Annotated in this window: 52 protein-coding genes, 4 pseudogenes and 1 riboswitch; of the genes and pseudogenes, 33 read left to right on the top strand and 23 right to left on the bottom strand. The window is 73.4% G+C overall.

The window, feature by feature from the left end:
• The first annotated feature begins 89 nt into the window (after window positions 1-89).
• A riboswitch (cyclic di-AMP (ydaO/yuaA leader) is annotated at window positions 90-292 on the top strand.
• A gap of 3 nt (window positions 293-295) precedes the next feature.
• Window positions 296-769, top strand: a complete 474-nt coding sequence (locus tag AB0O67_RS02670; RefSeq protein WP_365444920.1) for a C40 family peptidase — start codon at window positions 296-298, stop codon at window positions 767-769.
• Between the two features lie 55 nt (window positions 770-824).
• Here AB0O67_RS02670 and AB0O67_RS02665 read toward each other — a convergent pair.
• A pseudogene (locus tag AB0O67_RS02665) lies at window positions 825-1,294 on the bottom strand (LysE family transporter); the annotation flags it as partial.
• Here AB0O67_RS02665 and AB0O67_RS02660 point away from each other — a divergent pair.
• Window positions 1,193-1,519: pseudogene (locus tag AB0O67_RS02660) on the top strand (LysR substrate-binding domain-containing protein); the annotation flags it as partial. The pseudogenes AB0O67_RS02665 and AB0O67_RS02660 overlap by 102 nt on opposite strands.
• Window positions 1,520-1,764: 245 nt before the next feature.
• Here AB0O67_RS02660 and AB0O67_RS02655 read toward each other — a convergent pair.
• A complete protein-coding gene (locus AB0O67_RS02655; protein ID WP_365444917.1) occupies window positions 1,765-2,223 on the bottom strand; it encodes an ATP-binding protein in 459 nt (152 codons plus the stop codon).
• A gap of 211 nt (window positions 2,224-2,434) precedes the next feature.
• On the opposite strand from AB0O67_RS02655, the gene AB0O67_RS02650 reads away from it, so the two are divergent.
• Window positions 2,435-3,295, top strand: coding sequence for a helix-turn-helix transcriptional regulator (locus AB0O67_RS02650; RefSeq protein ID WP_365444914.1), 861 nt, complete (start codon window positions 2,435-2,437; stop codon window positions 3,293-3,295).
• A 9-nt stretch (window positions 3,296-3,304) separates the two neighbouring features.
• Window positions 3,305-3,526, top strand: coding sequence for a DUF397 domain-containing protein (locus AB0O67_RS02645; RefSeq protein ID WP_365444911.1), 222 nt, complete (start codon window positions 3,305-3,307; stop codon window positions 3,524-3,526).
• 96 nt (window positions 3,527-3,622) lie between these two features.
• Here the strand turns inward: AB0O67_RS02645 and AB0O67_RS02640 are convergent, their stop codons facing one another.
• On the bottom strand, window positions 3,623-4,750 hold the full coding sequence (locus AB0O67_RS02640) for an 8-amino-7-oxononanoate synthase (protein WP_365444908.1): 1,128 nt from the start codon (window positions 4,748-4,750) through the stop codon (window positions 3,623-3,625).
• Window positions 4,751-4,903: 153 nt separating this feature from the next.
• On the opposite strand from AB0O67_RS02640, the gene bioB reads away from it, so the two are divergent.
• The 4 genes from bioB (at window position 4,904) to AB0O67_RS02620 (ending at window position 9,478) form a co-directional block, all read left to right on the top strand.
• The gene (gene bioB, locus AB0O67_RS02635; RefSeq protein WP_365444905.1) at window positions 4,904-6,157 is read left to right on the top strand and encodes a biotin synthase BioB; all 1,254 of its coding nucleotides are present in this window, start codon (window positions 4,904-4,906) and stop codon (window positions 6,155-6,157) included.
• Window positions 6,150-7,430: an adenosylmethionine--8-amino-7-oxononanoate transaminase gene (locus AB0O67_RS02630; protein ID WP_365444902.1), complete on the top strand. Its 1,281-nt coding sequence runs from the start codon at window positions 6,150-6,152 to the stop codon at window positions 7,428-7,430. Before bioB ends, AB0O67_RS02630 begins: the two co-directional genes overlap by 8 nt.
• 1 nt (window position 7,431) lies before the next feature.
• Entirely contained in the window at window positions 7,432-8,160 is a 729-nt protein-coding gene (bioD, locus tag AB0O67_RS02625) for a dethiobiotin synthase (protein WP_365444899.1), read from the top strand.
• 637 nt (window positions 8,161-8,797) lie between these two features.
• Window positions 8,798-9,478, top strand: coding sequence for a class I SAM-dependent methyltransferase (locus AB0O67_RS02620; protein ID WP_365444897.1), 681 nt, complete (start codon window positions 8,798-8,800; stop codon window positions 9,476-9,478).
• Window positions 9,479-9,487: 9 nt separating this feature from the next.
• Here the strand turns inward: AB0O67_RS02620 and AB0O67_RS02615 are convergent, their stop codons facing one another.
• Window positions 9,488-9,862, bottom strand: coding sequence for a fic family toxin-antitoxin system, toxin component (locus AB0O67_RS02615; protein WP_365445069.1), 375 nt, complete (start codon window positions 9,860-9,862; stop codon window positions 9,488-9,490).
• 4 nt (window positions 9,863-9,866) lie between these two features.
• Complete coding sequence (locus tag AB0O67_RS02610; protein ID WP_365444895.1) at window positions 9,867-10,148, bottom strand: antitoxin; 282 nt, start codon at window positions 10,146-10,148, stop codon at window positions 9,867-9,869.
• A 224-nt stretch (window positions 10,149-10,372) separates the two neighbouring features.
• On the opposite strand from AB0O67_RS02610, the gene AB0O67_RS02605 reads away from it, so the two are divergent.
• The 9 genes and pseudogenes from AB0O67_RS02605 (at window position 10,373) to mug (ending at window position 20,054) form a co-directional block, all read left to right on the top strand.
• Window positions 10,373-11,185, top strand: a complete 813-nt coding sequence (locus AB0O67_RS02605; protein WP_365444892.1) for an ABC transporter ATP-binding protein — start codon at window positions 10,373-10,375, stop codon at window positions 11,183-11,185.
• A 4-nt stretch (window positions 11,186-11,189) separates the two neighbouring features.
• Complete coding sequence (locus AB0O67_RS02600; protein WP_365444889.1) at window positions 11,190-13,757, top strand: ABC transporter permease; 2,568 nt, start codon at window positions 11,190-11,192, stop codon at window positions 13,755-13,757.
• Window positions 13,758-13,853: 96 nt separating this feature from the next.
• Window positions 13,854-14,282, top strand: a complete 429-nt coding sequence (locus AB0O67_RS02595; RefSeq protein ID WP_365444886.1) for a GNAT family N-acetyltransferase — start codon at window positions 13,854-13,856, stop codon at window positions 14,280-14,282.
• A 157-nt stretch (window positions 14,283-14,439) separates the two neighbouring features.
• Window positions 14,440-15,786, top strand: a complete 1,347-nt coding sequence (locus tag AB0O67_RS02590) for a hemolysin family protein (protein WP_365444883.1) — start codon at window positions 14,440-14,442, stop codon at window positions 15,784-15,786.
• Window positions 15,783-16,796, top strand: coding sequence for a hemolysin family protein (locus AB0O67_RS02585; protein ID WP_365444880.1), 1,014 nt, complete (start codon window positions 15,783-15,785; stop codon window positions 16,794-16,796). The genes AB0O67_RS02590 and AB0O67_RS02585 overlap by 4 nt, the downstream gene beginning before the upstream one ends.
• 160 nt (window positions 16,797-16,956) lie before the next feature.
• Window positions 16,957-17,742 carry an SGNH/GDSL hydrolase family protein gene (locus AB0O67_RS02580; RefSeq protein WP_365444877.1) on the top strand — a complete coding sequence of 262 codons (786 nt, stop codon included), beginning with the start codon at window positions 16,957-16,959 and terminating at the stop codon, window positions 17,740-17,742.
• A 7-nt stretch (window positions 17,743-17,749) separates the two neighbouring features.
• Window positions 17,750-17,996, top strand: a pseudogene (locus AB0O67_RS02575) (DUF4326 domain-containing protein).
• A gap of 73 nt (window positions 17,997-18,069) precedes the next feature.
• A complete protein-coding gene (gene purB, locus AB0O67_RS02570) occupies window positions 18,070-19,512 on the top strand; it encodes an adenylosuccinate lyase (RefSeq protein ID WP_365444874.1) in 1,443 nt (480 codons plus the stop codon).
• The gene (gene mug / locus AB0O67_RS02565; RefSeq protein ID WP_365445066.1) at window positions 19,509-20,054 is read left to right on the top strand and encodes a G/U mismatch-specific DNA glycosylase; all 546 of its coding nucleotides are present in this window, start codon (window positions 19,509-19,511) and stop codon (window positions 20,052-20,054) included. Before purB ends, mug begins: the two co-directional genes overlap by 4 nt.
• A 4-nt stretch (window positions 20,055-20,058) precedes the next feature.
• On the opposite strand, the gene AB0O67_RS02560 is transcribed toward mug, so the two are convergent.
• From AB0O67_RS02560 to AB0O67_RS02550, 3 genes are read right to left on the bottom strand one after another with little or no spacing between them, the layout of a single operon-like run.
• Window positions 20,059-20,499 (bottom strand): hypothetical protein, encoded by a 441-nt coding sequence (locus tag AB0O67_RS02560; RefSeq protein WP_365444871.1) that lies wholly within the window; start codon window positions 20,497-20,499, stop codon window positions 20,059-20,061.
• A gap of 40 nt (window positions 20,500-20,539) precedes the next feature.
• On the bottom strand, window positions 20,540-21,265 hold the full coding sequence (locus tag AB0O67_RS02555) for an ABC transporter permease subunit (RefSeq protein WP_365444868.1): 726 nt from the start codon (window positions 21,263-21,265) through the stop codon (window positions 20,540-20,542).
• Between the two features lie 2 nt (window positions 21,266-21,267).
• Complete coding sequence (locus tag AB0O67_RS02550) at window positions 21,268-22,188, bottom strand: ATP-binding cassette domain-containing protein (RefSeq protein WP_365444865.1); 921 nt, start codon at window positions 22,186-22,188, stop codon at window positions 21,268-21,270.
• Between the two features lie 107 nt (window positions 22,189-22,295).
• On the opposite strand from AB0O67_RS02550, the gene AB0O67_RS02545 reads away from it, so the two are divergent.
• The 3 genes from AB0O67_RS02545 (at window position 22,296) to AB0O67_RS02535 (ending at window position 25,387) form a co-directional block, all read left to right on the top strand.
• Window positions 22,296-23,453, top strand: a complete 1,158-nt coding sequence (locus tag AB0O67_RS02545) for a histidine kinase (protein WP_365444862.1) — start codon at window positions 22,296-22,298, stop codon at window positions 23,451-23,453.
• 14 nt (window positions 23,454-23,467) lie between these two features.
• Window positions 23,468-24,130: a response regulator transcription factor gene (locus AB0O67_RS02540; protein ID WP_365444859.1), complete on the top strand. Its 663-nt coding sequence runs from the start codon at window positions 23,468-23,470 to the stop codon at window positions 24,128-24,130.
• A gap of 99 nt (window positions 24,131-24,229) precedes the next feature.
• Window positions 24,230-25,387, top strand: coding sequence for an ROK family transcriptional regulator (locus AB0O67_RS02535; RefSeq protein WP_365444856.1), 1,158 nt, complete (start codon window positions 24,230-24,232; stop codon window positions 25,385-25,387).
• Between the two features lie 141 nt (window positions 25,388-25,528).
• On the opposite strand, the gene AB0O67_RS02530 is transcribed toward AB0O67_RS02535, so the two are convergent.
• Entirely contained in the window at window positions 25,529-26,290 is a 762-nt protein-coding gene (locus AB0O67_RS02530; protein ID WP_365444853.1) for a GntR family transcriptional regulator, read from the bottom strand.
• A gap of 200 nt (window positions 26,291-26,490) precedes the next feature.
• Complete coding sequence (locus tag AB0O67_RS02525) at window positions 26,491-27,375, bottom strand: RNA polymerase sigma-70 factor (protein ID WP_365444850.1); 885 nt, start codon at window positions 27,373-27,375, stop codon at window positions 26,491-26,493.
• Window positions 27,376-27,584: 209 nt separating this feature from the next.
• Here AB0O67_RS02525 and AB0O67_RS02520 point away from each other — a divergent pair, with 209 nt between their 5' ends.
• The 5 genes and pseudogenes from AB0O67_RS02520 (at window position 27,585) to AB0O67_RS02500 (ending at window position 35,462) form a co-directional block, all read left to right on the top strand.
• Window positions 27,585-28,436 (top strand): alpha/beta fold hydrolase, encoded by an 852-nt coding sequence (locus AB0O67_RS02520; protein WP_365444847.1) that lies wholly within the window; start codon window positions 27,585-27,587, stop codon window positions 28,434-28,436.
• 7 nt (window positions 28,437-28,443) lie between these two features.
• Window positions 28,444-29,444: pseudogene (locus AB0O67_RS02515) on the top strand (aminotransferase class I/II-fold pyridoxal phosphate-dependent enzyme).
• A gap of 345 nt (window positions 29,445-29,789) precedes the next feature.
• A complete protein-coding gene (locus AB0O67_RS02510; RefSeq protein WP_365444844.1) occupies window positions 29,790-31,202 on the top strand; it encodes an SWIM zinc finger family protein in 1,413 nt (470 codons plus the stop codon).
• Window positions 31,199-33,853 (top strand): DUF6493 family protein, encoded by a 2,655-nt coding sequence (locus AB0O67_RS02505; RefSeq protein ID WP_365444841.1) that lies wholly within the window; start codon window positions 31,199-31,201, stop codon window positions 33,851-33,853. Before AB0O67_RS02510 ends, AB0O67_RS02505 begins: the two co-directional genes overlap by 4 nt.
• Before the next feature lie 178 nt (window positions 33,854-34,031).
• Window positions 34,032-35,462 carry a GNAT family N-acetyltransferase gene (locus tag AB0O67_RS02500; protein ID WP_365444838.1) on the top strand — a complete coding sequence of 477 codons (1,431 nt, stop codon included), beginning with the start codon at window positions 34,032-34,034 and terminating at the stop codon, window positions 35,460-35,462.
• An 80-nt stretch (window positions 35,463-35,542) separates the two neighbouring features.
• Here AB0O67_RS02500 and AB0O67_RS02495 read toward each other — a convergent pair whose 3' ends face one another.
• Complete coding sequence (locus AB0O67_RS02495) at window positions 35,543-36,721, bottom strand: PLP-dependent transferase (RefSeq protein WP_365445063.1); 1,179 nt, start codon at window positions 36,719-36,721, stop codon at window positions 35,543-35,545.
• Between the two features lie 114 nt (window positions 36,722-36,835).
• Between AB0O67_RS02495 and AB0O67_RS02490 the strand changes: the two genes are divergently transcribed.
• The gene (locus AB0O67_RS02490) at window positions 36,836-37,327 is read left to right on the top strand and encodes an Lrp/AsnC family transcriptional regulator (RefSeq protein ID WP_365444835.1); all 492 of its coding nucleotides are present in this window, start codon (window positions 36,836-36,838) and stop codon (window positions 37,325-37,327) included.
• 33 nt (window positions 37,328-37,360) lie between these two features.
• Window positions 37,361-39,052, top strand: a complete 1,692-nt coding sequence (locus tag AB0O67_RS02485) for a DUF885 domain-containing protein (RefSeq protein WP_365444832.1) — start codon at window positions 37,361-37,363, stop codon at window positions 39,050-39,052.
• 18 nt (window positions 39,053-39,070) lie between these two features.
• Here AB0O67_RS02485 and AB0O67_RS02480 read toward each other — a convergent pair whose 3' ends face one another.
• Window positions 39,071-39,916, bottom strand: coding sequence for an SDR family oxidoreductase (locus AB0O67_RS02480; protein ID WP_365444829.1), 846 nt, complete (start codon window positions 39,914-39,916; stop codon window positions 39,071-39,073).
• A 111-nt stretch (window positions 39,917-40,027) separates the two neighbouring features.
• Window positions 40,028-40,510: a rhodanese-like domain-containing protein gene (locus tag AB0O67_RS02475; protein WP_365444826.1), complete on the bottom strand. Its 483-nt coding sequence runs from the start codon at window positions 40,508-40,510 to the stop codon at window positions 40,028-40,030.
• 130 nt (window positions 40,511-40,640) lie between these two features.
• Here AB0O67_RS02475 and AB0O67_RS02470 point away from each other — a divergent pair, with 130 nt between their 5' ends.
• Window positions 40,641-41,087, top strand: a complete 447-nt coding sequence (locus AB0O67_RS02470; RefSeq protein WP_365444823.1) for an Lrp/AsnC family transcriptional regulator — start codon at window positions 40,641-40,643, stop codon at window positions 41,085-41,087.
• A 6-nt stretch (window positions 41,088-41,093) separates the two neighbouring features.
• Here the strand turns inward: AB0O67_RS02470 and AB0O67_RS02465 are convergent, their stop codons facing one another.
• The 5 genes from AB0O67_RS02465 to AB0O67_RS02445 all read right to left on the bottom strand — a co-directional run bounded on the left by AB0O67_RS02465 (window position 41,094) and on the right by AB0O67_RS02445 (window position 47,321).
• Complete coding sequence (locus AB0O67_RS02465) at window positions 41,094-44,081, bottom strand: SMC family ATPase (protein WP_365444820.1); 2,988 nt, start codon at window positions 44,079-44,081, stop codon at window positions 41,094-41,096.
• The gene (locus AB0O67_RS02460) at window positions 44,078-45,241 is read right to left on the bottom strand and encodes an exonuclease SbcCD subunit D (protein WP_365444817.1); all 1,164 of its coding nucleotides are present in this window, start codon (window positions 45,239-45,241) and stop codon (window positions 44,078-44,080) included. The genes AB0O67_RS02465 and AB0O67_RS02460 overlap by 4 nt, the downstream gene beginning before the upstream one ends.
• 125 nt (window positions 45,242-45,366) lie before the next feature.
• Window positions 45,367-45,993 (bottom strand): YigZ family protein, encoded by a 627-nt coding sequence (locus AB0O67_RS02455; RefSeq protein ID WP_365444814.1) that lies wholly within the window; start codon window positions 45,991-45,993, stop codon window positions 45,367-45,369.
• Between the two features lie 66 nt (window positions 45,994-46,059).
• Entirely contained in the window at window positions 46,060-46,602 is a 543-nt protein-coding gene (locus AB0O67_RS02450) for a histidine phosphatase family protein (RefSeq protein WP_365444811.1), read from the bottom strand.
• Window positions 46,599-47,321, bottom strand: coding sequence for a hypothetical protein (locus AB0O67_RS02445; RefSeq protein ID WP_365444808.1), 723 nt, complete (start codon window positions 47,319-47,321; stop codon window positions 46,599-46,601). The genes AB0O67_RS02450 and AB0O67_RS02445 overlap by 4 nt, the downstream gene beginning before the upstream one ends.
• A gap of 171 nt (window positions 47,322-47,492) precedes the next feature.
• On the opposite strand from AB0O67_RS02445, the gene AB0O67_RS02440 reads away from it, so the two are divergent.
• A complete protein-coding gene (locus tag AB0O67_RS02440) occupies window positions 47,493-47,900 on the top strand; it encodes a CoA-binding protein (protein ID WP_365444805.1) in 408 nt (135 codons plus the stop codon).
• A 75-nt stretch (window positions 47,901-47,975) separates the two neighbouring features.
• Window positions 47,976-49,199 (top strand): 4-hydroxybenzoate 3-monooxygenase, encoded by a 1,224-nt coding sequence (locus AB0O67_RS02435; RefSeq protein ID WP_365444802.1) that lies wholly within the window; start codon window positions 47,976-47,978, stop codon window positions 49,197-49,199.
• Between the two features lie 25 nt (window positions 49,200-49,224).
• Here AB0O67_RS02435 and AB0O67_RS02430 read toward each other — a convergent pair whose 3' ends face one another.
• Window positions 49,225-49,584, bottom strand: a complete 360-nt coding sequence (locus tag AB0O67_RS02430; protein ID WP_365444799.1) for a metalloregulator ArsR/SmtB family transcription factor — start codon at window positions 49,582-49,584, stop codon at window positions 49,225-49,227.
• A gap of 87 nt (window positions 49,585-49,671) precedes the next feature.
• Between AB0O67_RS02430 and AB0O67_RS02425 the strand changes: the two genes are divergently transcribed.
• Window positions 49,672-50,700, top strand: a complete 1,029-nt coding sequence (locus tag AB0O67_RS02425; protein WP_365444796.1) for a cation diffusion facilitator family transporter — start codon at window positions 49,672-49,674, stop codon at window positions 50,698-50,700.
• Window positions 50,701-50,709: 9 nt separating this feature from the next.
• Here AB0O67_RS02425 and AB0O67_RS02420 read toward each other — a convergent pair whose 3' ends face one another.
• Both AB0O67_RS02420 and AB0O67_RS02415 read right to left on the bottom strand, forming a co-directional pair.
• Entirely contained in the window at window positions 50,710-51,267 is a 558-nt protein-coding gene (locus AB0O67_RS02420; protein WP_365444793.1) for a YbaK/EbsC family protein, read from the bottom strand.
• A gap of 43 nt (window positions 51,268-51,310) precedes the next feature.
• Window positions 51,311-51,883, bottom strand: coding sequence for an XRE family transcriptional regulator (locus AB0O67_RS02415; RefSeq protein WP_365444790.1), 573 nt, complete (start codon window positions 51,881-51,883; stop codon window positions 51,311-51,313).
• A 119-nt stretch (window positions 51,884-52,002) separates the two neighbouring features.
• On the opposite strand from AB0O67_RS02415, the gene AB0O67_RS02410 reads away from it, so the two are divergent.
• Complete coding sequence (locus AB0O67_RS02410) at window positions 52,003-52,860, top strand: EamA family transporter (protein ID WP_365444787.1); 858 nt, start codon at window positions 52,003-52,005, stop codon at window positions 52,858-52,860.
• A 1-nt stretch (window position 52,861) separates the two neighbouring features.
• Here the strand turns inward: AB0O67_RS02410 and AB0O67_RS02405 are convergent, their stop codons facing one another.
• Complete coding sequence (locus AB0O67_RS02405; RefSeq protein WP_365444784.1) at window positions 52,862-53,626, bottom strand: acyltransferase; 765 nt, start codon at window positions 53,624-53,626, stop codon at window positions 52,862-52,864.
• 109 nt (window positions 53,627-53,735) lie between these two features.
• Between AB0O67_RS02405 and AB0O67_RS02400 the strand changes: the two genes are divergently transcribed.
• Window positions 53,736-54,266, top strand: a complete 531-nt coding sequence (locus tag AB0O67_RS02400) for a gamma carbonic anhydrase family protein (protein ID WP_365444781.1) — start codon at window positions 53,736-53,738, stop codon at window positions 54,264-54,266.
• A gap of 63 nt (window positions 54,267-54,329) precedes the next feature.
• Here the strand turns inward: AB0O67_RS02400 and AB0O67_RS02395 are convergent, their stop codons facing one another.
• Window positions 54,330-54,980, bottom strand: coding sequence for a DedA family protein (locus AB0O67_RS02395; protein WP_365444778.1), 651 nt, complete (start codon window positions 54,978-54,980; stop codon window positions 54,330-54,332).
• Between the last annotated feature and the right edge of the window lie 137 nt (window positions 54,981-55,117).

Below are 55,117 nucleotides of genomic sequence, written 5' to 3'. Positions count from 1 at the left end.
CACAAATCCCCGGTTGCGTTGGGATTTTCGGACTTCCGTGAGTCAAGATCCCTGACTGACGACAAGCCCCCGCCGCCGCGGCGGGGCGGTCCGGGCGGACGCCGAGTCCTGCCGCCGCCCGGATGACCGGTCGACAGGAGTGGATCGGCAGGAGTGGAGGACCCGAGCACGACGGGTCGCCGGAGCGCAATCTCCGAGCGTCCCTTGGGGTGAAGCCGTGGCAACGCGGCCGGGCGACTTCGCCAGCCCGAATCCGACAGGTCATCCTTCACAGGCGGCTGACGAAGGGTTGCGCATGACCGCGCTCAATCGTGTCCCGTCGCTGATGGCCCGCGCTGGTACGGCCTCGGCCCTCACCCTCGCCGCGGTGGGCGGCTCCGTCGTTGCTCCGGGCTTCGCCTCGGAGGCGGCGGCCGCCACGCCGGCGACGAAGGCACTCCAGATCGCCGCCTCGAAGAAGGGCTCCCCGTACAGGTGGGGCGCCACCGGGCCGCGCAGGTTCGACTGCTCCGGGCTGACGTTGTACTCGTTCAAGAAGGCGGGCAAGAAGCTGCCCCGCACGGCCGCCCAGCAGTACAACAAGACCCGCCACGTCGGCGCCAAGAGCCGCAAGGCCGGTGACCTCGTGTTCTTCCACTCGGGGTCGAACGTGTACCACGTGGGGATCTACGCCGGGAAGGGGAAGATCTGGCACGCCCCGAAGACCGGGGACGTGGTGAGGCTCCAGAAGATCTGGACCAAGAGCGTCTGGTACGGCCGGGTGAAGTGACCCCCGGGTGGCGGTGGCGGCGCCCGGAGGGGACGCCGCCACCCCGCCCGTGACACAGCCAGTGGTCGAGACGGTCCAGCAGCAGGGCCACCGCCGGGAACCACACCAGGCCAGGGCCACGATGATCAGCGCCGGCAGCAGAGTGCGCGGCAGTGCCGGGGCGCCTGCCGGGAGAAACTGCGGCAGCAGGCCGAGGAAGGCCTTCGGCGCCTTGGGGTTCAGGGCGTTGGTGACGAACCCCTGGCGCAGCGGGTGCACGGCGGCCGGGGTCGGCTCCCCGCCAGCGGCGCTACGGGGCCGCCGTACGGCCCACGGTGCCCGGAGCCCGAGAAGGAGCACGGGGGCGCGGCCGGCCAGCTGGAGGGCCCGCAACAGCGCGGGCACGGCGAGGACGGCCGCGACGCCGGCCACGGCCGGCGCGGTGTGCCGCAGCAGCCCGCCCGCGATCCCCGGCGCGCACGCCACGCCGGCCCGGCGGGAGATCAACGCGTTGCGTACGACGACGGCGAGGTCCGCGCCCGGCATGGCGACCACGTCCTCGGCGGCGGAGGCTCGCGGCTGCCGCCGGCGGCGCCGGCCGGGCAGCCGCTGATCAGGATGGCGCCGGACCACCCGGCCCGGCAGGAGGTGGAGGCGGCGCTGGCACGCGCCGGGGCGGCACCCTCCGTACTGGTCGCCACACCCGGGTACGCCGTAGTGGGCGCGCTCGTGGGCGCGGGGCTCGGGGTGGCGGTCGTACCGGAGATGGTGGCGCACACGGCGGTCACGCCGCTGGGGATGCGCCCGCTGTCGGGGGGCGAGCCCGCGCCGCATGATCTCGGTCGCCCACCGCACCGTCGGGACGACCCCGACGGCGGACGTCTTCCGCGCCCTTCTCCGCGGCGCCTTCGCCCGGGCCCAGCAGCCCCGCCCGACCTGGCGCCACCCCACGACGGACCCGGCGACACCGGGTCACCGCCCCGCCCGCTCCGGCACGGCGGCTCGCCCCCGGTGGGCTACGGCTCCTGTCGGCCCGCCAGACGGGCCGGGCGCACCGGTACCGTCCAGGGCAGCTCGATGGAGACCGTCTTGCCGCCCTCGCGGGTCGGGCGGACTCTGAGGCGGCCGCCGCACTCGGCGGTGAGCCAGCGGATGATGACCATGCCGCGGCCGTTGTCCTGCTGAACGGCGGCCGGGAGCCGCTTGGGAAAGCGCGGGTGACTGTCGGTCACCCCGATGCGGAGTTGCTCGTCGCGGTCGAGCTGCATCGCGACCGTGAAGGTGGGTGACTGACCGAGGGTGTGCTGGACGGCGTTGGTGGCGAGTTCGGAGATGATGAGCCTGATCGTGTCGGCCACCTCGGTCTCCGGTGGCAGGCCCCAATCCGCCAGGGTGCTGACCACGTAGGTACGGGCGGTGGAGACCGAGGCGGGATCGCTCGGCAGAGTGACGGATGCTTCCAGATGGTCTGCCATGGCGACGTCGTCCCTTTCCCACGGGACCGCAGTCCGGCACGGAGCGGATGGTTCGAGTACGGTCCCGACTGGTGCTTCTTCGCCAGACTGCCACTCAAAGCCCGGTAGCGGTGGCGATCCACCAAGATATGCATATATCTGTCGCTCGAAGCGGTGAACTCTGCGACGGCAGAGCGTATTTGGGCGACTCGGAAGGAGTAAGGAGTAGCCCATGCAGCACGGTCCCGCGGTGCGCCGCCGGAAACTGGGCGCCGAATTGCGCACGCTGCGAGGCCGCGCGGGCCTCACAAGCGGTGAGGCGGCCCGGCTGGTGGGATGGCACCAGTCGAAAGTGAGCCGGATCGAGACCGGCGCCAGCGGCGTGAAACCGGCCGATGTGCGGTTACTCCTGGATGCCTACGGGGTTGACGACGCCCAACTCGGGGATCTTCTACTGGCGTTGGCGGGCTCCGGCGACGGCCACGGCCGTGACCACTGGTGGCACGCCTACAAGGGGGTGTTGCCGCCCACCTATCGGGACTTCATCAGTCTGGAGTCGCAGGCCGGCGCCATGCGCACACTGGAGACCTCCGTCGTCCCGGGTCTGCTCCAGACCGCCGAGTACGCCCGCGCCGTGACCCGCGCCGCGGTCGAGGGCCTGGACGAGAGCCGCCTGGACGCCCTGGTGGAGGTACGTCTGGCCAGGCAGGACGTGCTGCGTTCGCACCCCCCGCTGGTGCTGAGCGCGGTGCTCGACGAGGCGGTGCTGCGCCGGGAGGTCGGTGGCCCGGAGGTGATGGCGCGCCAGCTGGAGCGGCTGATGGAGGCCGCCCGCCTGCCCCAGGTGCGGCTCCAGGTGCTGCCCTTCGCCGCGGGGGCGCACATCGGCATCACCGGCCCTTTCGTTATCTTCTCATTTTCGAGCACTTCTGATCTGGATGTTGTGGTTCTAGACCACTTGACGAGTAGCCTCTACCTCGAAAGGAAAGAAGACGTAGAGGCCTACACCGAGGCCTTCAACGCCCTTCAGTTCCACGCCCTTTCGCCCGAGGAATCGTTGGACTACATCGCCGGGATAGGTGACGGCGCGTAAGGAGGCACCATGACCGCACTGCCTCGGAACGTACCTTCCAGCACGCAACTGCTCGGTGTGCACTGGCTGCGCAGCAGCTACAGCACCGGCGCCAACAACTGCGTCGAGACAGCCCGGCCGGCCCTGGGCCCGTGGGCCGGTCTGCTCGCCGTACGCGACTCCAAGGACCCGGTCGGACCCGCGCTGCTCTTCTCCCCCGAGAGCTGGGCGGGGTTCACGGCTCATCTCTGACAGGTCCTGCCGGCTTTCGCATTCGCCCACCCTGATCGGGCCGGATCACTTCTGATCAGTTCCGAACAGCGCGAGGCACGGCCGTGGTCCGCCGACTCATGGTCGCGTGTCGCCGATGACTCGTACAGCGCGTTCGATCTGGTCCCCGGAGAGGTCCGCGCGGGCCGTCAGCCGGAGCCGGGAGATGCCGTCGGGCACGGAGGGAGGTCGGAAGCAGCCCACGGCGAGCCCCTCGGCCCGGCAGTCGGCCGCCCAGCGCACGGCGCTCTCCGGGGACGGCGCGCGCACGGAGACGACCGCGGCGTCCGGCCGTACCGCCGCCAGGCCCAGGGCCGTCAGCCGGGTGTGCAGTTCGCCCGCCACCGCGCGAGCCCGCGCCGCCCGTTCCGGCTCACCGCGTAGCAGCCGCAGCGCCGCCAGCGCCGCACCCGCGGCGGCGGGAGCCAGACCGGTGTCGAAGATGAACGTCCGGGCCGCGTTCACCAGATGGTCGATCACCCGGGCCGGGCCGAGCACCGCGCCCCCCTGGCTGCCCAGCGACTTCGACAGCGTGACCGTGACGACCACGTCGTCCGCGCCCGCCAGCCCCGCCGCGTAGGGCGCCCCCCGGCCGCCGTCGCCGAGCACCCCGAGGCCGTGCGCGTCGTCCACGACCAGCCCCGCGCCACTGTCCCGGCACACCTGCGCCAGAGCGGTGAGGGGGGCCTGGTCCCCGTCCACCGAGAAGACCGTGTCGGACACGGCGACCGCCGGTCCGTCATGCGTGTGCAGCGCCTTGCGCACCGCCTCCGGGTCGGCGTGCGCGACGACCTGCGTGGCGCCCCGGGCCAGTCGGCAGCCGTCGATGAGCGAGGCGTGGTTGCCCGCGTCGGAGACGATCAGCGAGCCGTGCGGCGCCAGCGCGGTGACCGCGGCGAGGTTGGCGGCGTAACCGGAGGAGAAGACGAGCGCCGCCTCGAAGCCGCAGAAGCCGGCCAGCTCGCGTTCGAGTTCCGTGTGCAGTGCGGTGGTGCCGGTGACCAGGCGGGAGCCGGTCGCCCCGCCGCCCCACGTCCGCGCCGCCCGCGCGGCGCCCTCGACGACCTCGGGATGGCGGGCCAGACCCAGGTAGTCGTTGCTCGCCAGGTCCAGCAGCGGAGAGTCGGCGGGGCGGGGACGCAGGGTCCGTACGAGTCCGGCGCCCCGGCGCAACTCCGCCTGCTCGTCGATCCAGCCGAACGCCATGGGGTCCGTCCTCCGGTGTTTTTGTAGGCAGTGAACAGACACTAGCGGGACCCACCGGGGCTCAGGGTGTGGCAATACCCACACGTCGAACACGCGGGGTTGTGCGAAGTCTCCTCTTGGCCGGAAGCGGTGCGTTAGGACAGGATCACTTTCATGGACCTGCTGAACACGCTGGTGGACAAGGGGCTTCGGCGCGAGACGCCGACCCGCGAGGAAGCACTGGCCGTCCTCGCCACTTCCGACGACGACCTGCTCGATGTGGTGGCCGCGGCCGGCAAGGTGCGCCGCCACTGGTTCGGCCGAAGGGTGAAGCTCAACTACCTGGTCAACCTCAAGTCGGGCCTGTGCCCGGAGGACTGCTCGTACTGCTCCCAACGGCTCGGCTCCAAGGCCGGGATCCTCAAGTACACCTGGCTGAAGCCCGGCGAGGCCTCCGAGGCCGCCGCCGCGGGACTCGCGGGCGGTGCCAAGCGGGTCTGTCTCGTGGCCAGCGGGCGCGGGCCGACCGACCGGGACGTCGACCGGGTCTCCGAGACGATCAGGACGATCAAGGAGCAGAACGAGGGCGTCGAGGTGTGCGCCTGCCTCGGTCTGCTCTCCGACGGCCAGGCGGAGCGGCTGCGCGAGGCCGGCGCCGACGCCTACAACCACAACCTCAACACGTCCGAGGGCACGTACGCGGACATCACGACCACGCACACCTACGCCGACCGTGTCGAGACCGTGCAGAAGGCGCACGCGGCCGGCTTGTCGGCCTGCTCCGGTCTGATCGCGGGCATGGGCGAGTCGGACGAGGACCTGGTCGACGTCGTCTTCTCGCTGCGCGAGCTGGACCCGGACTCGGTGCCGGTCAACTTCCTGATCCCGTTCGAGGGCACGCCGCTCGCCAAGGAGTGGCACCTCACCCCGCAGCGCTGTCTGCGGATCCTCGCGATGGTGCGGTTCGTGTGCCCGGACGTCGAGGTGCGCATCGCGGGTGGCCGCGAGGTCCATCTGCGCACGATGCAGCCTCTCGCCCTGCACCTGGCCAACTCCGTCTTCCTGGGCGACTACCTCACCAGCGAGGGCCAGGCGGGCAAGGCTGACCTGGAGATGATCGCCGACGCCGGGTTCGAGGTGGAGGGCGCCGATCAGGTGACGCTGCCGGAGCACCGGGTGGGCAGGGGCTGCGGCTCGCACGAGGGAGCGGCGGGCGGCGGCTGCGGCTCGCCCAGCAGTGCGGAAGGCGCCGGCCGCGAGTCGCACGCGGACGCCGGGTGCGGGTCCCGCGAGGGCGGGGGCTGCGGGTCCCACGAGGGCGCGGGGGTCTGCGGTTCCGCGCCTGTCCCTCAGGCCACCGAGGCGCGTACGGACCTGGTCGCCGTACGTCGCCGGGGTGCCGGAACGGACCTCGCGCCCAATGCCTGACCTGCCCCTTCCGGAGCTGCTGGACCTCGACCGGCGGCACGTCTGGCATCCGTACGGCCCCATGCCCGGCCGGCAGGAACCGCTCGTCGTGGAGTCGGCGAGCGGAATCCGGCTGCGGCTCGCGGACGGCTCGGGCGAGCTGATCGACGGGATGTCGTCCTGGTGGTCGGCGATCCACGGCTACAACCACCCGGTGCTGAACGAGGCCGCGCGCGAGCAGTTGTCGCGGATGAGCCACGTGATGTTCGGCGGGCTCACGCACGAGCCCGCCGTACGGCTGGCGAAGCTCCTTGTCGACATGTCTCCTGACGGTCTGGAGCACGTGTTCCTCGCCGACTCCGGGTCGGTGTCGGTCGAGGTCGCGGTCAAGATGTGCCTGCAGTACTGGCGTTCGCTCGGCCGGCCGGAGAAGCGCCGCCTGTTCACCTGGCGGGGCGGCTACCACGGCGACACCTGGCAGCCCATGTCGGTGTGCGACCCCGACGGGGGCATGCACGAGCTGTGGACCGGGGTGCTGCCACGTCAGGTCTTCGCCGACGCGCCTCCGGCCACGTACGAGGAGTCGTACGCGGAGCAGCTGCGCACGGCGATCGAGCGGCACGCCGGTGAACTGGCCGCCGTCGTCGTCGAACCGGTGGTGCAAGGCGCGGGCGGGATGCGGTTCCACTCCCCCGCGTATCTGCGGGTGCTGCGCGAGGCGTGCGACGCGCACGACGTGCTGCTGGTGTTCGACGAGATCGCGACCGGCTTCGGCCGGACGGGCGCGCTGTTCGCGGCGGAACACGCGGACGTGACGCCGGATGTGATGTGCGTGGGCAAGGCGCTGACCGGCGGTTACCTGACCATGGCGGCAACACTGTGCACGTCGGGGGTCGCCGACGGCATCTCGCGGGGAGAGGTGCCGGTGCTGGCGCACGGGCCGACGTTCATGGGCAATCCGCTGACGGCTGCCGTGGCCTGTGCCTCGATCGAGCTGCTCCTCGGGCAGGACTGGCGCACCGAGGTCAAGCGGATCGAGGCGGGACTGCGGGCGGGGCTGGCACCGGCCGCGGACCTTCCGGGCGTAAGGGAGGTGCGGGTCCTGGGCGCCATCGGCGTCGTCCAGCTGGACCACGAGGTGGACATGACGGCGGCGACGCGGGCCGCCGTGCGCGAAGGCGTGTGGCTGCGGCCGTTCCGCGACCTCGTCTACACCATGCCGCCGTACGTCACGGGCGACGCGGACCTGGCACGGATCGGGCGCGCGGTGTGCGCGGCCGCGCGGGAGGGATGACATGCCGATCCTGGTGATCACGGGGACGGGCACGGAGGTCGGCAAGACGGTCACGACGGCCGCGATCGCCGGGGCGGCGACGGCCGCGGGGCGCTCGGTCGCCGTTCTGAAGGCCGCCCAGACGGGCGTACGGCCCGATGAGCCCGGGGACGCGGAGGAGGTGACGCGGCTGGCGGGCCCGGTCACGGCGACCGAAATTGCCCGCTACCCGGAGCCGTTGGCGCCGGGTACCGCGGCGCGGCGCGCCGGGCTGGCGCCGGTGCATCCGCACGAGATCGCCGAGGCCGCCGCCAAGCTGGCCACCGAGCACGATCTGGTGCTGCTGGAGGGCGCTGGCGGGCTGCTGGTGCGGTTCGACCCGGCGGGCGGGACGCTGGCGGACGCGGCCGGGCTCCTGGCGGCGCCGGTGCTGGTGGTGGTCGCGGCAGGGCTGGGCACGCTCAACACCACCGAGCTGACGGCGCGTGAGGTGCGCGCCCGGGGGCTCGACCTGGCGGGCGTGGTGATCGGCAGCTGGCCCACCGAGCCGGATCTGGCCTCGCGCTGCAATCTGGCGGATCTGCCGGAGGTGGCGGACGCGCCGCTGCTGGGCGCCCTGCCGGCCGGCGCAGGGGCGGTGGCACCGGAGGCCTTCCGGGCGGCGGCACGGGGATGGCTGGCGCCGCGGCTCGACGGCACGTGGGACGCGGAGGCGTTCCGGATCCGGGAGCGGCCGCGGGCGTTCGGCTGAACGCCCGCAGTGCGTCGAACGACAGGGCTTCGCCGGGGCCGTCGGTGGTTCACCGGGGCCGTCGGCGGTGGGCGGATCCGCCATCGGTCCGGACGGTCGGTGCAGGCGTGGCTCGATCGTCCGGCAACCGCTCGGACTGGCGGGGCGGCAGCCCGTCATCGGTGCGCGGCTCCAACCCTCGGCCCGCCGACAGGCGCGGCTCCGCCGGCGGGCAACCGCTCGGCCCACGGGGTGGCCGGCGGGGCCGTCGGCGGTGGGCGGATCCGCCATCGGTCCGGACGGTCGGTGCGCCTCGGCCGGCGAGCCGTCGCTCGGCCGGCGGGGCGTTCACCGGGGCGGCAGCCCGTCAGCGGAGCGCGGGTCCGGCCTCGGTGCGCCGGGGGTGTCGCGCGGGCGTCGGGCATTCGCTCGGTCCTCGGCGTCGGCCGCCCTCCGTCGGCCGCCGGCTGGGGGCTCGGCCGTGGGTTTCGTGCGCCGCGGCGCTGACCGGTGGCTCGGCGACCGACCGCGCTCCGGCGACGACCGCGGCATCGAGGAGCCGCCGCACGCGACTTCGCGGCGTGCGCGGCGGACGGGGGTGCACCGGGCGTTTCCGGGGGACAATCCCGGTACGGCCCGTCCTGTCCGGGAGGTTTTCATGCCGCTTCGGTCCACCGGCACCGGCAGGGTGGCGCGGGATCCCGTGCACCACCCGCTGTTCGCCCGCTACTACGCCCGCGTCAGCGTGGCCGCCGAGACCCGCTTGGGCATGGGCCAGGTACGCGACCGGCTGCTCGCCGGGCTGTCCGGGCGGGTGATCGAGATCGGCGCGGGCAACGGACTGAACTTCGCGCACTACCCGCGCACGGTCGCCGAGGTCGTCGCCATCGAACCGGAGCGCAGCCTGCGGAAGCTGGCGGTGGAGACCGCCCTGCGCGCCGACGTGCCCGTCGACGTGGTGCCGGGCGTGGCGGAAGCACTGCCGGTCAAGAGCGAGGGCTTCGACGCGGTGGTGCTGTCGCTGGTGCTGTGCAGCGTGCGGGACGTGCCGCGCGCCCTCGGCGAGGTGCGGCGGGTGCTGCGGCCGGGCGGTCAGGTGCGGTTCTTCGAGCACGGGCGGGGCGGCGGCCGCGCCATGGGCTTCACGCAGCGCGCGCTGGACCGCACGCTGTGGCCCGTGCTGACCGGCGGCTGCCATCTGTCCCGGGACCCGCTGGGCGCGTTCCGGGGCGCCGGGTTCGAACTCGGCCCGTACCGGCGCGTGCTGATGCCGGAGAAGGGGCCGGTGCTCCCCTCGTCGTTCTGCGTGCTCGGAACCGCGTGGCGGCCGCGGCAGTAGGCGGGCGCCTCACAGGCTCCACTGGCGCAGCTCTCGCGCGATGTCGTGCACCGACGCCTCACCGCTCTTGACGAGCCGGGCCAGATCGCGCACCTGCTCGGGCGAGGTGACGACCTTGGCGCCGCTCGCGACGAGGTAGGCGTACGCGACGGCGGAGGCGAACAGGGCGTTGGAGCGCTCGAGCGCCGGAACGTGGATGAGCAGCTGGAGCAGGGCCGCGGCGCGGGCGTGCGGGGTGTCGTACACGGGGAGGTCGAAGATCTCGGCCTGGTGGCGGGCGACGGCGGCGACGAGGGCGCCCCAGTCGGTGACCTGGGGGTCCCCCGGCGTCTTCTGTTCGGCGAGCATCAGGAGCCAGGCTAGGTCGATGGTGAGGTCGCTCAAGGGATCAGCGGCGACCTTCGCTCGTGCGGCCCCCACGGCCTTCCTTCGCGGGGCGTGCGCTCACGCGGCCCTCACGGTCGGTGCCGAACTCCTCCGCGAAGACCGACTCGTACTGCTTCATGAAGTCGGCGGCGGCCTCCACGAAGGTGTGGCCGACCTCGCCGGTGTCCTGCTTGACGAGCTCCTCGATGTAGCGGTTGACGCTCATCCCGCGCGCGAGGGCTCGTTCGCGCGCCGCGCGGGCGGTGTCCTCGTCGACGCGAACGTTCAGCTGGGTCTTGGCCATACCTCGAAGCTAGCGCTCGGACGCTAGCACGGCAAGGGGCCACCGCACGGCCGGGTGCCTGCCCCCTACAGCCGTCTCCGGTGCACGACCTGGGCAGGAGAACACCCGGGACCTCCGGGGGATACCGTGTGTGCCGCGCGTCACACTACTGTCTGCCCCAGCCGGGAAGTCGTCCGCGCGGTACCCGGGACGCACATGAGCGAGGAGCGACCAAGGAGGACCCCTTGTCCACACCTGCTGCGCAGCACGCCCCGGGGCACGCCTCGGCCGACGGGGTCGCGGCCCGCACCCGGGGGCTGACCAAGGCGTACGGCTCGGGCGAGACGACGGTGCTCGCCCTGGACTCGGTGGACGTCGACATCGCGCGCGGGCGCTTCACCGCCGTGATGGGCCCCTCGGGGTCCGGCAAGTCCACCCTCATGCATTGCCTGGCCGGGCTCGACACCGTCTCGGCGGGCCAGGTGTGGCTCGGCGGCACCGAGATCACCGGGCTGAAGGAGCGCGAGCTGACCCGTCTGCGCCGGGACCGGATCGGCTTCATGTTCCAGTCGTTCAACCTGATCCCAACGCTGAACGCGCTGGAGAACATCACCCTGCCCATGGACATCGCGGGCCGGAACCCCGACCAGAAGTGGCTCGACCAGGTCATCGACACACTCGGGCTGCGGGACCGGCTCAAACACCGCCCGTCCCAGCTTTCCGGCGGCCAGCAGCAGCGCGTCGCCTGCGCCCGCGCCCTCGCCTCCCGGCCGGAGCTGATCTTCGCGGACGAGCCGACCGGCAACCTCGACTCGCGCGCGGGCCTGGAGGTCCTCGGCTTCCTGCGGGAGGCCGTCGACACACTGGGGCAGACCGTCGTCATGGTCACCCACGACCCGGGCGCCGCCGCCCACTCCGACCTGGTGCTCTTCCTCGGCGACGGGCGGATGGTCGACGAGATGGAGCGGCCGACGGCCGAGGCGGTGCTGGAACGCATGAAGCGGTTCGACGGGATCCGCCGTCAGTACGACGACAGCACAAGCGCCCAGGGAGAATGACGCCGTGCTGAAGGCGACGCTCAGAAGCTTCCTCGCCCACAAGGGGCGGCTGCTCCTCTCGGCGCTGGCGGTGCTGCTGTCCGTGGCGTTCGTCGCGGGCAGCCTGATCTTCTCCGACACCGTCAGCCGCACCTTCGACCGGCTCTTCGCGTCGACCGCCGCCGATGTCACCGTCAGCCCCAAGGAGACCCTCGCCGAGGCGGTGCCGTCCGGTGCCACGGCCACCCTGCCGGCCGCCCTCGCCGAGCGGGTCGCGCGGATCGACGGGGTGGCCGCCGCCCGCGCGGAGGTCGAGGTCCAGAACATCACCGTCGTCGACGACCGCAACGAGCCGGTCAGCCCGACGAGCGGCGCCCCCACGCTCGGCAACAACTGGAACCCGACCGAGCGCAGCCCCGTGGAGCTGACGGCCGGTCATGTCCCGCGCGGTCCCGGCGAGGCGCTGATCGACTCCGAGACGGCCGAGCGCAGCGACGTAGGGGTGGGCGACACCCTGACGGTGATCGCCGCGCCCGGCTCGTTCAGGGTCGAGGTGGTGGGCATCGTCACCTTCACCACGACCAACCCCGGTGCCGCGCTGCTGTTCGTGGACACACCGACCGCGCAGACCAAGTTCCTCGGCGACCCGAAGGGCGCCACAGGCATCACGGTGGACGCGGCGCCGGGCGTCAGCGACGACACGCTCAAGCAGCGGGTGGCGGACACGCTCGGCACCGGCCGCTACGACCTGCGCACCGCGGACGAGAAGGCCCAGTCGGACGTCGAACAGCTCGGCGGCTTCCTCGACGTGATCAAGTGGGTGATGCTCGGCTTCGCCGGGATCGCGGTACTGGTGGGTGTGTTCCTGATCGTCAACACCTTCTCCATGCTCATCGCGCAGCGCACCCGCGAACTGGGCCTGCTGCGCGCGCTGGGCGCCGACCGCCGCCAGGTCCGCCGTTCGGTGCTGACCGAGGCGCTGCTCCTCGGCCTGGTGGGCTCCACGCTGGGCCTGGCCGCCGGCATCGGGCTCGCGGCCGGGCTGATCGGGCTGATGGGCCTGCTCGGCATGAACATCAGGTCCACCGAGATGGTCATCGGCTGGGCGACCCCCGTGACGGCGTACGTCGTCGGCGTCGGCGTCACCTTCGTCGCCGCGTACCTCCCCGCGCGCCGCGCCGCCTCCGTGTCGCCTATGGCGGCGCTCGCGGACGCGGAGGTCGCCGGGGTGGGCCGGCCGCTCAGGTCGCGCGCGATCGTGGGCACGGTCGTCGGGGCGGCCGGCGCGGCCGCGCTGGTGGGCTGCGTGGTGGCCGCCGACGTCGGATCGGCGGCCTCGCTGCTCGGTCTCGGTGTCGTGCTGACGCTGGTCGCGACGGTGATCGCGGGGCCGCTGCTGGTACGGCCGGTGATCCGGGTGCTGGGCGGGTGGTTCCCGGCGCTGTTCGGTTCGGTCGGGCGGATGAGCCAGCGCAACGCCCTGCGCAACCCCCGTCGAACGGGCGCCACCGCGGCCGCGCTGATGGTCGGGCTCGCCCTGGTCGGCGGGATGTCGGTGGCGAGCGCCTCGATGACGAAGTCGTTCGACGAGCAGATCGACCAGACGCTGGGCGCGGACTTCGTGCTCCAGAACGCCAACTTCGTGCCGTTCCCGCGGGAGGTCACCGAGCGGGTGCGCGCAACGGAGGGCGTCGGCCTGGTCGTGCGCTCGCAGTTCGCGCCGATCGCCGTGACCGTCCCCGACGGCGACCGGGTCGAGACGACGGCCGCCGGCTATGACCCGCGGCTCGACGAGGTCGCCAACGTCTCCTACGCGCAGGGCGACAGCGCCGCCGCGCTGGCCCCCGGGCGGATGGCGATGGACCGGGACTTCGCCCGGGACCACGGCCTGAAGGTCGGCAGCACGGTGCCCGTCGAGTTCCAGGGCGGACGCGAGGCCGAGCTGACCGTCGGCGCGCTGACCGACCAGGAGTCCTCCGGAGGCTTCGGCATGCGGGGCGGGATCTACTTCGGGCTCGCGACGCTGGAGCGGTACGCGCCGGGCGCGCAGGACTCCGCGCTGTACGTCAACGGCTCGCCCGGCACCGTCGCCGACGACCTGCGTGACGGCCTGGAGACGACGCTTCAGGCGTATCCGCAGGTGCAGGTGCGGGACCTGGCCGACTACAAGCAACTCGTCAACGACCAGATCGCGGTGCTGCTCTACCTGGTGTACGCGCTGCTCGGGCTGGCGATCGTCATCGCCGTGCTGGGCGTGGTCAACACACTTGCCCTGTCCGTCGTCGAGCGCACCCGGGAGATCGGGCTGCTGCGGGCCATCGGGCTCGCCCGACGGCAGCTGCGCCGGATGATCCGGCTGGAGTCGTTGGTGATCGCGGTGTTCGGAGCGGTGCTCGGCCTGGCGCTGGGGCTGGTCTGGGGCCTGTGCACCCAGCAGGTACTGGCGCTGGAGGGCATGACGGCGCTGGCGATCCCGTGGGGCACGATCGTCGCCGTCGTGATCGGCTCGGCGGTGGTCGGGGTGGTGGCGGCACTGCTGCCGGCGCTGCGGGCGTCCCGGATGAACGTACTCGCGGCGATCGCGCACGAGTGAGGACGGGTGCCCGTCGGCGCCGTGGGCCGTCCCCCTGTTTGTCCGGATGCTGGAAATCAGGCGCGGAGCGGTCCCGGCCGGTGGTGGGATCACACCATGACCGACCTGCGGATACGGGCCGCCACCCCCGACGACCTGGACACGGTGCTGACCTTCTGGAAGACCGCCGCCGAGGGCACGAGCATCAGCGACGACCGCGACGGCGTCGAAGGGCTGGTCGCCCGCGATCCCGGTGCGCTGATCCTGGCCGAGCGGGCGGGCGCACTGGCAGGCACGGTGATCGCGGGCTTCGACGGCTGGCGCTGCCACCTCTACCGGCTCGCCGTGCACCCGGCCCACCGCCGCCAGGGCATCGGTGGCGCGCTGCTGGCCGCCGCGGAGGAACCTTTCGTGGAACTCGGCGGGCGGCGTGGGGACGCGATGGTGCTCACCCGGAACGAGACCGGGCAGCACGCGTGGCGTGCGGCGGGGTACTCGCCCGAGGAGCAGTGGCGGCGCTGGGTGAAGCCGCTGACCGTGTCCTGACATCCTTTGCCGATCATTTACCCCGAAGCGGCCACTCGGTTCTCCCGGACCGGCCCCTACCCGAGAGGTGTGAGCGTCCGCCCATGGGCGAGCCTCCCCGTGCCAGACATCGCGCGATCCTCACCGCCCTGCCGGATCATGGGACGGAGGTGACCCGATGACCGAAGTGCTCCTCCTGCTGGTGGCGATCCTGCTGTCGCTCGTCTGTGGCGCCTTCGTCGCCGCCGAGTTCTCGCTGACCACGGTCGAGCGCGGCGATCTGGAACGGGCCGTGGAGCGCGGCGACCGCGGCGCCGCCGGCGCCCTCAAGGCCACACGCAACCTCACCTTCCAGCTCTCCGGCGCCCAGCTCGGCATCACCGTCACCAACCTGGTGGTCGGCATGCTCGCGGAGCCGTCCATCGCGCGGCTGATCGCGGAACCGCTGCGCGGCATGGGCGTCTCCTCCTCCATGGCCTCGTCGATCGCGCTGGTCCTGGGCACGGCCCTGTCGACGGTGTTCCTGATGGTGGTGGGCGAGCTGGTGCCCAAGAACTGGGCGATCTCCTCGCCACTGACCGTGGCCCGGCGGGTGGGCAACGCCCAGCGCTGGTTCAGCGCGATCTTCCGTCCGTTCATCACCCATCTCAACAACACGGCGAACCGCCTGGTACGCCGCTTCGGCATCGAGCCCGCCGAGGAGCTGGCCTCCGCGCGCGGGCCGCAGGAGCTGGCCGCGCTGGCCCGGCACTCCGCCCGGGAGGGCGCCCTGGAGCCGGACACCGCCGAGCTGTTCGTGCGGACCCTGAACCTCGCGGACCTCACCGCGGAGAACGTGATGACCCCGCGCGTGCAGGTCATCGCCCTGGACGCGCAGGCGACCTGCGAGGACGTGGCGAACGCGACCCGCGCGACGGGCCTGTCCCGGTTCCCGGTCTACCGCGGCAGCCTCGACTCGGTCGTGGGCACCGCCCACGTCAAGGACATCCTGACCGTGCCCGCGGAGCGCCGGCCCCGGGTGCGGGTCGCCGACATGATGCGCGAACCGCTGCTCGTCCCCGAGTCGCTGACCGTGGACCGGCTCCTCGACCGGCTGTCCGGCAAGCGCACGATGGCCGTGGTCATCGACGAGTACGGCGGTACGGCGGGTGTGGCGACCCTGGAGGACATCGTCGAGGAGGTCGTCGGCGAGGTCCGCGACGAGCACGACCCGCACGAGACCCCCGACCTCGCCCCGGTCGGCGCCGACAAGGACGGCCACGCCCTGTACTCCGCGGACGGCGCCGCCCGCATGGACCAGCTCGCGCGCGTCGGCCTGCGGCCGCCTGAAGGGCCCTACGAGACGCTGGCCGGCCTCGTCGCGAACGAACTGGGCCGCATCCCCGCCGTCGGCGACAGCGTCGAGGTCGCCGGCTGGCGGCTGGAGGTCCTGGACGCCGGGGGCCGTCGGGCCGCGCGCGTGCTTCTGCACGCGCCGCCCGACGACGAGACGGACGAGACGGACGAGAAGGGGGCGCGGCCATGACCGTCGTGCAGCTGCTGATCGGTCTGGCGACGCTGGTCGTGAACGCCTTCTTCGTGGGTGCCGAGTTCGCGCTGATCTCCGTGCGCCGCTCCCAGATCGAGCCGCACGCCGAGCAGGGTGACCGGCGCGCCAAGAGCGTGCTGTGGGGCTTGGAGCACGTGTCCGCGCTGATGGCGGCCGCGCAGCTCGGCATCACGCTGTGCACGCTGGTCCTCGGTGTGGTCGCCGAACCGGCGATCGCGCACCTGCTGGAGCCGGTGTTCCACGCGATGGGCGTGCCCACCGGCGCGGGCCACGCGGTGTCGTTCGTGATCGCGCTGGCCCTGGCGACGTATTTGCACATGCTGCTCGGCGAGATGGTGCCGAAGAACATCGCGCTCGCCGAGCCGGTGCGCAGCGCGCTGCTGCTCGGGCCTCCGCTGGTGACCCTCTCCCGGGCGCTGCGGCCGGTGATCTTCACCATCAACGCCTTCGCGAACGGGTTGCTGAGGCTGCTGCGGATCGAGACCAGGGACGAGGTCACGGCGACCTTCTCGGACGCCGAGCTGGCACGGATCGTCAAGGACTCCGGAGCGGCAGGGCTGATCGACGACCGGGCGCAGGAGCGGCTGCACGACGCCCTCGAACTGGGCCGCCGGCCCGTGCGTGACGTCGTGCTCCCGCTGGAACGCGTCGTGTACGCGAGCGTGGGGGTCACTCCTGAGGAGCTGGAGGGGCTGTCGGCCCGGTCCGGGTTCTCCCGCTTCCCCGTGGTGGACGAGGCGCGGCGCATCGTCGGCTACCTGCACGTGAAGGACGCGCTGGACGCCTCCCCGCGGGACATGCCGTTCCGACTGCGCGACATGCGGCCCATCGCGCGCGTACGGGAGTCCACGCCACTGGACGACGTCCTCACCGCGATGCGGCGCAGCCGTACGCATGTGGCGGCCGTCCTGGGCTCCGACGGCCGGCTGGCGGGCCTGGTGACCATGGAGGACGTACTGCGGGAGCTGTTCGGGCAGTGGGCGTGATGCGGGGGCGCACCGGGGGCGGGGGTGACCGCGAGGCCTGGGGCGTGCCGGGGGCCGGGGGCGACCTCGGTGCGGGAACCACCCCGAGGCCTGGGGGCCCCGGGCAGCGGGAGGGTGACCGACCGGCGGGTATGCGCCTCGGGATACCATCTCTGACGCCATGGAGACGAACCCCTCACCCACGTACAGCAGCCTGGTCGCGGTCGGCGACTCCTTCACCGAGGGCATGTCGGACCTGCTCCCCGACGGCACCTACCGGGGCTGGGCCGACCTGCTCGCCGCCCGGATGGCCGCCCGCGCGCCCGGTTTCCGGTACGCCAACCTGGCCGTGCGCGGCAAGCTGATCGGCCAGATCGTGGACGAGCAGGTGCCCGTGGCGGCCGCCATGGGCGCCGATGTGATCACGCTGGTCGGCGGGCTCAACGACACCTTGCGGCCCAAGTGCGACATGGGACGGGTGCGCGGGCTCCTGGAGGAAGCCGTGGAACGGCTGGCCCCGGCCTGCAAACAGCTGGTGCTGATGCGCAGCCCGGGACGGCAGGGCCCCGTGCTGGAGCGGTTCCGGCCCCGCATGGAGGAGCTGTTCGCCTGCGTCGACGAGCTGGCCGCGCGGCACGGCGCGGTGGTGGTCGACCTGTACGGGGCCGGCTCGCTCAGCGACCCGCGCCTGTGGGACGTCGACCGGCTGCACCTGACGGCCGAGGGGCACCGCCGGGTCGCGGAGGCGGTCTGGCAGGGACTCGGTCACGAGGCCGAGGACCCGGACTGGCAGGTGCCGATGGCGGCCACGCTGCCGCCCGGGTGGGCCACACGGCGGGTCGCGGACGTGCGGTTCGCCCGGCAGTACCTGCTCCCGTGGATAGGACGCAGGCTCACCGGCCGCTCCTCCGGGGACGGCCGCCCGCCGAAGCGGCCCGACCTGCTGCCGTTCGAGGATCTGGCGTAGGGCGGCCGTGACCACGCGGGTGATCGGCCTCAGGGGCCGGATCCACGACTTCGGTCCCCGGCTGCTGGACGCCCCCGAGGAGGTCGTCCACGTCGGCCGGCGCTGGACGCCGGGCGACTGGGACCTGCCCCGGCACCCGCTGCACAACCCGTTCGCTGGCCCCGGACCTGCGCGGACGGACGCCGGTCTGCTGGTGCGCGCCGGAGCCCTGCCACGCCGACGTGCTGGCCGAGTCGGCCGAGGCCGGCGGCTGACGATCGCCTCGTAGGTTCCGACGAACCGACCCGTGGCGCTGGCCTGCACAAACCGCCAGTAGAATCCGGTTACGTGACTTCTGCTCCCGCCAAGCCCCGCATCCCCAACGTCCTCGCCGGACGCTACGCCTCCGTCGAGCTCGCCACGCTCTGGTCGCCCGAGGAGAAGGTGAAGCTGGAGCGTCGGCTCTGGCTCGCCGTGCTGCGGGCCCAGCAGGACCTCGGGATCGAGGTGCCCGACGCGGCGATCGCCGACTACGAGCGCGTCCTCGACCAGGTCGACCTGGCCTCCGTCGCGGAACGCGAGAAGGTCACCCGGCACGACGTGAAGGCGCGGATCGAGGAGTTCAACGCCCTCGCCGGGCACGAGCACGTGCACAAGGGCATGACGTCCCGCGACCTCACCGAGAACGTCGAGCAGCTGCAGATCCGGCTCTCGCTGGAACTGATGCGCGACCGCACGGTGGCCGTGCTGGCGCGCCTGGGCAAGCTCGCCGGGGAGTACGCCGAGCTGGTGATGGCCGGCCGCTCGCACAACGTCGCCGCGCAGGCCACCACTCTGGGCAAGCGGTTCGCGACCGCCGCCGACGAGCTGCTGGTCGCGCACGGCCGGATCGAGGAACTGCTCGGCCGCTACCCGCTGCGCGGCATCAAGGGCCCGGTCGGCACCGCGCAGGACATGCTGGACCTGCTCGGCGGGGACGCCGGCAAGCTCGCCGAGCTGGAGCAGCGGATCGCCGGGCACCTGGGCTTCTCTCAGGCCTTCACCTCGGTCGGCCAGGTCTACCCGCGCTCGCTGGACTACGAGGTCGTCACCACGCTCGTGCAGCTGGCCGCCGGCCCCTCGTCGCTGGCGAAGACGATCCGGCTGATGGCCGGGCACGAGCTGGTGACCGAGGGCTTCAAGCCGGGTCAGGTCGGCTCCTCCGCGATGCCGCACAAGATGAACACCCGCTCCTGCGAGCGCGTCAACGGCCTGATGGTGATCCTGCGCGGCTACGCCTCGATGACCGGCGAGCTGGCGGGCGACCAGTGGAACGAGGGTGACGTGTCCTGCTCGGTGGTGCGCCGGGTCGCGCTGCCCGACGCGTTCTTCGCGCTGGACGGGCTGCTGGAGACGTTCCTGACGGTGCTCGACGAGTTCGGCGCGTTCCCGGCGGTCGTGGCACGCGAGCTGGACCGCTACCTGCCGTTCCTGGCGACGACCAAGGTGCTCATGGCCTCGGTGCGCGCGGGTGTCGGCCGTGAGGTGGCGCACGAGGCGATCAAGGAGAACGCCGTGGCGTGTGCCCTCGCGATGCGTGAGCGGGGCGCCGAGCGCAACGAACTGCTCGACAAGCTCGCCGCCGACGAGCGCGTCCCGCTCGACCGCGCCGCGCTCGACGAGCTGATGGCCGACAAGCTGTCCTTCACCGGTGCCGCCGCCGACCAGGTCTCGGCCGTGGTCGGCCGGATCGAGGAGATCGTGAAGCAGCGCCCGGAGGCCGCGGGCTACACGCCCGGAGCGATCCTCTGACGCGCTTCACTCCCGAGGAGCTCCAGGCCGCCCGCGACCGTCTCGTCCCTGACGTGGTCGCGGACGGCCTGCGCGTGCTGTTCTGCGGTATCAACCCCGGTCTGATGACCGCGGCGACGGGCCATCACTTCGCCCGTCCCGGCAACCGCTTCTGGCCGGTGCTGCATCTGTCCGGCTTCACGCCCCGGCTGCTGAAGCCGTCCGAGCAGGACGAGTTGCCCTCGTACGGGCTCGGGATCACGAACGTGGTGGCGCGGGCGTCGGTCCGGGCCGACGAGCTGAGCGCCGAGGAGTACCGCGAGGGCGGGCGGCTGCTGGCGCTGAAGGTGGCGCGGCTGCGGCCGCGTTGGCTCGCGGTCGTGGGCGTCACCGCCTACCGGGCCGCCTTCGACGACCGCAAGGCGCGCATCGGGCCGCAGGAGCGGACGATCGGGGACACCCGGGTGTGGGTGCTGCCCAACCCTTCCGGACTGAACGCGCATTGGACGGCTAGGACGATGGCGGAGGAGTTCGCACGGCTTCGGGTGGCCGCGGAGGGCTAGCCGGTCACTCGGGGTCCACCTCCGTCACGACCGCCAACAGGCGGGCCGGGGCCGTCTCGTCGCCCTGGGCGACTCCGAGGGCGACCCAGCGGCCCGTCCCGGCCGCCTCCCATATGCGCAGGTCGTACGCCAGGGTGCTGATGCTCGCCCACGGCTCCGGTATCTCCTCGCCCCGCTCGGCCCGTACCCGGAGGGTGAGCATCGCCCACGGGGGACGCTCTCCCCACCGTTCGTCGAGCCGCTGGGCGATGCCCTCCCGGAATGCCTCGACGTCGTCGGCGGTGGGCTCCCCGGGTCCACGGTCGGGGTCCGCGGCCGCCCACTCCGCCATCTCCGCCATGAAGTAGCCCGGTCCTCCTCGGCCGACGTCCGACCAGCCGTGCTCCGCCGGAAAGGGGCGGGAGCACAGCCGGTCGATCGTGTCCAGGCACCGCGCGATGTTCATGACCCCAGTAAAACCGGCACCACTGACAATTGGCGCCCCGTCAGGCGTCCCGCCGCAGAACGCTCCACGCACCCGCCGCCAGCGCCACCGCCGTCCACACGGCGGTCACCGCCAGCCCGGTCCATGGTCCGAGGCTGCCGTCCCATGTCTCCTGCAGGACGATCCGCCCGGCCCGGTCCGGCATGAACTCCACCGCCTTGCCCGCCGCGTCGCCGATGACGAACGACACGATCAGGAGGAACGGGATGAGGATGCCGAGCGCCGCGCTGCCGCTGCGCAGCAGGGCGGCGAACCCGGCCGCGAACAGGGCCATCAGCATGAGGTAGACCCCGCCGCCGAGCACGCCGCGTGCCTGATCACCGGCCGTGAGCCCGGCCGCGGCGTCGCCCGTTCCGCTCAGCCCCGCCACGAGGGACGCGCCGGTCGTGAGCAGCCCGACGAGGAACGCCGGTACGGCGATGGCCGTCAGCTTGGCCGCGAACCAGCGCCCGCGCTGCGGCACGGCGGCCAGGGAGACGCGGAGCGCGCCCCCGTGGTACTCCGCGGAGACGGCCATGGCGCCGAAGGCGACGGCGGCGACCTGACCGAGCAGGATGCCCGAGAGCCCGTTGGACAGCGGGTCGAACTCCGGGTCCGAGGTGCTGGAGGTACCGCCCAGCGCGGAGAACGCCGTGGACACGGCGAACAGCGCGAACAGCGCGCCGCACAGCGACCGGAGCGTACGGATCTTCAGCCACTCGGCGTGCAGGACGGGGGCGAAGGGCATGGTCAGGCCTCCTGGGGCTGGGCGGTGAACTCGCTCTCGGCGGAGGTCAGGTCAAGATAGGCCTGTTCCAACGTGCCCTCGGCGGCGAACAGTTCGAGGATCGGCACCCGCGCCTCGGAGGCCAGGCGGCCGATGTCCTCCACGCGCGCGTGGTCCACGGTCCAGGTGCCGTCCTCCGTCTCGGTGGACGCGTAGCCGTGCCGTCCGAGTACGTCCTTCAGGGCGGCCGGGTCGCTGGTGCGCACCCGGACACGGGGCTGCACGCGCGCGTCGATGAACTCCCGCATGGGCATGTCCGCGAGCAGCCGCCCGCGCCCGAGGACCACGAGGTGGTCGGCGAACGACGCGGTCTCGTTCATCAGATGACTGGAGACCAGGACCGTGCGTCCCTCGTCGGCGAGCCGGCGCAGCAGGCCGCGGATCCAGACGATGCCCTCGGGGTCGAGGCCGTTCGACGGCTCGTCCAGCATGATCACCGCCGGGTCGCCGAGCAGTGCCCCCGCGATGCCGAGGCGCTGGCGCATGCCCAGGGAGTACGTCTTCACGCGGCGGCGTGCGGCCGGGGCGAGGCCGGTCTCCTCCAGCACCTCGTCCACGCGGCGTACCGGGATGCGGTTGCCGGCCGCCAGGGTGCGCAGGTGGTCGCGGCCGGTGCGGGAGCCGTGGGCGGCGCCGGCGTCGAGCAGGGCACCGACCGTGCGCAGGGGCTCGTGGAGCGTGGCGTAGCGGTGGCCGCCGACCGTGGCGGTGCCGGCGGTGGGCCGGTCGAGGCCGAGGACGAGCCGCATGGTGGTGGACTTCCCGGCGCCGTTGGGGCCGAGGAAGCCGGTGACGCGGCCGGGCCGGACGGTGAAGGTGAGGTGGTCGACGGCGCGTCGGGAGCCGTACTCCTTGGTGAGGTCCTGGACGTGGATGCTGGTCATGGCAGCAGCCTGGCCGGTGGGCGGGCCGTCCTCCTCCCCCGCACGTGGAGATCGTCTCCCCCGCCCGGGGGAGGTGCGTTGTCAGGGGTGGCTGGCACGATGACGAAATGGGCCGATTGCTGCGCCCCTTGCTGCGGGGGACGACGTACACACGCTGGCTGCACCTGTGGGTGCCCGTGTTCCTCGTCAGCGTGTGGCTCTTCATCGACATGTCGAGGCCCTGGGTGCCCGCGCTGCTGGTGATCCCGGTCGCCATGATCCCGGCCGTGCGGATGGGTGAGGGCGTGCAGGCACAGTTGCTGCTGACGCCGGGCGAGCCGGATTCGGGATTCTCCACGGCGCCGTCGTCGACCTGGCGGGACCGATGGCGCACCGTGCTGTGGCTGGAGATCCGGCTGGCTCTCGGCGCGGCGGCGGCCTTCGCCACGATCTGGCTGCCACTCACCTCCGTCGATCTGGTCACGACCGCGCTCGGGCACCCGCAGCACGACGACAACCCCCTGCTGTGGACCGTCGAACCCCCGTGGCTCTACTGGCTGCTGGCGCCCCTGCCACTGATCGCGCTGTACGTGACGGTGCTCGGCCTGGGCCATGTGGTCACCGCGGCCGCACGCCGGCTCCTCGGCCCTTCCGCGGCGGAGCGGCTGGCCACGCTGGAGGAGCGCACGGAGCAGCTCCTGGAACGCACGCGTATCGCGCGCGAGTTGCACGACTCCATCGGCCACGCACTCACGGTGGCGGTGGTGCAGGCGGGCGCGGCGCGGGCGGCGGGCGATCCGGCGTTCACCGCGCGGGCGCTGGGCGCCATCGAGGAGACCGGACGGGCGGCCCTGGAGGATCTGGAGCGGGTGCTGGGCGTACTGCGCGAGGCGGAGCGGCCGGTGAGCTCACGCCCCACCCTCGTGGACGCCGAGCGGCTGCTGGAGTCGGCACGCGCCTCCGGCGCGAAGGTCGACGCCGAGGTGACCGGGCCCGTCGATGCCGTGCCGGGGCCCGTCTCGCGCGAGGGGTACCGCATCCTCCAGGAGTCGCTGACCAACGTCCTGCGGCACGCGGGGGCCGTTCCGGTCCTCGTCCGGATCGAGGTGGCGGCCGGCACTTTGACGCTGGACGTCCGCAATCCGGTGCCCGGGGCGACACCCGGCCCGGGGCAGGGCAGCGGCCTGCGGGGCATACGCGAGCGCGCGGCACTGCTCGGCGGGCGGGCGCAGACGGGGCCGGCCGAGGGGGACTGGCGGGTGCGTGCGGAGCTGCCGCTGCGCTGATCTACGCTGGCCGGATGCCGCTCAGCGTTCTCCTTGTCGACGACGAACCCCTCGTCCGGGCGGGCCTGCGGGCCGTGCTGGAGGCGCAGCCCGACATCGAGGTCGCCGGCGAGGCGGCCGACGGGGCGGCGGTGATCCCACTGGTGCGGCAACTGCGGCCGGACGTGGTCGCGATGGACGTACGGATGCCGCTGCTGGACGGCATCGAGGCCACGCGCGCGGTGCTGCGGACGGTCGAGAAGCCGCCGAAAATCCTGGTGGTGACGACGTTCGAGAACGACGAGTACGTGTACGCGGCGCTGCGTGCCGGTGCCTCCGGGTTCCTGCTGAAGCGAGCCCGGCCGGCCGAGATCGTGCACGCGGTGCGGCTGGTCGCCGAGGGCGACTCACTGCTGTTCCCGGCCTCGGTACGGCAGCTGGCCGCGGAGTACGGCGACAGCGGCGGCAATCGCGCGGCCCGGGCGGCACTGGAGCGGGCGCGGCTGACCGAACGTGAGGCGGACGTGCTGCGGCTGATGACCCGCGGCCTGTCGAACGCGGAGATCGCCGGGCACTTGGTCGTCGGCACGGAGACGGTGAAGTCACACGTCAGCGCGGTGCTGGCGAAACTCGGGGCGCGGGACCGCACCCAGGCGGTGATCACGGCTTACGAGTCGGGGTTCGTCTCCCCCGGCTGATCCGAATCCCCGCCGGATTCGGGCGCTCCGGCACTCGCCGCTGCCCGCCGGTGCCGAGTACGATCCGGCGAACACGCGCACGAGCTGGGAGGACGGACGTTGGGGCGGCTGACCGGCGGGGATCCCTCGCTGCTGCGAAGGATCAATTCCGCGGTGGTGCTGCACGCGCTGCGTGCCACGGACTGCGCGACGCTGACGGAGATCACCCGCGTCACCGGCCTGTCCCGGCCGACCGTCGAGGGGGTCGTCGAAGGGCTGATCGAAGCCGGTCTCGTGGTGGAGACGGCGGCCGAGGAAGGCGCCACGCGGCGCCAGGGGCGACCGGCGCGCCGGTTCCGGTTCCGAGCCGAGGCCGGGCATCTGCTGGGGCTGGAGATCGGGCCGCACCGGGTTGCCGCGCTGCTCGCGGACCTGGACGGGAGGATCGTCGGCGCGCAGGCCAAGGACATCGACGAGACCGCGCCCGCCGACGAACGACTGGAACGGCTGCGCACCGCCGTCGCCGAACTGCTGCGCCGGGCCGGGATCGCGCGCGGCTCGCTGCGGGCGGTCGGGGCGGCGACGCCGGGGATCGTCGAGGCGGACGGCACCGTGAGGCTGGGCACCGCGCTGCCCGGCTGGACGGGGCTGCGGCTCGGGGAACGGCTGGGCCGCTCCTTCAAGTGCCCGGTGCTGGTGGAGAACGACGCCAACGCGGCGGTGGTCGCCGAGCACTGGAAGGGCTCCGCCATCGAGTCCGACGACGTGGTGTTCGTGCTGGCGGGCCTCAGCCCGGGTGCCGGCGCCCTGATCGGCGGGCGGCTGCACCGGGGATACGGCGGGGCGGCCGGTGAGATCGGCGCACTGCATCTGCTGGGCCGGGAGGCGACGCCGGAGACGCTGCTGTCCACCACGGACGAGCCCCTGCACCCGCTGGACGAGCAGGCGGTCGCCAAGGTCTTCGCGCAGGCCCGTGAGGGTGACCAGCGGGCGATCGCCGCCGTCGAACGGTTCATCCAGCGGCTCGTGCACGACGTGGCCGCGCTCGCACTGGCCCTCGACCCGGAGCTGGTCGTGATCGGCGGCTGGGCGGCGGGCCTGGACGGCGTACTGGAGCCGCTGCGTCGCGAACTGGCGCGCTACTGTCTGCGGCCGCCGAAGGTGACGCTGTCGCTGCTGGGTGAGGCGGCGGTGGCGACCGGGGCGCTGCGGCTGGCCCTGGACCACGTGGAGGAGCAGTTGTTCGCGGTGGAGGGCACGGTGACCGCGCGCCGCTGAGGTCCGGCGCCCCGGCGCCCCGCTGACGTCCGGGCCCCGGCCCGCGCTCTCGCAGGCCCGCGGCGCCCAAGGACTGAGGAAACGTTCGGAGCCCCGGAGGAAGTCCCCGAGGGCTCCGTACGAGAGAGATCCCTGCCGCCGTCAGGAAGCCTTGCGCTCCGGGCCCTCGTGGATCTCCACTCCGCCCGAGTCGCCGAAGGTCAGCCGGCACGTGTCCGCGCGGTACGTCGCGACGGAGACCGCCGCGGTGCGGCCGTCGGCGTGGAAGCGGGTGGTGACGACCAGGACCGGCGCGCCCGGCAGCCGGTCGAGTTCCTTGGCGTCGTCGGCGCGGGCCGAGCCGAGCTCGACGGCGCGGTCCTGGCCCTCCAGCTCCAGGCGCTGCAGCTCGCGCAGTACCGCACGCGCGCGTGCCGGTCCGGCCGGGGCGTCGATGGCCGACAGGTCGGGCACCGACGACTCGGCGATGTAGAGCAGCTCGGCGGCGACGGGCTGGCCGTGGGTCGTACGGGTGCGGCGCACGATGTGCACGGGCTCCTCGCGGCCCGTCTCCAGGGCGTCCGCGACCGCGGCCGGCGGAGCCGCGACGACGCAGTCGACGGCCTGCCAGGCGTCACCGGACCCGCCCGGCCAGTCGTGCTGCTCGGTGCCGACGGCCACTCCCACGCGCGGCGGGGCGACGGTCGTGCCGACGCCGCGGCGGCGCTGCAGCCTGCCTTCCAGTTCCAGCTGTTCCAGGGCCTGGCGGAGCGTGGCGCGGGCGACGCCGAAGCGGGCGGCGAGGTCGCGCTCGTTGGGCAGGATCTCGCCCACCGAGAACTCGGAGTCGAGTGCCTCCGTGAGCACGGTCTTGAGATGCCAGTACTTAGGTTCCGGCACCGATTCCAGCTGCGTGGTCCCCACCCTGTCCTCCGCAATCGCCGTGGATCGGCGGCGTTTTAGCGCCCTTGTTTATTAAAGGTTGTTGTACTTATCTGCGACCATAGGACGGCCCTCACCCTTGGTCAAGACCAATCATTGATCGCCCGGGCGCCACACAGGAGAGGTGCGGCCGAGCGTTCATGGGCCGTTCGCACCTCGCCACATACGTGACACAACGGCGTCTAGGCGGTGGCCAGTGATCGCAGCTTGTCGGGGTTGCGCATCACGTAGACGGTCTGGACGCGTCCGTCTACGACGTCCACCTGGAGCACGGCGTCGGGTTCGCCGCCGGACAGGACGAGGACCGCGGGGCCGGCGTTGAGCTCCAGGAAGCGGTAGGACATGCCGGGAACGCCCTTTCCTGCGGCGCCGACGAGGAATCGGCCCACGTGGTCGGCGCTCTCCAGCACCCGCAGCGGCGCCTTGGACTTGCCGCCGCTGTCGCCGACGAGGCGGACGTCGGGCGCGAGCAGCGCGATGAGGCCGTCGAGATCGCCGTCCCCGGCCGCCGCGAGGAACCGCTCGGTGAGGTCTCGGCGCTGGGCCGGGTCGACGTCGTAGCGCGGACGCCGCTCCTCGACGTGCCGGCGGGCCCGGCCCGCCAGCTGCCGTACGGCGGGTTCGGCGCGGTCGAGGATGGCGGCGATGTCGGCATAGGGGTAGCCGAAGGCTTCGCGGAGCACGAAGACAGCCCGCTCCAGCGGTGACAGCGACTCCAGTACGACGAGGACGGCGAGGGAGACGGAATCGGCGAGCACTGCGCGTTCCGCGGTGTCGGGGGCGGTGTCCCCGAACTCGGTGAGATACGGCTCGGGCAGCCAGGGGCCGACGTAGGCCTCGTTGCGGGTCTTGATCTGGCGCAGCCGGTCGACGGCGAGGCGGGTGGTGACGCGCACCAGGTACGCGCGCCTGTCGCGCACGTCGGCGCGGTCGGCGCCGGACCAGCGCAGCCAGGCGTCCTGGACCACGTCCTCCGCGTCGGCGACGCGGCCCAGCATGCGGTAGGCGACGCCCAGGAGGACCGGGCGGTGCTCTTCGAAGACCTCGGTAACGATGTCGGCGGTCACCCCGCAATCCCATCCGACGCGTCACGTCGTGTCCAGGCGGTTTCGCCGCGCACGCGCGTGCGGCCGGTTCGTGCGCGGCGGGGCAATGCCGGGTCTGCGGCGGTGCGTTCGGCCATGCGGCTGACGGCGACCGGGGGCTACCCGTCGGTAGCCTTTGCTGACAAGGTGTCTACACCATGTCCGGCACCGAGTCCCCGACGAGGAGCTGTATGTCCGCCACCGTCTCCTTCACGGTCCCCACCCCGCACGGCCCGCGCAGCATGAGCCTGGCGTACACGCGCGTGGGCTCCGGTGAACCGCTGGTCCTGCTGCACGGCATCGGCCACCACCGGCAGGTATGGGACCCGGTCGTCCCCGTTCTGGCCGTCGAGCGGGACGTGATCTCCGTGGACCTGCCGGGGTGCGGGGAGTCCCCGGCTCTCCCGGACGGGCTGACGCACGACCTGCCGACGATGACCTCCGTGCTCGCCGCGCTGTGCGAGGCGCTCGGGCTCGAACGGCCGCATGTGGCGGGCAACTCGCTGGGCGGCCTGCTCGCCCTCCAGCTCGGCCGGGACAAGCTGGTGCGGTCGGTGACGGCGCTGTCGCCCGCCGGGTTCTGGTCGCAGGCGGAGCGGCGTTACGCTTTCACCGTGCTCACGGCCATGCGGCAGATCGCCCGGCGGATGCCGCCGCCCTTCGTCCAGGCGCTCGCCCGCCCTGCGGTGGGCCGCACGCTGCTGACCAGCGCCATCTACGCCCGCCCGGCCCGCCGTTCGCCCGAGGCGGTGGTCGCCGAGACGCTCGCGCTGGCCCGTGCCCAAGGGTTCGCGCAGACCCTCCGGAGCGGCCGGGACGTGCGGTTCACCGACGACATCACGGGGATCCCGGTCACCGTGGCCTGGGGCAGCAGGGACCGGCTGCTGGTGCCCCGGCAGGGCATCCGCGCCAAGTACATCCTGCCCAAGGCCCGGCTGGTCCGGCTGCCCGGCTGCGGTCACGTCCCGATGAACGACGACCCCGCGCTCGTCGCACGCGTACTTCTCGACGGCAGCCGGCCCGCCGCGCGACAGACGGCCTGAGCACTGCTTGCGGGGCGGTCATGGGGGCAGTGCGCCCTCCACACCGGCCTGGGCGTTGCTGCTGCCCGCCGCCGCGGCGCCCGCACGCGCGCGTGGCCGCTCGTTGCAGGCGGCGCTGCGGTCGGCGGTCCGTTCCGGGCGGCTCGCGCCGGGCACCCGGCTGCCGTCCAGCCGGGACCTCGCGGCCGACCTCGGTGTGTCGCGCGGGCTGGTCACGGAGGCCTACGAGCAGCTGACGGCGGAGGGCTACCTGCGCAGCGGCCGGGGCGCGGGGACCTGGGTGGGCGACGCGGCACGAGCCGCCCACCCCCGCGCGCGCGTGATCTCGCCCCCCGTACCGCCGGGGCGCGCGCCGACTTCGTGCCGGGGACACCCGACCTGTCGCTGGTCCCGCGCGCCGCCTGGGCCGCCGCGCAGCGCCACGTGCTGGCGGAGCTGCCCCACCACGGCCCGGCTACCCCGACCCACGCGGGCTGCCCCGGCTGCGCACCGCACTGGCCGAACTGCTCGGCCGCCGACGGGGCGTGGTCGCCGACCCGGAGCGGATCGTGGTCGTCTCCGGCGTGACCCAGGCGACGACACTGCTCGCCCTGGTGCTGCGGGCACGCGGCACGCATGTGATCGGCGTCGAGGATCCCGGCAGCCCGCAGCACGACGGCATGTACGCCGCGGCCGGCGTCACCTCCGTGCCGCTGCCGCTGGACGGCGAGGGACTCGCCCTGGGTCCGCTGCGGTCGTCCGGCGTGCGTGCCTGTGTCCGGGATCGCCGCGGGACTGCACGCCATCGTGACACTGCCGAAACGGTACGGGCCGCAGGAGCGGTTCCTCGCGCGGGTGGGGGCGGCGGGGGTCGCCGTACGAGCGCTGTCGGAGTGCACGTACGCGCGTGCGGATCTCTCGGAGGACGGGGAGGCGGCGGTGCGGCTCGTTCTCGGGTACGCACAGGTGCCGCCGGGGCTGATACGGGAGGGGGTGCGGGTGATGGCGGAGGCGGTAAGTCGCGGTTGACCGGGACAAGTTGGGGAGCCTCACCCCTGCTGCCGCCATGATCCGTCACGACATCCCCTTACCCCTTCCTGCGTCACATCGACGGCGACAGCGCCGAACTCACGGTCCGACTGCGCGAGCAGGACGGCACCGTGCTGTTCACCAAGGTGCTGCGACCCGGGCGGGTCGGTCAGTAGGCCCGTTCCGGCCTTCCATGGCAGTGGCTCCCGTACCCTCGTACGACGTGCCGCGCACCGGCGTCATCCCCCAGTGCGCGGCACGTTCCTTCCCTCCGCCAACTCGCCTGCGAAAGCGGCATTTTCGCAGATCAGGCTGATTGTCAGTGGCCGCCTCTACGGTTTTCCCATGACGCGATCATTGCAGGCCGTGGCCTATCGGCGACCCTCCGTGCTGGAGTCCGATGCGGACGGACAGCGCCTGGGTCTGGAGACCTCACGAGGTGCGACGCCCTCGGGCGTGCGGGACCATCCGCAGCTCTTCGCGGGCCTTCTGACATCACCTCAGGTAGCTGCGGCGGGACTGCTCGCGGTGGCGGACGTGGCGGCCGCGCGGTACTACCAGCGGCAGCTGCGCGCCTCGCTCGACCCGGTGGTGACGGGCAACGGCGACCGGCTGCGCTTCGAGTCGTTCTCCGGCTGCGGCGGGGTCTACGCGCGCCTGGACGTCCTGGAAGCGGGCCTGGACGGCGACGCGGTGGGCCACGGCACGACGAACGTCGACGTCAACAACCCGCTGCGGGAGGCACTGTCGCGGATCGGTTCCGCCGATCCGCTCCACCTGCGGGTCGGCCCGGACGAGCTGGCGGTGACCACGCTGGACGGTCCGGTCGTCGAGAAGAAGGTGCCGCTGCCCGACCGCTGGCTGCGGGGCTTCGCCGAGGCCCAGGTCATCGCCGCCGGCTTCGATCTGCGGGCGGAGCTGCCGGCGGCCGAGGCCGTGAGGTTCCTGCGGACGCTGCCCCGGGGCGGCGGGCGCGCCGCGTCGGCCGGCGTCCGGTGGGTGGTGCCCGCCGGTCATGGGCTGCGGCCCAGCACCCGGGCCGTGCCCGGCGCGGTCTGCCTGCCCGGCCCGGAGCGGCTCATCGCGCTCCAGCGGGTACTGCGGCACGCCACGTCGCTGCGCGTGTACGGCCCCGCGGTCGCCGGCGACGCCGCCACCGCCGCGGCCTGGGAAGTCGTCCTGCCCGGCATGCGGCTCACCCTGACGCTGTCCCCCGACGCCTCGCGCGGGTTCTCCGGCGAGGGCGGCGTCCTGGCCGCGCTGGCGACCGACGAGGCCGCCGAGGACGCGGAGCTGATCTCGGTGCTGCTGGCGTGGGAGCCGCGCGTCGACGTCCGCGACCTCGCGGTCGCCTCCGGGCTGACCGCCGAGCGCGTCCGGGCGGCCCTGGTCCGCCTCGGCACCTCGGGACGCGTCGGGTACGACGTGGCGGAGACGGCCTACTTCCACCGCGAACTGCCCTACGATGCCGAGCGCGTGGAGCGGCACAACCCGCGACTGCGATCCGCCCGCGCGCTGGTGGCGGCGGGTGCGGTCGCCCTGGACGGCGCGGTCGCCACGGTCACGGCGGAGGACGGGCACATACACCGGGTGCGGGAGCAGGCGGCGGGGGTGCTCAGCTGCAGTTGCCTGTGGTGGGCGAAGTACCGGGGCGGGCGGGGGCCGTGCAAACACGCGCTGGCGGTGCGCATGGTGCGGCGCGGGGCCACAGGGGCGCGGGCAGGACAGCCGGAGCGGGTCGACGGGGGTGCGCGATGAGTTCGCTGCTGGAGTTGGTGCGAGCCGGCCGTACGGCCGAGGTGGTGAGCCTGCTCGACGGGCTGACGGATGCCGAACGGCGCGCGCACTTCCCCGAGTTGAGGGGGCTGCGCAAGGAGTTGCGGACGGCTCCCTGGGAGTCGGCCGCGCGGCGCGCGTATCCCGCCCTGCACGCGGCCGGGGCGGCGTGCCAGACGGGCGCGGCGGGAGTGGCGAGCTGGATCGCCGCCGCCGACCTGCGCTGGTCGCAGGTCCCTCCCGGCGTGCTGCTGCACGTCCTGGGCGACCGCGAGACCGACTGGCTGGCCGATGTCACGCACCGGCTGGCGCAGCGCCCGGTCTCCGCCTGGGTGCCGTTCGAGCTCATGGCCGGTCTGGTACGGCTCTCCCGCTGCCCGGTGCCGACGACCGACGCCTACGTCCGGGGCTGGCTCGATCACCTGCACGGCTCGTGGCAGCGCGGGGGCACGCTGCTCGACCGGTTGCGGCAGGACCCGCATCTGCGGGAGCTCATCGCCGCTCTGTTCGAGACGGACGACATCGGCAACCGGCTGCAGTGGCCGGACCACGTCGGCCCGGACAGCTGGATCGGCGCGCTGGCACAGCTGACCGTGGAGGGCGCGCTCGACCGTGGGGCGACGGTCGACGCGTGCGTGGCCCGGCTGCTGCGGGGTGGCACGGCCGCCGATCAGCGGGCGTTCCTGCGGCTGCTGAAGTGCCTCGCCCTCACCCGGGACGAGGAGCGGGAGCACCTGCCCGACTGGCTGGCGCTCGCGTCGGACGCCACGTCGACGGTGGCCTCGTACGCCCAGTCGGTCCTCGGGGCCCTCGCCCTGGACGGCGAGCTGGCGCCGCGGCACCTGGCGGAGGTGTCGGAGGCGGTGCTGTTCCGCACCGAGCGGAAGCTCGTGCGGGCCCAGCTCGTGCTGCTGGGCAAGGTGTTGACGCGGGACGCCTCCGCGGCCGGGGAGCTGCTGCCCGCCGTCGCGCAGGCCTTCGGACACGAGGACACGGACGTCCAGGAGCGGGCGCTGAAGCTGGCCGAACGGCACGTCAGGAAGGTCGACTCGGTGCCGGCGCGGGCGGATGTGGCCATCGCCGCCGAGCAGTTGAGCCCTGGCCTGCGCGCCAGGGCGGTCGTGACGCTCGGCGCGGCGCCGGCCGGCCCCGAGCCGTCGGGCCACGAGGAGCTGCTGCCCCCGGCACCACGGCCGACGCGTCTGGCCCCCGCCGCCGCGTCCGCCGTGGAGCTGGCCGAGGAGGTGGGCGCGGCGCTGGCCTCCGAGCCGGGCGTCACCGATTTCGAGCGGGCCCTGGACGGTCTGGTGCGGCACGCGTACCGGGACAGCGAGTCCCTGCTGACGGCCCTGGAGCCGGTGGTCGCCCGGCGTTGGTGGGACAGCGCCCACGGCCCCGCGTCGGGCGACGGCTTCGGCCACTCCTACGGCGCGGTGTCCGACGCCGCCGGCGGCCTGGATCTGCTCCTCGCCACGCTGCGCGGCGCGGTCCGCACCGCCACGCTGCACACGCGCGTCAAGCGTGGTGCGAACGCCCGTGACTGTGTGCACAGCGCCCTCTTCCGCGCGTTCGAGTGCCGCCTGTGGGAGGTGGCGTACCGGATGCGCACCGATCCGCTGCCCTTCCTGCTCTCGACCCCCACCTGGAGCACCGGCCTGCTGGAACCGGCCGAGCTGGTCGAACGCCTCGACACCTACGCGCGGCTGGGTGCCCGGGTCGCGGACACCGACTTCGCGCAGGCACTGCTCCGGGTACGCCGCGGGGACCGGGAGGCGGCCGGGTCGGCGGCCCGGCGTGCGGCGGCTCTCGGCACGGCGGAGGGGAAACGGCTCGCCGCCTGGCTGACCTCCGGTGCCGCGGAGCAGCCGACCACCTGGCGACGGGCATCGGGGCGACGCGTCCTGGTGGAGCTCGGCGAAGTCCTCGAACTGCAGGAGGACTTCCCGGCGGAGTTCCGCTCCCTGGGCAGACCGCTGAGCGTCCCCAAGGAACACCGCTGGTGCTACCACTGGGAGGACGACGTACGGCAGCACTGGTCGGCCATGCTCCCGGAGCGGCGTGAGCTGGTGGCGGCGCGGCTGCTGCAAGGCCTGTCCGAACTCGCCGTGGACGACCTCCGGGGGGCCGCCGCGGCGCTGCCGCCGCTCGCGGAGTCCGGCGGAGAGGCGGGCGAGGCCGTCCATCTGGGTGTCGCCTACGGGCTCGGGGCGCGGCATCCGGAGGACCGGCTCGCGGCAGTGGACGCGCTGCTGGTGCTGGCCGCGCGCGGACAGCTGGACGCGGGTCGGCTCGGCGCGGACCTCGGGCAGCTGGTCCGGTGCGGTGCGGTGAAGACGCAGCGGCTGGCCGAGTCGATGCGTACGGCGGCGGCGACTGGCGCCAACGCCACGATATGGAGCATCCTGAGCCGGACGCTGCCCGAACTGCTGGCCGACCTCACGAACGGCGAGGCGGCCACGCCCGCCCGGGGCCTCGGGGAGCTGCTGGCGGTGGCGGCCGAGTGCGCCGAGCGGTCCGGGGCCCGCGGCGACCTGCCGCACCTGGCCCAGGCGGCGGCCCGGCGTGGCTCCTCCCGTCTGGTGACGCAGGCACGTCGGCTGCGCAGTGCGCTGGGCGACGAGGTGGCCGCATGACGTAGACGGGCTGGTACCGGGGGCAGCTGAGCACGTACGTCCTCGCAGGTCGTCACCGCGCGGCCACACAGTTGTAAAAAGAACAACAAAAAGGGCAGATCCATGCTTTACCGATCAGTCACAAAGCGTTCGTGATCACGCAACACCGTTCCTTCACAGTGGGTGCATGAGTCGAGACATGTCTGATGTGACACGTGCGAAACACGGCCGCCCCGTGCACCACTGGCGACGGGACCTCGTGGAGCTCGCCGCCCTGTTCACGGCCGTCGCGGTGGCGGACGCCGTGGCCAACCTGATCGGTCACGGCCCCGACGGCCCGGCACTGCTGGTGATCTCCGCGATCGCCCTGCTCGCCACGGCGGCGTTCCACACCTGGTGGTCACGCCGCCACGGGCACGCACCGCCGACCAGCGATACCGGCGCCCGGCCGCCCTCCTCGGAGCGGCAGGCCGGGCCGTCCGCGCCCACCACGGCGAACGCGCGGCCCGAGTCCGGGGAGGCCGCGCTCTGGCGGATGCGCACGACGGTGAAGGACGAGCCGGGTTCGCTCGCCGCGCTCTGCACGGAGCTCGCCGGGCACCGGGTCGACATCCTGAGCCTGCAGACCCATCCGCTGGGCGACGGCACGGTGGACGAGTTCCTGCTGCGGGCCCCCGCCGGGCTCGCGGCGGCCGAGCTGACGCGGGCGGCGGCCCAGGCGGGCGGTACGAGCACCTGGATCGAGCGGGCCGACGCGCACGATCTGGTGGACGCCCCGACCCGGGTCCTGGGCCTGGCCACGCGCACGGCGCTGGACGCCGCCGAACTGCCGCTCGCGCTCCGCCAGTTGCTGGGCCGGTGCACGATCCGTTCGCTGCCCGCGGCCCCGGTGGGCGGCGGTCGCGCGGCGGACGGTGTGCCGGTGGAGGGCGTACTGGAGGACACCGTGCTGCGGTTGCGGGCACCGGAAGGCGGAGTGATCACCGTGGAGCGGCCGTATCTGCCGTTCACGCCGACCGAGTTCGCCCGGGCGCGGGCGCTGGTGGAGCTGGACGCCCGGCTCGGGCCGCGCGTCCCGGGCAGCCAGGACGTACTGACCCTGCCGCAGGGCGGCGCCATCACGGTGCGCCGGGCCGACACCGGTGACGTCGAGGCCGCGAAGGCCATGCACGACCGGTGCTCACCGCGCACCCTCTCGATGCGCTACCACGGGCCGGTCGGGGACGCCGACCGCTACCTCAACCACCTCCTGAGCCCGCGCTTCGGCCGGACGCTCGCCGTGCAGACCGCGTCGGGCCGGATCGTCGGGCTCGGCCACCTGCTGTGGGACGGGGACGAGACGGAGGTCGCGCTGCTCGTCGAGGACGACTGGCAGCGCCGTGGCATCGGTGCCGAAGTGCTCGGCCGTCTGGTGTCCATGGCGGTAGAGGCGGGTTGCGAGAGCGTGTACGCCGTGACGCAGTCCTCCAACACCGGCATGGTCGCCGCTATGCGCGGGCTGGGCCTGCCCCTCGACTACCAGATCGAGGAGGGCACCCTGGTGATCACGGCCCGCCTGGACGCGGCGGCGGTCCGTTCGGGCCTGCCGTACGACGGGGAGCGGCTCGGCGAGCGGATCGTCCGGGAGTGAGGCGCCGGGCGCGGTGACGGGCGCCTCGGGGACGGTGCGGGACACACGCCGAGCCGTCCCCGAGGCGCGGGTCGGGCCGCTCAGGCGTGCCTCATCCCTGCCGCCGCCCGGGCCGGTGCCGGCTCCTCCCCCAGGGCGGCGTCCAGATCGGCCCACAGGTCCTCGACGTCCTCCAGCCCCACCGACATCCGCAGCAGCCGGTCGCTGACGCCGGCACCCCGGCGGTCGTCCGCGTCCACGATGCGATGGCTGATGGACGCCGGGTGCTGGATGAGGGTGTCGACGCTGCCGAGGCTGACGGCGGGGGTGATCAGACGGACGCCGGCGATGACCTGGTGGGGGTCGCCGTGCACCTCGAAGGCGACCATCGCGCCGCCGATGCTCGGGTAGTGGACGCGGGCGACGCGCGGGTCGGCGGCGAGGCGGCGGACCAGTTCGGCCGCGTTCGCGGACGCCGCCCGCACCCGCACGGGCAGGGTCGAGAGTCCGCGCAGCAGCAGATAGCCGGCCAGCGGATGCAGCACCCCGCCCGTCGCGAACCGCACCTGGCGCAGCCGCCCGGCGAACTCCTCGTCGCAGGCGACGACTCCGGCGAGTACGTCACCGTGCCCGCCGAGGTACTTGGTGGCGCTGTGCAGCACCAGTCGTGCGCCCTGCTCGACGGGGCGCTGGAGGACGGGCGTGGCGAAGGTGTTGTCGACGAGCAGCGGGACCGAACCGCAGGCGTGCGCGGCGGCCCGTACGTCGACCTCCGCGAGGGTCGGGTTCGCCGGGGACTCGACCAGGACGAGCCCGGTGTCGGGGCGCAGGGCGTCCGCGATGCCCGCCGGGTCGGTCCAGGTGACCTCCGAGCCGAGCAGTCCGGCGGTGAGGAGGTGGTCGCTGCAGCCGTACAGGGGCCGTACGGCGACGACATGGCGCAGGCCGAGGGAGGCCCGTACGAGCAGGATCGCGCTCAGCGCGGCCATGCCGCTGGCGAAGGCGACGGCGGACTCGGTGCCTTCGAGCCGTGCGAGGGCGGTCTCGAAGCGGGCGACGGTCGGATTGCCCAGCCGGGCGTAGACGGGCGGGCCCTCCGGTTCGGCGCCGGTGGTGGCGAAGGCGTCGATGCGGGCGGCCTCGGCCCGGCTGTCGTACGAGGGGTAGGTGGTGGACAGGTCGATCGGCGGGGCATGCAGGCCCTGCCTGGCGAGATCGTCCCGTCCGGCGTGCACGGCTTCGGTGGCGAACCTCCTGGCCGGGCTCCCGGCCGACGTCATCCGGTTCGCTTCTCCTGTGGCAGCGTCCCCGCTGTCCAGCGCTCTCGTCTCCATGCCCCGCAGGGTGAACACCGACCGGGTCACAGCGGGCGGAACCCGTGCTACGTTCGGCCAGTGGCCGAATCTGTCGTACTGGATCCGGTGGACCTCGATCTGCTGCGGCTGTTGCAGAACGACGCCCGGACGACCTACCGCGATCTCGCCGCCCAGGTGGGCGTCGCGCCGTCGACCTGCCTGGACCGGGTGACCCGGCTCCGCCGCGCCGGCGTGATCCTCGGGCACCAGCTGCGGCTGGATCCGGCCAAGTTGGGACGCGGGTTGCAGGCTCTGCTGTCCGTGCAGGTCAGGCCACACCGACGGGAGCTGGTGCGGCCGTTCGTGGAGCGGATCCGGGCGTTGCCGGAGTCGCTGACCGTCTTCCACCTCACCGGTCCCGACGACTACCTCGTGCATGTCGCCGTCGCGGACATGGCGGATCTGCAGCGGCTGGTGCTGGACGAGTTCACGGCCCACCGCGAAGTCGCCCGCGTGGAGACCCGGTTGATCTTCCAGCGGTGGGACTGCGGTCCTCTGCTGCCGCCTTCGCCCTCGGCACAATCGGGGTGACGCACAGTGGCCCCTCGTACGAGGATGGTCCACATGTCAGACACCAACAGCCCGCTGCCCCGAGAGGTCGCCGACGCCTACGTCGACGAGCTCATCGCCCTCGACCCGGTCACCGGTACCTATCTCGGCGTGAAGGAGAGTTCGAGCCGCCTGCCCGACCTTTCGCCCGCGGGCCAGGAGGCGCTCGCCGAGCTGGCGCGGGCGACCCTCGCGAAGCTCGACGAGGCTGAGCGCGCGCCCGGCGCGGACAGTGACATCGAGCGCCGCTGCGCGCGCCTGCTGCGTGAACGGCTCACAGCCGAGCTCGCCGTGCACGACGCCGACGAGGGCCTGCGCTCGGTCGGCAACCTGGGGACGATCGTGCACCCGGTGCGCGAGGTGTTCACGGTGACGCCGGCGGAGACGGAGGAGGACTGGGCTGCCCTCACGGAGCGTCTGCGCGCGGTCCCGGCCGCTCTGGCGGGCTACCGCGAGTCCCTCGCGCTGGGCCTGGAACGCAAGCTGTACGCGGCCCCGCGTCCGACGGCCACCTTCATCGACCAGCTCGGCGAGTGGGCGGACACCGACGGCAGGGGGCGCGGCTGGTTCGAGGACTTCGCCTCGGCCGGGCCCGACGCGCTGCGCACCGAGCTGGACGAGGCCGCCCGTGGGGCGACCGCGGCCGTGGTGGAGCTGCGGACCTGGATGCGCGAGGTGTACGCGCCGACCGTCGAGGGCGCGCCGAACACGGTGGGCCGGGAGCGGTACGCCCGCTGGTCGCGCTACTTCAACGGCACCGACCTCGACCTGGACGAGGCGTACGCCTACGGCTGGTCGGAGTTCCACCGCATCCTCGGCGAGATGAAGCAGGAGGCCGAGAAGATCCTCCCGGGCGCGCGGACGCCGTGGGTGGCGCTCGCCCACCTCGACGAGCACGGCACGCACATCGAGGGCGTGGACGAGGTCCGGGAGTGGCTGCAGGGCCTGATGGACCAGGCGATCCGGGAGCTGGACGGCACCCACTTCGAACTCGCCGAGCGGGTACGGAAGGTGGAGTCCCGCATCGCCCCGCCCGGCAGCGCCGCCGCGCCGTACTACACGCCCCCGTCGGAGGACTTCTCCCGCCCCGGCCGCACCTGGCTGCCGACGATGGGCCAGACCCGGTTCCCGGTCTACGACCTGGTGTCGACCTGGTACCACGAGGGTGTCCCCGGCCATCATCTCCAGCTCGCGCAGTGGACGCACGTCGCCGGTGACCTCTCCCGCTACCAGGCCACCATCGGCGGCGTCAGCGCCAACGCCGAGGGCTGGGCGTTGTACGCGGAGCGGCTGATGGACGAGCTGGGCTTCCTCACCGACGCGGAGCAGCGCCTCGGCTACCTCGACGCGCAGATGATGCGGGCAGCCCGCGTGATCGTCGACATCGGCATGCACCTGGAGCTGGAGATCCCGGCGGACTCGCCCTTCCACCCGGGTGAGCGCTGGACGCCCGAGCTGGCGCAGGAGTTCTTCGGCGCGCACAGCAGCCGCCCGGCGGACTTCGTGGAGAGCGAGCTGACCCGCTACCTCACGATCCCCGGCCAGGCGATCGGCTACAAGCTGGGCGAACGCGCCTGGCTGCTGGGCCGGGAGAAGGCCCGGGAGCGGCACGGCGACGCGTTCGACCTGAAGGCCTGGCACATGGCCGCCCTCTCCCAGGGCTCCCTGGGCCTTGACGACCTGGTGGACGAGCTGTCCCGCCTCTGAGGCTCATGGACGGTCACGTCAGCGCCGGAAGCCACCTTCCGAGTTGATCACCTGACCGGCGACCCAGTCCGCCTCGTCCGTGGCGAGCCAGGCGATGAGGCGGGCCGGGTCGTCGGGCATGCCCCACCGCCCGGCGGGGAAGCGCGCGGCGACCGCCGCATGGGCGTCGCCGGTCAGGTAGCCCGTGTCCACGGGGCCCGGGTTGACGGTGTTCACCGTCACCGCCTGCTCGGCGAGCGTCGTCGCCAGCGAGCGCGTGACGGAGGCGAGCGCGCCCTTCTGGAGGGCGTAGGCGATCTCGTCGGGCATGCCGCCCGCGATGTCCTGGCCGGAGGTCATCATCAGCACCCGCCCGCCCGGCGTTCGCGTGGGCAGTTGCTCCCGCAGTCGCGCGTAGGCCTGGACCAGCAGCACCACCGACCGTGTGTCGACCGCCCAGTGCGCGTCGAGCATGCCGGCGTCGATCGCGTCGAGCGGCCCGTCGGATCCGCTGCGGGCGTGGTTGGCGACGAGGATGTCCAGCCGTCCGCCCAGCGCGGCTGCGGCGGTGGCGACCAGCTCGGCGGGCGCGGTCGGATCGGCGAGGTCACCGGGCCCGGCGACGACCCGCGCACCGGGCTCGACGGCCGCCGCGCGCACGGAGTCGACGACGTCCTCGATCCGGTCGGCGCCCCAGGGCAGGGCGGCGTCGTGCGGCACGTGGTGGTGGAGATAGACGCTCGCGCCGTGGGCGACGAGGCGCCGGGCCACGGCATGCCCGATGCCGCCGCGCCGGCTGGCCCCGGTGACCAGGGCGGTGCGGCCGCGCAGCGGCAGGGGGTCACGGCGGAGGTCTTCGGGTGCGGGATGAGGCAAGTGCGGCATGGTCGACCATGATGGGCAACCGGCAGACGGGACGCACACGGTTTTCGGCACCGCCGCCCTGGGAGGGCACTCTCGTGGTCGACCAGGTTCCTGCGCCCGAGGCCCCGGCCATCAGCAGCCGCAGTCGCCCGCCCGCACCGGCGCCGTCAGCGCGTCGGCGTCCCGGTGCTCGCGGCCCTGCCAGGTCTCGTACGCGAAGCCCTCCCGGACCCAGTACTCGAAGCCGCCGAGCATCTCCTTGACCCGGTAGCCCCGTTCGGCGAGGGCGAGCGCGGCGCGGATCGCGCCGTTGCATCCTGGGCCCCAGCAGTACGTCACCACCGGCACCGACTTGTCGAGAAGCTGCCCGGCCTGCTCGGGAATCAGCGAGGTCGGAAGGTGGACCGCGCCGGGGATGTGTCCCTGGTCCCACGACTCCGTCGAGCGGGAGTCCACGACGACGAACCCGGGATCGCCCTCGGCAGCGAGCCCGGCGGCCACGTCGGAGACGTCGGCGTGGAAGGCGAGGCTCGCCCGGAAGTGGGCGGCTGCAGCGGCCGGGACGGCGGGGGCGACGCGCAGGACGGGGTTGGCGGCGGTCGTGGGGCTGCTCATCGGGTCGGCCTTTCCGAGACGGGCGGGGCGGGATGCGCCTGAAATGTACGTCCGGTCGATCCGCTCCCTGAAGGAGCGATCCCCGGCGTATCCCTTGATCGGCCGGGGTTTGCCCTGGTATTCCTCCGGCATGACCGCGTTTTCCCCGGACGCCACCGACTGGCGCATCCTCGACGTCCTCCAGCGTGAGGGCCGTGCCAGTTTCGCCGAGCTGGCGCGTGCCGTCTCCATGTCCGCGAGCGCGGTCACCGAGCGGGTGCGGCGGCTGGAGGAGGCGGGCGTCATCCAGGGGTACGCCGCCGTCGTGGACCCCGACCGGCTGGGGCTGCCGATCCTGGCGTTCGTCCGGCTGCGTAACCCGACCGGCAACTACAAGCCGTTCCACGACCTCGTCGCCGGGACCCCCGAGATCCTGGAGGCGCACCACGTGACGGGCGACGACTGCTTCGTCATCAAGGTCGCCGCCCGCTCCATGCGCCACCTGGAGGAGGTGTCGGGCAGGATCGGCGCGCTGGGCTCGGTGACGACGAGCGTCGTCTACTCCTCGCCCCTCCCCCGGCGCCCGCTGGGCCAGTGAGCCCGGTCAGCCCGTGCCCCGCTGCCGGAGCACCGACCCCGACCTCCCCTTGACCACCTCCAACTGCGCGTGAACACGCCGCCGCAGATCGGCCACGTGGCTCACGATGCCGACGCTTCGGTCCCGCTCGCGCAGTGAGTCGAGCACGTCCAGCACCTCGTCCAGCGTCTGGTCGTCGAGACTGCCGAAGCCCTCGTCGATGAAGAGGGTGTCCAGCCGCACGCCACCCGCCTCGTCCGTGACGACGTCCGCGAGGCCCAGGGCGAGCGCGAGCGAGGCGAAGAACGTCTCGCCGCCCGACAGCGTCGCCGTGTCGCGCTCCCGTCCGGTCCAGGCGTCGACGACATGCAGCCCGAGGCCGCTGCGTCCGCGTCCGGACCGGTCGTCGGAGTGGACGAGGGTGTAACGGCCGGACGACATCCGTTGCAGCCGTGCGGTCGCGGCGGCCGCCACCTGTTCCAGACGGGCCGCCAGCACGTACGACTCCAGGCGCATCCGGCGTTCGTTCTCGGCGGAGGTGCCGGCCGCGAGCCCGGCGATCCGTGCCACCCGGTCGTACTCCTCGCGCAAGGGCCCGAGCCGTCGTACCCCGGCGGCGGCCCGCGCGGAGAGCCGGTCCAGTTCGGCGCAGCGGCGCTCGGCGGCGTCGCGTGCGGAGGCGGCGTCGCGTACCCGCCGATCGGCCGCCGCGGCGGCCTCCTCGGCCGCGGTGAGGTCGGCGGGCGGCTGCTGGGCGGCGGCCGCGGTGTCGCTCTCGGCGAGGACCGCGCGGACGGCGGCCTCCTCGGCCTGCCGGGCGTCGAACCGTCGTTGCAGCTCGCGATGGGTGGCGGCGTCCAGCAGGGCGGCGGCCGCGGCCTGCGGGGTGTCGAAACCGGCGCGGAAGGCGGCGTCGGCGAGGCGGGCGTCGGCGTCCTTGAGGCGCTGGGCGGTGTCCTCGGCGTGCCGTACGGCCTCGGCGGCCTCCGTGAGCCGCGCGGCCCGGCGCTCCAGCTCGGCCGCGCGCGCGGCGACGCTGCCCGCCGAGCCCCGCGCCTGCGTCAGTTCCCCTTCCAAGGAGGCCCTTTCACGGTCCAAGGCGTCGCGGCGGGCCGAGCGGGACGCCGTCCTCAGCTCGGCCTCCCGGCGCGCGGCGGTCCTGCGCTCGTGCTCCTGCTCGGCCCTGCGCAGTTCCTCGCGCGCGGCGTGCAGCCCGGACGCCTCCCGCCGGGCCCGCACGTGCAGCCGCTCCAGTTCCTCGGCCTCTTCGGCGAGCCTGCCGGTCGGGGTGTCACCCGCCTCGGCGGTCGCGGCGGCCAGGGCCTCCCGTACGACGCCCAGCCGCCCTTCGTTCTCGGCGTGCGCCTCCTCCGCTCGCTGGTAGGCGGCGAGTGCCCGCTCCTCCGCCTCCCGGTCGACGTGCCCGGCGACCTTCCGCGCCGGGGCGGGGTGTTCGGTGGCCCCGCACACGGCGCAGGCTTCACCGTCCTTCAAGACCGCGGCCAGTTCGGCGGCGATGCCGCTCAGGCGCTGTTCCTTGAGGTCGAGCCAGTGCGCACGTGCCTTCAGGGCGCGCTCTCCCGAGGCGAGGGCCTGCTTCCGGGCCTGCTCGGTGTCCCCGGCCAGTTGGCCGCGCAGCCGTGCGGCGCCGAGCCGCTTCTGCACCGGTTCGCGGCGGACGGCGAGTTGCTCGGCCCGGGAGGCCGCCTCCTGGGCGGCGTCGATACGGCCCTGGTGGCCGGCCCGGGTCGCCTCCCACCCGGCGAGCCAGGTCTCGGCCTCGTGCAGCACGTCCTCGTCAGCGCGCTCCTGCCGGTCCAGGTCGGCGCGCTCCGCGCGGACGTCGGCCAGCCGCCGCTCCGCCCGGCGGGCGGCGTCCAGTCCGCCCAGCTCCTCGGCGGTCCGGCGGGCGGCGGCGGCGAGCCCGGTGGCGCCCGCGTCGGCGAAGCCCTGCGGCAGCGCGGCACGCGCGCGGGCCTGCGCCGCGGCCGCCGCGCGGTGCTCGGCGTCGGCCGCCTCCCGCAGCTCCAGCGCGGGCGAGACCGCCTCCGCCTTCCGGCCCCGTTCCATGCGCCGCTGGTCGGTCCGGTGCGCCTCGTCCCGTTCCGCCAGCAGCCGGGCGCGCTCCCGCGCGTCCGCGAACCTCCGTTGCTGGCGGGCCACTTCGCGTACGTCGTCCAGGGCACGCTCGGCCACGCTCCGGTCGGTCTCGGCCGCGGCGAGCCGGCAGCGGGCGGCCGTCAGCTGTTCCCTGGCGGTGCTGCGGGCGACGGCGGCGGCGGTCAGCACGGCCTCGGCCAGGCCCGGGTCGCCGGGTGCCAGTTCGGGCAGCTCCATGGCGCCGTCCGCCGCCTGCTGCATGCGGTGGGCGTCGGCGAGCAGCTCCGTGTCGCCGTCGCGGACGTCCGCCTCGGTGGCGCGCCGGCGCTCCGCGAGCCGCTTCTCGACCTCCGCGAAACGGCTGGTGTCGAAGAGGCGGCCCAGCAGCCGGCCGCGGGCCTCGGCGTCGGCGCGCAGGAACCGCGCGAAGTCGCCCTGCGGCAGCAGGACCACCTGGCAGAACTGCTCCCGGCTCATGCCCAGCAGCTGGGTGATCTCCTCGCCGATCTCCTGGTGGGAGCGGCTGAGGTCCTTCCAGGAGCCGGCGTCGTGCTCACGCAGCCACGTCTGGGCCTTGTCGAGCGTGGTGCCCGTGCCGCGCTTCTTGGGGCGCTCCCAGGGCGGCTGCCGGGTGACCTCCAACCGGCGTCCGGCGACGGTCAGTTCGAGCGTCACGGACGTGCGCGTGCCGGACGCCGCGTGATCGCTGCGCAGGGCGGTGCCCTGGCCGCTGTGCCGGGCGCCCGCCACGGAGCCGTACAGGGCGTAGCAGACGGCGTCCAGGACGGAGGTCTTGCCCGCGCCGGTCGGTCCGTGCAGCAGGAAGAGGCCCGCGGCGGACAGTTCGTCGAAGTCGACGCTCTGGGTGCCGCCGAAGGGGCCGAAGGCGGTGATGCCGAGGCGGTGCAGCCTCACCGGGCCACCTCCCGCAGGCTCAGGTCGGCGCGCACGGCGTCGAACGCGTCCCGCAGCACGGACCGTTCCTGCCCGTCGGGTCCCGCGCCGCGCACATGGGCCACGAAGTCCTCGGCGATCTCCTGGTCGCTGCGGTCCGCGAGGCGTCCGGCGTACGACATCCCGGGCTCGTCGGGGGCCCGCTCGGGGGCGAAGACGAGACTGAGGGTGTACGGGAAGCGCTCGGTGAGACGGGCCATGGGATCGGTCGGCCGGACCGGGTCGGTGAGGGTCGCCTCGACCCAGGCCTGCTGGTGGCGGGCGAGCGCCGGGTCGGCGAGCAGTTCCTCCAGTCGGCCGCCGATCCGGGCGAGCGGCCGCGGCACCGGGCAGTCGACGCGCTCGGCGGTCACCGTCCCCCGCGCGTCGAGGTCGACGAGCCACATGCTCTTGCGGTGCCCGGCCTCCGAGAAGGAGTACGCCAGCGGGGAACCGGAGTACCGCACCCGTTCGGTGATGGTCTGGCAGCCGTGCAGATGCCCCAGCGCCACGTAGTCCACGCCGTCGAAGACACCGGAGGGCACGGCCGCCACCCCGCCGACGGTGATGTCCCGCTCGCTGTCGCTCGCCTCGCCGCCGGTGACGAAGGCGTGCGCGAGGACGACGGACCGTGTGCCGCGGGGGCGTGCGGCGAGGTCGGCGCGGACCCGCTCCATGGCGGCGGCGAGCACCGTCTCGTGGCCGGCCTTCTCCACCCCGAACTCGGCCTTCACCAGGGCCGGTTCGAGATACGGCAGTCCGTAGAACGCCACGTCGCCGAACCCGTCCCGAAGCACCACCGGTGTGCCGGACGCCGCCGGGTCGGTGCGCAGATGGATCCCCGCCCGTCCGATCAGCCCGGCGCCGACCCCGAGACGGCGGGCGGAGTCGTGGTTCCCGGAGATCATCACCGTCGGCACCCCGAGGTCGGCGAGCCGGTGCAGGGCGTCGTCGAACAGTTCCACCGCGGCCAGCGGCGGCACCGCCCGGTCGTACACGTCCCCCGACACGACCACGGCGTCGACGGCGTGCTCGCGCACGGTCGTGACGAGGTGGCCGATGAACTCGGCCTGGGCGCCGAGCATGCTCACCCGGTGGAACGCCCGTCCGAGATGCCAGTCGGAAGTGTGCAGCAGTCTCATGATCCCCGAGACTAACGGCCGGGTCCGACACCACGGGCGGTTACTCCCGTATCGCCCGTCATGACCGGCTCGACTCCTGTCCGTTACGGGCATTTGACCCGCGTTTACCACGGAAGATGCCCGAACTAGGCGTCGCCGTACGCCTCCCCGCCGAGCTCGAACCCCGCGGTCCCCGCGGTCGCGTCCGCGAGCCAGGACCGGAAGGCGTCCACGTCGGCCTCCGGAAGCCCGATCTCGATCGTGACCGCCTCCCCGTAGCGCACGTCCCGCACATCGCGCCCGGTGGCGCGCAGGTCGTTCTGGACCTTGCCCGCGCGCTGGTGGTCGACGGTCACCGTGCCCAGCCGGAAGCGACGCCGGGTGAGGGTGCCTAGGTCGTCCAGGGCCTCGCCGACCGCTCCGCCGTATGCCCGGATGAGGCCGCCCGCGCCGAGCTTGACCCCGCCGTAGTAGCGGGTGACGACGGCGACGACGTACCGCATGTCGCGGCGCAGCAGCATCTGCAGCATGGGCAGCCCGGCGGTGCCGCCCGGTTCGCCGTCGTCGCTCGCCTTCTGGATCGCTGCGTCGGCGCCGATGACGTACGCCCAGCAGTTGTGCGTGGCGTCGGCGTGCTCCTTGCGCACGGCGGCGACGAAGTCCCGCGCCTCCTGCTCGGTGCCGGCCGGGGCGAGGGCGCACACGAAACGCGAGCGGTTGACCTCGGTTTCATGCACTCCCGGGCGGGCGACCGTGCGGTACTCGTCCTGCATCCGGCCAGCCTATGCGCTGCGCGCGCGTGCCCCGCGACGGGCGAAGCCGCTCCCCGGGAGCCGGCCCTACTTCTTCTTCCCCCGCGGCACCAGCATCTCCGTCAGCAGCGCCGCCCCCGGCCGCAGCGCGTCCCATCCGCTCCCGTGCGCGGTCAGCACGGCGATCGCCGAGGTGGGGAACTTCGCCCGCACCCGGTCCAGCGTGTCACCGACGCCGTCCCCGGCGAGCGCCAGGACCAGATCCTCCAGGCCGGGGTTGTGCCCGACGAGGAGCAGCGTCCGCACCTCGGGTGGCATCTCGTGCACGGCGGCAAGCAGCTCGGGCACCTCGGCGCCGTAGAGCTCGTGCTCGTAGCGCACCGGCGCCGGGGTGGCCCACTGGGCCGACGCCAGCTGCCAGGTCTGGCGGGCGCGTACGGCGGTGGAGCACAGCGCGAGGTCCGGCAGGCAGTCGCTCTCGGCGAGCGCGCGGCCGGCGGCCGGAGCGTCCCGGCGGCCCCGGGGCGCGAGCGGGCGCTCGTGGTCGGCGACGTCCGGCGGCCGGGCGGACTTGGCGTGCCGCAGCACGACCAGTCGGCGCAGCGGGCCGCCTCCCGCGCGAGCGGTCATGCCGGCGCCCCCAGGTCGCGGGTCAGTTCGAGCCCGAGCAGCCGGTCGGCGTAGGCGTAGGTCTCGAAGCGTGCGCCGTCCGGCAGGTCCGGGTCGCCCTCCACGTGCCGCAGGACACGCAGCACCGCGAGCACGTCCAGGTCGTCCTCCCAGGCGGCACGGAGCTGTCCGCGCACCTCTTCGGGGACCGGCCGGGACGGGCGTCGCGCCCAGTCGGCGACGGCACGGCGCCAGCGGGCGAGCGTGTCGCGGGCCTCGTCGAGCGCCTGGGTGTCCACGCGCGCGGGATGGCCGCGGCGCCGCGAGAGCAGCGCGAGCCGCAGCGCCGCGGGGTCGTCCCCGATCGGCGTTCCCGGACCGTCGGAGGCGGGGGCCACCGCGACGCACACCCCGTCCGGATTCACCCCGCCCTCCCCCACCACATGGATGACCTGCCGCTCGCCGAGCCCGGCCCCGGCGTCGTGGCGGTCCTCGAAGGGCCGGACGCCGAGGGCGACGGCCGCGGCCCGGATCTCCGCCCGGTCCCGCTCCCCGGAGAGCAGCCCCCACACCGGCGTACCACCCAGCTCCAGGGCGCGGACCAGCACGTCGGCGACCAGCAGGACGCGCAGGGCGGTGGGGTCGAGGGCGGGTACGTGGGCCTCGACACAGGTCAGCCCCCGCCGGGTCAGGGAGGCGTCGACGGTTTCTCCGGTCCGGGCGTCGATGAGGCGCAGCACGCCAGTGAGCCTAGGCGCGTCGACGGCCGTTCGCACGACACGCGTTCCGGTCAGCGCGGTGGACCGCCTCCAAAGACGGAGATCCGGCACGCGCCCGGCTCCGGGAATCCTCGCGTGCGCTCGTCCGTTGCACCGACTGACGACGAGGCGACTGGCCGAAGGAGGCCCCTGGTGTACGGCGACGAGGCGACGGTCCGCAGGATTCTCACCGAGCTCGGCGACACCTGGGCGGTGGTGGGCCTGTCGTCGAACCGGTCCCGGCCGGCCCACGGCGTCGCCGAGGTGCTCCAGCGGTTCGGCAAGCGGATCGTGCCGGTGCATCCCAAGGCGGAGACGGTGCACGGCGAGCAGGGCTACGCCTCCCTCGCCGACATCCCCTTCGACGTGGACGTGGTCGACGTCTTCGTCAACGCCGACCTGGCGGGCGCGGTCGCCGACGAGGCGGTCGCCAAGGGGGCGAAGGCGGTCTGGTTCCAGCTCGGTGTCGTCGACGAGGCCGCCTACGAGCGCACCCGCGCCGCCGGTCTCGACATGGTGATGGACCGCTGCCCCGCGATCGAGATACCGCGCCTCGGGTAGCGCGCGGCACACAGGGAGGCCCGCGCCCGGACACTCGCCCTCGTCCGTCCGACAGGCCACCGTCATAATGCACGCGTGGCCATACCTTCCCCCCACCCCAACTCCCCCGCACAGCAACGCTCTCCGGTCGTCGTCGTGGGCGCCGGTCCGGCCGGCCTGACGCTCGGCAACATCTTGCGGGCCGCGTCCGTCGACTGTGTCGTGCTCGAGGTGGAGAGCAGGCAGTTCATCGAACAGCGGCCACGGGCCGGGGTTCTGGAGGAGTGGGCCGTGCGCGGCCTCGAACGGCGGGGTCTGGCCGGGAACCTGCTGGAGCGGGCGCAGCGGCACACCCAGTGCGAGTTCCGCTTCGCCGGCGGGCGCCACCGGTTGTCGTACGCCGAACTGACGGGGCAGCACCACTGGATCTACCCACAGCCGTTGCTGGTGACGGACCTGGTCCGGGAGTACGCCGACGTGCGCGGCGGCGACATACGGTTCGGCGTGCGGGACGTCCGGCTCCACGACCTGGACACCGACCGGGCGGCGGTGTCGTACCTCTGCCCCGAGACCGGCGAACGCCGCGTGATCCACTGTGACTTCGTGGCCGGCTGCGACGGGGCACGCGGCGTGACGCGCGGCGCCCTGCCCACGGAGCGGTTCCACGTCTCGCGCCATGACTACGGCATCGGCTGGCTGGCGCTGCTCGCCGAGGCCCCGCCGTCCTCCGACTGCGTGGTGTTCGGCATCCACCACCGCGGTTTCGCCGGGCACATGGCCCGCAGCCCCGAGGTCACCCGGTACTACCTCCAGTGCCCACCGGGCGACGACCCGGAGAGCTGGTCCCACGAGCGTGTCTGGGCCGAGCTCCAGGAGCGGCTCGGCGCGCGGGGCGCCCCGCCGCTCACCGAGGGCCGGCTGATCGAGAAGCGGGTGCTCGACATGCACAACTACGTGGTCGAGCCGATGGCGTACGGGCGGCTGTTCCTGGCCGGTGACGCGGCCCACCTCACGGCGCCGATCGCCGCGAAGGGCATGAACCTCGCGCTGCACGACGCGTTCCTGCTGGGTGACGCCCTCGTCGCCCACCTGACGAAGGGCGACGTGAACGGGCTGCGCGGCTACTCTGCCAGCTGCCTGGCCCGGGTCTGGGACTACCAGGAGTTCTCCCAGTGGCTGTCCGACGTCTACCACGGCACCGCCTCGGGCGACCCCTACCGATCCGGCACGACCCTCGCCCGGCTGCGCCGCCTGGTCACCTCACCCCTCGCCGCCTCCGCGTTCGCGGAGCAGTACCTCGGCATGGACCCCGGCCTCTGAGCCGGCCCGGCGCGTCAGCCGGTCGTCAGTCGTGTTCCGGCCGCCCGGTGAGCCGGTGGTCGGCGAGGTTCAGCGCCTCGTCGACCACCCTGCGCAGATGGCCGTCGCGCAGGGAGTAGATCACCCGGCGGCCCTGCTTGCGCGTGGTGACCAGCCCCGCCAGCCGTAGCCGCGCCAGATGCTGGCTGACCGCGGGCCGGGCCGCGCCGCAGGCCTCGGTGAGCGTGGAGACGTCGGCCTCGCCCGTGCTCAGCGCGTGCAGCAGCGTGAGGCGGGTGCGGTCACCGAGCAGGGCGAGCAGTTCGGCGGCGAACGCGAACTGTTCCTCGCCGGGGGTGCGCGGATGCGCATCCTGCGCAGATGACAGGTGCATGCGTGCGCTCATACGCACATGATGGCTTCCCGGAGCGGGTACGTCCACCACCGAGGCGACCACGCGCCCGGCACCGCCGTGCACCGGAAGGGGATCCCCGTGAGCGACCGGCACCACCACGAGCATGAGCACCACTCCCCCACCGGCCTGCGGCATCGGCTGGGCCACCTCCTCACCCCGCACTCCCACGACACCGCCGACAAGGTCGACTCCGCCCTGGAGTCCTCGGCTCGCGGAATGCGCGCGCTCTGGGTCTCGCTCGCGGTGCTCGGTGCGACCGCGCTCGCGCAGGCCGTCGTGGTCGTGGTGTCCGGGTCGGTGGCGCTGCTCGGCGACACGGTGCACAACACCGCGGACGCGCTGACGGCCGTACCGCTCGGGATCGCCTTCGTGCTGGGCCGACGCGCGGCGACCCGGCGCTTCACCTACGGCTACGGGCGCGCGGAGGACCTGGCGGGCATCGTGATCGTGCTGACGATCGCGGCGTCGGCCGCGTTCGCGGGGTGGACGGCGATCGATCGGCTGCTCGACCCGCGGCCGGTGCAGCACATCCCGGCGGTCGCCGTGGCGGCCCTGGTCGGATTCGCGGGCAACGAGTGGGTGGCCCGCTACCGGATCCGCGTCGGCCGCTCGATCGGCTCTGCCGCGCTGGTCGCCGACGGACTGCACGCGCGCACGGACGGATTCACGTCACTGGCCGTGCTGCTGAGCGCGGGCGGCGCAGCCCTCGGCTGGTCATCGGCCGACCCGATCGTGGGCTTGGCCATCACCGCGGCGATCACGCTGGTGCTGCGGGACGCGGCCCGGGAGGTGTTCCGGCGGGTGCTGGACGCCGTCGACCCGGCCCTGGTGGACCAGGCCGAGCAGGCGCTGCGGACGGTGCCGGGCGTGCTGGAGGTGGGCGAGCTGCGGCTGCGCTGGATCGGGCACCGGCTGCGGGCCGAGGTGGCGGTGGTCGTGGACGGCGAGGTGACGGTACGGCAGGCCCACGCGATCGCCGTCGCGGCGGAACACGCCCTGCTGCACGCCGTACCGCGCCTCACCGCGGCCCTGGTGCACGCCGATCCGGCGCACACGCCCGGCGAGGCGGACCCACATCTGCCGCTGGCCCATCACGCCACGGCGTGACACCCGGGGTCAGGCGGTCCCCAGCCCCTCCAGGACCACCGCGCCGGGCAGTTCCGCGAAAGCCTTGCCCGGCACCAGCAGCTTGCCGCGCCGCCGGCCGCTGCCGACCAGGACGTACGGCAGGTCGACCACGGCCGAGTCGACCAGCAGCGGCCAGCCGGCGGGCAGCCCGACCGGGGTGATGCCGCCGTACTCCATGCCGGTCTCGCCGGTCGCCGTGTCCATCGGGGCGAAGGAGGCCTTGCGCGCGCCGAGTTGACGTCGGACGACGCCGTTGACGTCTACGCGGGTGGTGGAGAGCACGACGCAGGCGGCCAGCGTGGTCTCGCCGCCGCGTTTGCCCGCGACGACCACGCAGTTCGCGGACTGCTCCAGCAACTCCTGGCCGTAGTGCTCCACGAAGACCTCGGTGTCGGCCCATCGCGGGTCGGTCTCGACATGGATGATCTGCTCGGCGGGGACGCTGCCGCGCCAGTGCCGTACGGCGTCGGCCACCGGGCCGATCAGCTCGTCGAGGCAGTCGGGGGCGGGCGTCGCCTGGTCGAAGCGTCCGATGGGTGCGCGCATGGCGGCACGCTAACAGCCGCCGCGCGACCGGTGACCGCGCGTCTCAGTGCACGGGCGGCACCGACACGGCCAGCACCATCTCCATCGGTTCGCCGCCCGTGTTGCCGTACGTGTGCGGCACCCCGGCGTCGAAGGAGGCGCTGGCGCCCGTCGGGACGAAGTGGTCGACGCCGTCGACGGTGAGGGTCAGCTCGCCGGCGGTGACATGGACGAGTTCGACCGTGCCGGCGGGGTGCGGGTCGGAGGAACTGCTCTCGCCCGGCATCAGCCGCCAGTCCCACAGCTCCAGCGGGCCGGGGGCCTCGGTACCGGCGAGCAGCCGGTTGTAGCTGCCCGCGTCGGTGTGCCACATCCGGACGGCCTGGTCGGCCGGGACGATCCGGACCTTGGGGCCCTGCTCGTAGTCGAGCAGGGTGGTGATGCTGATGCCCAGCGCGTCGCCGATCTTGACGACCGTGCCGAGGCTGGGGTTGGTGCGGGCCTGCTCGATCTGGATCAGCATGCCGCGGCTGACCCCGGCACGGGCGGCGAGGGTGTCGAGGGTGAAGCCGCGCTCGGCGCGCCAGCGCTTGACGTTCCGGGCCAGTGACTGGGTCAGCAGGTCGAGGTCCGACACATTCCGTCCATCAGGTGAGTCACCTAGCCTGTCAAACATTCTGGATGACAGGGTTCAATATATTCAACTATGGTGTGGTGCACCAAATCGTTCACTGAACTGTACTGCGAGGCGACTCGATGACGGCACTCTTCGCCCTGGCCACCAGCCTCCTGTGGGGGCTGGCCGACTTCGGCGGCGGGCTGCTGACCCGGCGTACGCCCGCACTGACCGTGGTCGTCGTCTCGCAGTCGATCGCGGTGGCCGTCCTCGGTGCGATCGTCGTCGCGACCGGCGCCTGGAGCGAGGCGGGCCCGCAACTCTGGTTCGCGGTGGCGGCCGGCCTCGTGGGCCCGGTGGCGATGCTCTCCTTCTACAAGGCGCTCGCCCTGGGCCCGATGGGCGTGGTCTCACCGCTGGGATCGCTCGGCGTCGCGGTCCCGGTGAGCGTGGGTCTGGTGCTGGGCGAGCGCCCGGGCCTGTTGCAGGTGGCGGGCATCGTGGTCGCCGCGGCCGGGGTGGTGCTCGCGGGCGGGCCGCAGTTCAGGGGAGCGCCGGTGCAGCGGCAGGCCGTCCTGCTCACCCTGCTCGCGGCGTTCGGCTTCGGGGCGGTGATGGCCCTGATCGCGGAGGCGTCGACGACGCTCACCGGCCTGTTCCTCGCCCTGTTCGTCCAGCGCGTCACCAACGTCGTCGCGGGCGGCACCGCCCTGTACGTCTCGGTGCGGCGTGGCGCTCCCGCCCTCCCCGCCGAGGGCTTCCCGTGGGCTTCGCTCCCGGCGCTGGCCTTCGTGGGCCTGGCGGACGTGGCGGCCAACGGGACGTATGCGATCGCCGCCCAGCAAGGCCCGGTCACCGTCGCCGCCATCCTCGCCTCCCTCTACCCGGTGGTGACGGCACTGGCCGCCCGCGGCTTCCTCGGCGAGCGGCTGCGCGCCGTCCAGGCCGCGGGCGCCGGCTTGGCCCTGGCCGGCACCCTGCTGCTCGCGACCGGCTGAGTCAGGCCTCCGGCTCCAGCTCCGCCAGCCGCTCCACCGTCTCCTCGTCGAGGTCCGCGAGCGCGCGCAACTCGTCGGGGGTGACACCGGCCGGTATCGGCACCGGCGCCGGTGTGCGCAGCGGCGGCTGCCAGCCGTCGACGGGCGTCCAGCGCCGTACGACCCGGGCGGGCGCCCCGGCCACCACGGCATGGTCGGGCACGGCTCCTCGCACCACCGCGCCGGCCGCCACGACCACGTTCCGCCCGATCCGGGCGCCCGGCAGGATCACCGCGCCGGTGCCGATCCAGCAGCCGGGGCCGATCTCAACCGGCTCCATCCGGGGCCACTGCTTGCCGATGGGCTGGTGCGGGTCGTCGTAGGAGTGGTTGGTGGAGGTGACGTAGACGTACGGACCGAAGTAGCAGTCGCTGCCGATGGTGACCGTCGTGTCGGCGATGACGTGACTGCCCCGGCCGAGGACCACACCGTCACCGATGCGCAGGATCGGCTCCGGGCCGAGGTCGAGGTCGGGCATCAGACCGGCCGTCAGGGTGACCTGCTCGCCGACGATGCAGTGGGCACCCATGTGGATCCAGGGTTCGCCGAAGACCGTGCCGAGCGGGAAGGCGAGCCTGGTACCGGTTCCCATCGCGCCGAAGCGGAACCGTCCGGGGTGTTCGGCGGTGACGGACGCCATGCGCTGCACCCACGCCCAGCCCGTGTGGACGGCCCGCTGCACTTGGCGGCGGCGCCAGGATGAGAACGTGTTCTTGCGCTTGGGCACCCGCTCACGTTACTCAGCGCGGGGTGCGCCCATGAGGGCGTGGGCCTGTGATCTTCGCCCTACGGCGTGGCGTACCGTTCCCTCGTACTCGACGACGAGGGAGCTGGGAATGACGCACCAGGCACTGATCACCGGCATCGGCGGCAAGGAGCCGAGGGTCGATCAGGAGGCGTTCGTCGCACCGACGGCCGCGGTGATCGGGGACGTGACCCTGGGGGCCGGCGCGAGTGTCTGGTACGGAGCCGTGCTGCGCGGGGACGTCGAGCGGATCTCGGTGGGCGCGAGCAGCAACGTGCAGGACAACTGCACGCTGCACGCCGATCCCGGCTTCCCGGTGAGCGTCGGCGAGCGGGTGTCCGTCGGGCACAACGCCGTGGTCCACGGGGCGACCGTCGAGGACGACTGCCTGATCGGGATGGGGGCGACCGTGCTCAACGGCGCCGTGATCGGGGCCGGGTCGCTCGTCGCGGCACAGGCGCTGGTGCCGCAGGGGATGGTGGTGCCGCCGGGGTCGCTGGTGGCGGGGGTGCCGGCCAAGGTACGGCGGGAGCTGAGCGCCGAGGAGCGGGAGGGCGTGACGCTGAACGGGACGATGTACGCCGAGCTGGGCAAGGCACACCGGGATGCGCACGCGGGGTGACGGTGGTCGGCGGTGGGCGGGCGCGGGGGGCCGGTCGCTCAGTTCCCCGCGCCCTGAGGGGGTCTACTCCCCGGCGCCGACAGGTTCCGGCTCGGCCACCGGCCTCGACTCCGTCACCTTCTTCGCCTTGCGCTTCATGATCAGCACGGACGTCAGGCCGATCAGGACCGCCAGCACCAGTCCCACCCACGAGAAGCGCTTCAGCCACGCCTCGGCGACGACGCCCACGTAGTAGATGACCGCGGTGGTGCCGCCCGCCCACAGGATGCCGCCGAAGACGTTGGCGATCAGGAACTTCCAGTAGGGCATCCGCAGCACGCCCGCGAGCGGGCCGGCGAAGATGCGGAGCAGGGCGACGAAACGGCCGAAGAAGACGGCCCACATGCCCCACTTCTCGAAGGAGCGCTCCGCGGTGGCGATGTGCGCCTCGCTGAAGTGTTTCGGGAACTTCCCGCCGAGCCGGGCGAGCAGCGGGCGGCCGCCCTTGCGGCCGATCGCGTAGCCGATCGAGTCACCGATGATCGCGCCGGCACTGGCGCACGCGCCGAGGACCAACGGGTCGATGTCGCCGTGCTGGGAGGCGAGCAGCGCCGAGGAGACCAGGATGATCTCGCCCGGCAGCGGGATGCCCAGACTCTCCAGGCCGATGACCACTCCCACCAGCGCGTAGATGGCGACCGCGGGTACGGTCTCCAGCCATTCCTGGACGTGCACGGCCGATTCCTCCCGAAATTCGCGTCCCTGGGGGGACGGCGTGCGCCCGGATCCGGGCGCCCCCCCCCCCCCCGACCCGGGGCCGCCGCCACACCCCCGGGCCCCCCAAAGCACCCGGGGTCCAGGGCCACCGGGCA

The organism is Streptomyces sp. NPDC086077, assembly GCF_040686175.1.
Classification (GTDB): Bacteria; Actinomycetota; Actinomycetes; order Streptomycetales; family Streptomycetaceae; genus Streptomyces.
This window is presented reverse-complemented; position numbering and strand designations above follow the sequence as displayed.

Excerpts from the sequence above, each read along its gene's own strand:
- AB0O67_RS02485 (WP_365444832.1), top strand. The coding sequence starts at position 37,361 with ATGTCAGACACCAACAGCCCGCTGCCCCGAGAGGTCGCCGACGCCTAC.
- AB0O67_RS02475 (WP_365444826.1), bottom strand. The coding sequence starts at position 40,510 with ATGAGCAGCCCCACGACCGCCGCCAACCCCGTCCTGCGCGTCGCCCCC.
- AB0O67_RS02620 (WP_365444897.1), top strand. The coding sequence starts at position 8,798 with ATGCCGCTTCGGTCCACCGGCACCGGCAGGGTGGCGCGGGATCCCGTG.
- AB0O67_RS02495 (WP_365445063.1), bottom strand. The coding sequence starts at position 36,721 with ATGACGTCGGCCGGGAGCCCGGCCAGGAGGTTCGCCACCGAAGCCGTG.
- AB0O67_RS02670 (WP_365444920.1), top strand. The coding sequence starts at position 296 with ATGACCGCGCTCAATCGTGTCCCGTCGCTGATGGCCCGCGCTGGTACG.
- AB0O67_RS02500 (WP_365444838.1), top strand. The coding sequence starts at position 34,032 with ATGTCTGATGTGACACGTGCGAAACACGGCCGCCCCGTGCACCACTGG.
- bioD (WP_365444899.1), top strand. The coding sequence starts at position 7,432 with ATGCCGATCCTGGTGATCACGGGGACGGGCACGGAGGTCGGCAAGACG.
- AB0O67_RS02510 (WP_365444844.1), top strand. The coding sequence starts at position 29,790 with ATGACGCGATCATTGCAGGCCGTGGCCTATCGGCGACCCTCCGTGCTG.
- AB0O67_RS02550 (WP_365444865.1), bottom strand. The coding sequence starts at position 22,188 with ATGACCAGCATCCACGTCCAGGACCTCACCAAGGAGTACGGCTCCCGA.
- AB0O67_RS02590 (WP_365444883.1), top strand. The coding sequence starts at position 14,440 with ATGACCGAAGTGCTCCTCCTGCTGGTGGCGATCCTGCTGTCGCTCGTC.
- AB0O67_RS02505 (WP_365444841.1), top strand. The coding sequence starts at position 31,199 with ATGAGTTCGCTGCTGGAGTTGGTGCGAGCCGGCCGTACGGCCGAGGTG.
- AB0O67_RS02450 (WP_365444811.1), bottom strand. The coding sequence starts at position 46,602 with ATGACCGCTCGCGCGGGAGGCGGCCCGCTGCGCCGACTGGTCGTGCTG.
- AB0O67_RS02580 (WP_365444877.1), top strand. The coding sequence starts at position 16,957 with ATGGAGACGAACCCCTCACCCACGTACAGCAGCCTGGTCGCGGTCGGC.
- AB0O67_RS02400 (WP_365444781.1), top strand. The coding sequence starts at position 53,736 with ATGACGCACCAGGCACTGATCACCGGCATCGGCGGCAAGGAGCCGAGG.
- AB0O67_RS02655 (WP_365444917.1), bottom strand. The coding sequence starts at position 2,223 with ATGGCAGACCATCTGGAAGCATCCGTCACTCTGCCGAGCGATCCCGCC.
- AB0O67_RS02610 (WP_365444895.1), bottom strand. The coding sequence starts at position 10,148 with ATGGCCAAGACCCAGCTGAACGTTCGCGTCGACGAGGACACCGCCCGC.
- AB0O67_RS02545 (WP_365444862.1), top strand. The coding sequence starts at position 22,296 with ATGGGCCGATTGCTGCGCCCCTTGCTGCGGGGGACGACGTACACACGC.
- AB0O67_RS02630 (WP_365444902.1), top strand. The coding sequence starts at position 6,150 with ATGCCTGACCTGCCCCTTCCGGAGCTGCTGGACCTCGACCGGCGGCAC.
- AB0O67_RS02430 (WP_365444799.1), bottom strand. The coding sequence starts at position 49,584 with ATGAGCGCACGCATGCACCTGTCATCTGCGCAGGATGCGCATCCGCGC.
- AB0O67_RS02420 (WP_365444793.1), bottom strand. The coding sequence starts at position 51,267 with ATGCGCGCACCCATCGGACGCTTCGACCAGGCGACGCCCGCCCCCGAC.
- AB0O67_RS02595 (WP_365444886.1), top strand. The coding sequence starts at position 13,854 with ATGACCGACCTGCGGATACGGGCCGCCACCCCCGACGACCTGGACACG.
- AB0O67_RS02520 (WP_365444847.1), top strand. The coding sequence starts at position 27,585 with ATGTCCGCCACCGTCTCCTTCACGGTCCCCACCCCGCACGGCCCGCGC.
- AB0O67_RS02470 (WP_365444823.1), top strand. The coding sequence starts at position 40,641 with ATGACCGCGTTTTCCCCGGACGCCACCGACTGGCGCATCCTCGACGTC.
- AB0O67_RS02555 (WP_365444868.1), bottom strand. The coding sequence starts at position 21,265 with ATGCCCTTCGCCCCCGTCCTGCACGCCGAGTGGCTGAAGATCCGTACG.
- bioB (WP_365444905.1), top strand. The coding sequence starts at position 4,904 with ATGGACCTGCTGAACACGCTGGTGGACAAGGGGCTTCGGCGCGAGACG.
- AB0O67_RS02455 (WP_365444814.1), bottom strand. The coding sequence starts at position 45,993 with ATGCAGGACGAGTACCGCACGGTCGCCCGCCCGGGAGTGCATGAAACC.
- AB0O67_RS02540 (WP_365444859.1), top strand. The coding sequence starts at position 23,468 with ATGCCGCTCAGCGTTCTCCTTGTCGACGACGAACCCCTCGTCCGGGCG.
- AB0O67_RS02650 (WP_365444914.1), top strand. The coding sequence starts at position 2,435 with ATGCAGCACGGTCCCGCGGTGCGCCGCCGGAAACTGGGCGCCGAATTG.
- AB0O67_RS02410 (WP_365444787.1), top strand. The coding sequence starts at position 52,003 with ATGACGGCACTCTTCGCCCTGGCCACCAGCCTCCTGTGGGGGCTGGCC.
- AB0O67_RS02585 (WP_365444880.1), top strand. The coding sequence starts at position 15,783 with ATGACCGTCGTGCAGCTGCTGATCGGTCTGGCGACGCTGGTCGTGAAC.
- AB0O67_RS02560 (WP_365444871.1), bottom strand. The coding sequence starts at position 20,499 with ATGAACATCGCGCGGTGCCTGGACACGATCGACCGGCTGTGCTCCCGC.
- AB0O67_RS02640 (WP_365444908.1), bottom strand. The coding sequence starts at position 4,750 with ATGGCGTTCGGCTGGATCGACGAGCAGGCGGAGTTGCGCCGGGGCGCC.
- AB0O67_RS02480 (WP_365444829.1), bottom strand. The coding sequence starts at position 39,916 with ATGCCGCACTTGCCTCATCCCGCACCCGAAGACCTCCGCCGTGACCCC.
- AB0O67_RS02645 (WP_365444911.1), top strand. The coding sequence starts at position 3,305 with ATGACCGCACTGCCTCGGAACGTACCTTCCAGCACGCAACTGCTCGGT.
- AB0O67_RS02460 (WP_365444817.1), bottom strand. The coding sequence starts at position 45,241 with ATGAGACTGCTGCACACTTCCGACTGGCATCTCGGACGGGCGTTCCAC.